Annotated in this window: 51 protein-coding genes and 1 pseudogene (2 of these 52 only partly in view); 32 read left to right on the top strand and 20 right to left on the bottom strand. The window is 70.4% G+C overall.

What is annotated here, in order from left to right:
* Positions 1 to 117, top strand: partial view of a macro domain-containing protein gene (locus tag ACWGR4_RS23340; RefSeq protein ID WP_379999787.1) — the 3' portion only. 360 nt of this gene lie to the left of the window's left edge; the window shows 117 of its 477 coding nt (coding positions 361-477); its start codon lies off the left edge, out of view; the stop codon is at positions 115 to 117.
* 18 nt (positions 118 to 135) lie between these two features.
* Positions 136 to 1,386, top strand: a complete 1,251-nt coding sequence (locus tag ACWGR4_RS23335) for a benzoate/H(+) symporter BenE family transporter (RefSeq protein ID WP_452132891.1) — start codon at positions 136 to 138, stop codon at positions 1,384 to 1,386.
* On the opposite strand, the gene ACWGR4_RS23330 is transcribed toward ACWGR4_RS23335, so the two are convergent.
* The 3 genes from ACWGR4_RS23330 to ACWGR4_RS23320 all read right to left on the bottom strand — a co-directional run bounded on the left by ACWGR4_RS23330 (position 1,361) and on the right by ACWGR4_RS23320 (position 3,858).
* Positions 1,361 to 1,942 (bottom strand): TetR/AcrR family transcriptional regulator, encoded by a 582-nt coding sequence (locus ACWGR4_RS23330; protein ID WP_379999791.1) that lies wholly within the window; start codon positions 1,940 to 1,942, stop codon positions 1,361 to 1,363. The genes ACWGR4_RS23335 and ACWGR4_RS23330 overlap by 26 nt on opposite strands.
* A 73-nt stretch (positions 1,943 to 2,015) precedes the next feature.
* Complete coding sequence (locus ACWGR4_RS23325) at positions 2,016 to 2,594, bottom strand: DUF1003 domain-containing protein (RefSeq protein ID WP_452132892.1); 579 nt, start codon at positions 2,592 to 2,594, stop codon at positions 2,016 to 2,018.
* Positions 2,584 to 3,858 (bottom strand): magnesium transporter MgtE N-terminal domain-containing protein, encoded by a 1,275-nt coding sequence (locus ACWGR4_RS23320; protein ID WP_452132893.1) that lies wholly within the window; start codon positions 3,856 to 3,858, stop codon positions 2,584 to 2,586. Before ACWGR4_RS23320 ends, ACWGR4_RS23325 begins: the two co-directional genes overlap by 11 nt.
* A 153-nt stretch (positions 3,859 to 4,011) precedes the next feature.
* Between ACWGR4_RS23320 and ACWGR4_RS23315 the strand changes: the two genes are divergently transcribed.
* Together ACWGR4_RS23315 and ACWGR4_RS23310 are read left to right on the top strand one after the other, a co-directional pair.
* The gene (locus ACWGR4_RS23315; protein WP_379999797.1) at positions 4,012 to 4,791 is read left to right on the top strand and encodes a hypothetical protein; all 780 of its coding nucleotides are present in this window, start codon (positions 4,012 to 4,014) and stop codon (positions 4,789 to 4,791) included.
* A 123-nt stretch (positions 4,792 to 4,914) separates the two neighbouring features.
* Positions 4,915 to 5,871 carry a hypothetical protein gene (locus tag ACWGR4_RS23310; RefSeq protein WP_452132894.1) on the top strand — a complete coding sequence of 319 codons (957 nt, stop codon included), beginning with the start codon at positions 4,915 to 4,917 and terminating at the stop codon, positions 5,869 to 5,871.
* A 27-nt stretch (positions 5,872 to 5,898) separates the two neighbouring features.
* Here ACWGR4_RS23310 and ACWGR4_RS23305 read toward each other — a convergent pair whose 3' ends face one another.
* Positions 5,899 to 6,456, bottom strand: a complete 558-nt coding sequence (locus ACWGR4_RS23305) for a hypothetical protein (protein ID WP_379999800.1) — start codon at positions 6,454 to 6,456, stop codon at positions 5,899 to 5,901.
* 115 nt (positions 6,457 to 6,571) lie between these two features.
* On the opposite strand from ACWGR4_RS23305, the gene ACWGR4_RS23300 reads away from it, so the two are divergent.
* The 4 genes from ACWGR4_RS23300 to gltX all read left to right on the top strand — a co-directional run bounded on the left by ACWGR4_RS23300 (position 6,572) and on the right by gltX (position 10,130).
* Complete coding sequence (locus ACWGR4_RS23300) at positions 6,572 to 7,540, top strand: HpcH/HpaI aldolase/citrate lyase family protein (RefSeq protein WP_379999802.1); 969 nt, start codon at positions 6,572 to 6,574, stop codon at positions 7,538 to 7,540.
* Between the two features lie 214 nt (positions 7,541 to 7,754).
* A complete protein-coding gene (locus ACWGR4_RS23295) occupies positions 7,755 to 8,096 on the top strand; it encodes an STAS domain-containing protein (RefSeq protein ID WP_379999804.1) in 342 nt (113 codons plus the stop codon).
* Between the two features lie 86 nt (positions 8,097 to 8,182).
* The gene (locus ACWGR4_RS23290) at positions 8,183 to 8,650 is read left to right on the top strand and encodes an ATP-binding protein (RefSeq protein WP_379999806.1); all 468 of its coding nucleotides are present in this window, start codon (positions 8,183 to 8,185) and stop codon (positions 8,648 to 8,650) included.
* 109 nt (positions 8,651 to 8,759) lie between these two features.
* Positions 8,760 to 10,130 (top strand): glutamate--tRNA ligase, encoded by a 1,371-nt coding sequence (gene gltX / locus ACWGR4_RS23285; RefSeq protein WP_380000036.1) that lies wholly within the window; start codon positions 8,760 to 8,762, stop codon positions 10,128 to 10,130.
* An 88-nt stretch (positions 10,131 to 10,218) separates the two neighbouring features.
* Here gltX and ACWGR4_RS23280 read toward each other — a convergent pair whose 3' ends face one another.
* Both ACWGR4_RS23280 and ACWGR4_RS23275 read right to left on the bottom strand, forming a co-directional pair.
* Entirely contained in the window at positions 10,219 to 11,814 is a 1,596-nt protein-coding gene (locus tag ACWGR4_RS23280; protein WP_452134041.1) for a hypothetical protein, read from the bottom strand.
* Positions 11,815 to 12,173: 359 nt separating this feature from the next.
* Complete coding sequence (locus ACWGR4_RS23275; protein WP_452134042.1) at positions 12,174 to 13,856, bottom strand: hypothetical protein; 1,683 nt, start codon at positions 13,854 to 13,856, stop codon at positions 12,174 to 12,176.
* Between the two features lie 554 nt (positions 13,857 to 14,410).
* Here ACWGR4_RS23275 and ACWGR4_RS23270 point away from each other — a divergent pair.
* The 4 genes from ACWGR4_RS23270 to ACWGR4_RS23255 all read left to right on the top strand — a co-directional run bounded on the left by ACWGR4_RS23270 (position 14,411) and on the right by ACWGR4_RS23255 (position 17,758).
* Complete coding sequence (locus ACWGR4_RS23270) at positions 14,411 to 14,959, top strand: hypothetical protein (RefSeq protein ID WP_452134043.1); 549 nt, start codon at positions 14,411 to 14,413, stop codon at positions 14,957 to 14,959.
* Positions 14,960 to 15,411: 452 nt separating this feature from the next.
* Entirely contained in the window at positions 15,412 to 15,966 is a 555-nt protein-coding gene (locus ACWGR4_RS23265; protein WP_452132311.1) for a hypothetical protein, read from the top strand.
* A gap of 488 nt (positions 15,967 to 16,454) precedes the next feature.
* Complete coding sequence (locus ACWGR4_RS23260) at positions 16,455 to 17,021, top strand: hypothetical protein (protein WP_452132312.1); 567 nt, start codon at positions 16,455 to 16,457, stop codon at positions 17,019 to 17,021.
* Between the two features lie 170 nt (positions 17,022 to 17,191).
* Positions 17,192 to 17,758, top strand: a complete 567-nt coding sequence (locus tag ACWGR4_RS23255) for a hypothetical protein (RefSeq protein WP_452132313.1) — start codon at positions 17,192 to 17,194, stop codon at positions 17,756 to 17,758.
* 75 nt (positions 17,759 to 17,833) lie between these two features.
* Here the strand turns inward: ACWGR4_RS23255 and ACWGR4_RS23250 are convergent, their stop codons facing one another.
* From ACWGR4_RS23250 to ACWGR4_RS23235, 4 genes are all read right to left on the bottom strand, one after another.
* Positions 17,834 to 18,961 carry a hypothetical protein gene (locus tag ACWGR4_RS23250; RefSeq protein ID WP_452132314.1) on the bottom strand — a complete coding sequence of 376 codons (1,128 nt, stop codon included), beginning with the start codon at positions 18,959 to 18,961 and terminating at the stop codon, positions 17,834 to 17,836.
* A 341-nt stretch (positions 18,962 to 19,302) separates the two neighbouring features.
* Positions 19,303 to 21,663 (bottom strand): hypothetical protein, encoded by a 2,361-nt coding sequence (locus tag ACWGR4_RS23245; protein ID WP_452132315.1) that lies wholly within the window; start codon positions 21,661 to 21,663, stop codon positions 19,303 to 19,305.
* 435 nt (positions 21,664 to 22,098) lie between these two features.
* Complete coding sequence (locus tag ACWGR4_RS23240) at positions 22,099 to 23,421, bottom strand: WxL domain-containing protein (protein ID WP_452132316.1); 1,323 nt, start codon at positions 23,419 to 23,421, stop codon at positions 22,099 to 22,101.
* A gap of 307 nt (positions 23,422 to 23,728) precedes the next feature.
* Entirely contained in the window at positions 23,729 to 24,997 is a 1,269-nt protein-coding gene (locus ACWGR4_RS23235) for a hypothetical protein (RefSeq protein WP_452132317.1), read from the bottom strand.
* Between the two features lie 735 nt (positions 24,998 to 25,732).
* Between ACWGR4_RS23235 and ACWGR4_RS23230 the strand changes: the two genes are divergently transcribed.
* The 9 genes from ACWGR4_RS23230 (at position 25,733) to ACWGR4_RS23190 (ending at position 37,101) form a co-directional block, all read left to right on the top strand.
* Positions 25,733 to 26,587, top strand: coding sequence for a hypothetical protein (locus ACWGR4_RS23230; RefSeq protein ID WP_452132318.1), 855 nt, complete (start codon positions 25,733 to 25,735; stop codon positions 26,585 to 26,587).
* A gap of 345 nt (positions 26,588 to 26,932) precedes the next feature.
* Complete coding sequence (locus ACWGR4_RS23225) at positions 26,933 to 28,534, top strand: hypothetical protein (RefSeq protein WP_379999831.1); 1,602 nt, start codon at positions 26,933 to 26,935, stop codon at positions 28,532 to 28,534.
* Positions 28,535 to 28,815: 281 nt separating this feature from the next.
* Positions 28,816 to 30,534 carry a WxL protein peptidoglycan domain-containing protein gene (locus tag ACWGR4_RS23220; protein ID WP_452132319.1) on the top strand — a complete coding sequence of 573 codons (1,719 nt, stop codon included), beginning with the start codon at positions 28,816 to 28,818 and terminating at the stop codon, positions 30,532 to 30,534.
* Between the two features lie 23 nt (positions 30,535 to 30,557).
* Positions 30,558 to 31,745: a hypothetical protein gene (locus ACWGR4_RS23215; protein ID WP_379999836.1), complete on the top strand. Its 1,188-nt coding sequence runs from the start codon at positions 30,558 to 30,560 to the stop codon at positions 31,743 to 31,745.
* Entirely contained in the window at positions 31,742 to 32,536 is a 795-nt protein-coding gene (locus ACWGR4_RS23210) for a hypothetical protein (protein WP_452132320.1), read from the top strand. Before ACWGR4_RS23215 ends, ACWGR4_RS23210 begins: the two co-directional genes overlap by 4 nt.
* A gap of 47 nt (positions 32,537 to 32,583) precedes the next feature.
* Positions 32,584 to 33,966, top strand: a complete 1,383-nt coding sequence (locus ACWGR4_RS23205) for a hypothetical protein (protein ID WP_452132321.1) — start codon at positions 32,584 to 32,586, stop codon at positions 33,964 to 33,966.
* Positions 33,967 to 34,149: 183 nt separating this feature from the next.
* Complete coding sequence (locus tag ACWGR4_RS23200) at positions 34,150 to 34,980, top strand: hypothetical protein (RefSeq protein ID WP_452132322.1); 831 nt, start codon at positions 34,150 to 34,152, stop codon at positions 34,978 to 34,980.
* Between the two features lie 133 nt (positions 34,981 to 35,113).
* Entirely contained in the window at positions 35,114 to 35,785 is a 672-nt protein-coding gene (locus tag ACWGR4_RS23195; protein ID WP_020556678.1) for a response regulator transcription factor, read from the top strand.
* 50 nt (positions 35,786 to 35,835) lie between these two features.
* Entirely contained in the window at positions 35,836 to 37,101 is a 1,266-nt protein-coding gene (locus ACWGR4_RS23190; RefSeq protein WP_379999845.1) for an ATP-binding protein, read from the top strand.
* Positions 37,102 to 37,233: 132 nt separating this feature from the next.
* On the opposite strand, the gene ACWGR4_RS23185 is transcribed toward ACWGR4_RS23190, so the two are convergent.
* The gene (locus tag ACWGR4_RS23185) at positions 37,234 to 37,812 is read right to left on the bottom strand and encodes a GtrA family protein (protein WP_452132323.1); all 579 of its coding nucleotides are present in this window, start codon (positions 37,810 to 37,812) and stop codon (positions 37,234 to 37,236) included.
* Positions 37,809 to 38,306, bottom strand: coding sequence for a GtrA family protein (locus ACWGR4_RS23180; protein WP_379999849.1), 498 nt, complete (start codon positions 38,304 to 38,306; stop codon positions 37,809 to 37,811). The genes ACWGR4_RS23185 and ACWGR4_RS23180 overlap by 4 nt, the downstream gene beginning before the upstream one ends.
* 273 nt (positions 38,307 to 38,579) lie before the next feature.
* On the opposite strand from ACWGR4_RS23180, the gene ACWGR4_RS23175 reads away from it, so the two are divergent.
* Together ACWGR4_RS23175 and purE are read left to right on the top strand one after the other, a co-directional pair.
* Positions 38,580 to 39,719: a 5-(carboxyamino)imidazole ribonucleotide synthase gene (locus ACWGR4_RS23175; RefSeq protein ID WP_379999852.1), complete on the top strand. Its 1,140-nt coding sequence runs from the start codon at positions 38,580 to 38,582 to the stop codon at positions 39,717 to 39,719.
* A complete protein-coding gene (gene purE, locus ACWGR4_RS23170; RefSeq protein ID WP_379999855.1) occupies positions 39,716 to 40,219 on the top strand; it encodes a 5-(carboxyamino)imidazole ribonucleotide mutase in 504 nt (167 codons plus the stop codon). Before ACWGR4_RS23175 ends, purE begins: the two co-directional genes overlap by 4 nt.
* 144 nt (positions 40,220 to 40,363) lie before the next feature.
* Here the strand turns inward: purE and ACWGR4_RS23165 are convergent, their stop codons facing one another.
* Entirely contained in the window at positions 40,364 to 40,795 is a 432-nt protein-coding gene (locus ACWGR4_RS23165; RefSeq protein ID WP_452132324.1) for a CoA-binding protein, read from the bottom strand.
* Between the two features lie 105 nt (positions 40,796 to 40,900).
* A complete protein-coding gene (locus tag ACWGR4_RS23160) occupies positions 40,901 to 42,220 on the bottom strand; it encodes a UDP-glucose dehydrogenase family protein (RefSeq protein ID WP_379999859.1) in 1,320 nt (439 codons plus the stop codon).
* A gap of 245 nt (positions 42,221 to 42,465) precedes the next feature.
* On the opposite strand from ACWGR4_RS23160, the gene ACWGR4_RS23155 reads away from it, so the two are divergent.
* Complete coding sequence (locus ACWGR4_RS23155; RefSeq protein ID WP_379999861.1) at positions 42,466 to 43,626, top strand: acyl-CoA dehydrogenase family protein; 1,161 nt, start codon at positions 42,466 to 42,468, stop codon at positions 43,624 to 43,626.
* Between the two features lie 601 nt (positions 43,627 to 44,227).
* Here ACWGR4_RS23155 and ACWGR4_RS23150 read toward each other — a convergent pair.
* From ACWGR4_RS23150 to ACWGR4_RS23140, 3 genes are all read right to left on the bottom strand, one after another.
* The gene (locus ACWGR4_RS23150; protein ID WP_452133066.1) at positions 44,228 to 45,736 is read right to left on the bottom strand and encodes an MFS transporter; all 1,509 of its coding nucleotides are present in this window, start codon (positions 45,734 to 45,736) and stop codon (positions 44,228 to 44,230) included.
* Positions 45,737 to 46,334: 598 nt separating this feature from the next.
* The gene (locus tag ACWGR4_RS23145; RefSeq protein ID WP_452133065.1) at positions 46,335 to 46,826 is read right to left on the bottom strand and encodes a hypothetical protein; all 492 of its coding nucleotides are present in this window, start codon (positions 46,824 to 46,826) and stop codon (positions 46,335 to 46,337) included.
* Positions 46,827 to 48,203: 1,377 nt separating this feature from the next.
* Positions 48,204 to 48,404: a hypothetical protein gene (locus ACWGR4_RS23140; RefSeq protein ID WP_452133064.1), complete on the bottom strand. Its 201-nt coding sequence runs from the start codon at positions 48,402 to 48,404 to the stop codon at positions 48,204 to 48,206.
* A gap of 338 nt (positions 48,405 to 48,742) precedes the next feature.
* On the opposite strand from ACWGR4_RS23140, the gene ACWGR4_RS23135 reads away from it, so the two are divergent.
* The 4 genes from ACWGR4_RS23135 (at position 48,743) to ACWGR4_RS23120 (ending at position 51,383) form a co-directional block, all read left to right on the top strand.
* Positions 48,743 to 49,663 (top strand): helix-turn-helix domain-containing protein, encoded by a 921-nt coding sequence (locus ACWGR4_RS23135; protein WP_452133063.1) that lies wholly within the window; start codon positions 48,743 to 48,745, stop codon positions 49,661 to 49,663.
* Positions 49,660 to 49,842: a DUF397 domain-containing protein gene (locus tag ACWGR4_RS23130; protein WP_452133062.1), complete on the top strand. Its 183-nt coding sequence runs from the start codon at positions 49,660 to 49,662 to the stop codon at positions 49,840 to 49,842. The genes ACWGR4_RS23135 and ACWGR4_RS23130 overlap by 4 nt, the downstream gene beginning before the upstream one ends.
* Positions 49,843 to 49,938: 96 nt before the next feature.
* A complete protein-coding gene (locus ACWGR4_RS23125; protein ID WP_452133061.1) occupies positions 49,939 to 50,649 on the top strand; it encodes a hypothetical protein in 711 nt (236 codons plus the stop codon).
* Between the two features lie 287 nt (positions 50,650 to 50,936).
* Positions 50,937 to 51,383: a hypothetical protein gene (locus tag ACWGR4_RS23120; RefSeq protein ID WP_452133060.1), complete on the top strand. Its 447-nt coding sequence runs from the start codon at positions 50,937 to 50,939 to the stop codon at positions 51,381 to 51,383.
* Here the strand turns inward: ACWGR4_RS23120 and ACWGR4_RS23115 are convergent.
* Positions 51,343 to 51,984: a GntR family transcriptional regulator gene (locus tag ACWGR4_RS23115; protein WP_452133068.1), complete on the bottom strand. Its 642-nt coding sequence runs from the start codon at positions 51,982 to 51,984 to the stop codon at positions 51,343 to 51,345. The genes ACWGR4_RS23120 and ACWGR4_RS23115 overlap by 41 nt on opposite strands.
* A gap of 98 nt (positions 51,985 to 52,082) precedes the next feature.
* Here ACWGR4_RS23115 and ACWGR4_RS23110 point away from each other — a divergent pair.
* Positions 52,083 to 52,619 (top strand): annotated as a pseudogene (locus ACWGR4_RS23110) (YbhB/YbcL family Raf kinase inhibitor-like protein); the annotation flags it as partial.
* Positions 52,593 to 53,120: an SRPBCC family protein gene (locus tag ACWGR4_RS23105; RefSeq protein WP_452133067.1), complete on the top strand. Its 528-nt coding sequence runs from the start codon at positions 52,593 to 52,595 to the stop codon at positions 53,118 to 53,120. The pseudogene ACWGR4_RS23110 and the gene ACWGR4_RS23105, both read left to right, overlap by 27 nt.
* A 94-nt stretch (positions 53,121 to 53,214) precedes the next feature.
* Here the strand turns inward: ACWGR4_RS23105 and ACWGR4_RS23100 are convergent, their stop codons facing one another.
* Entirely contained in the window at positions 53,215 to 54,408 is a 1,194-nt protein-coding gene (locus tag ACWGR4_RS23100; RefSeq protein ID WP_452133059.1) for a serine hydrolase domain-containing protein, read from the bottom strand.
* 156 nt (positions 54,409 to 54,564) lie between these two features.
* Here ACWGR4_RS23100 and ACWGR4_RS23095 point away from each other — a divergent pair, with 156 nt between their 5' ends.
* Both ACWGR4_RS23095 and ACWGR4_RS23090 read left to right on the top strand, forming a co-directional pair.
* On the top strand, positions 54,565 to 54,903 hold the full coding sequence (locus ACWGR4_RS23095; protein ID WP_379999878.1) for a PadR family transcriptional regulator: 339 nt from the start codon (positions 54,565 to 54,567) through the stop codon (positions 54,901 to 54,903).
* Positions 54,900 to 55,472, top strand: coding sequence for a hypothetical protein (locus ACWGR4_RS23090; protein ID WP_452133058.1), 573 nt, complete (start codon positions 54,900 to 54,902; stop codon positions 55,470 to 55,472). The genes ACWGR4_RS23095 and ACWGR4_RS23090 overlap by 4 nt, the downstream gene beginning before the upstream one ends.
* Before the next feature lie 23 nt (positions 55,473 to 55,495).
* Here ACWGR4_RS23090 and ACWGR4_RS23085 read toward each other — a convergent pair whose 3' ends face one another.
* Positions 55,496 to 56,764, bottom strand: partial view of an AfsR/SARP family transcriptional regulator gene (locus tag ACWGR4_RS23085; protein WP_452133057.1) — the 3' portion only. The gene runs 696 nt beyond the window's last position; the window shows 1,269 of its 1,965 coding nt (coding positions 697-1,965); the start codon falls outside the window, past its right edge — the gene reads right to left on this strand; its stop codon occupies positions 55,496 to 55,498.

Below are 56,764 nucleotides of genomic sequence, written 5' to 3'. Positions count from 1 at the left end.
CACATGCCGCGAATTGGCTGTGGTCTGGCCGGGGGCACGTGGGGCAGGGTGGAGCCGCTCATCCTCGAACGGTTGAGCGGGCGCGGTGTCCCGGTCACCGTCTACGACCACGACTGACCACGAGGCGGGCGCGCGGTGACCATCCGAACCACGACGGGCACCGACGCGGGCGCCGAGGCCGCGGCGCCCGCGCGCCGGCCCACCCTTTGGCGCGACGCCTCCCTCTCGGCGGTGCTCGCCGGCCTGATCGCGGTGCTGGTCTCCTACTCGGGGCCCCTGGTGATCGTGCTCTCCGCCGCGGCCGGCGCGGGGCTGAGCCCGGCGCAGACCGGCTCGTGGGTGTGGGCGCTGTCCATCGGCAGCGGGCTGACCTGCCTGGGCCTGAGCCTGTACACCCGGATGCCGATCGTCACCGCGTGGTCCACCCCGGGGGCCGCGCTTTTGGTGACCAGCCTGGGCTCGTACGCGTACCCCGAGGCGATCGGCGCGTTCGTGGTCACCGGCGTGCTGATCACCGTGATCGGGGTGACCGGCGTGTTCGGCCGCCTGATGCGCAAGGTGCCCGGCGCGGTGGTGTCCGCGATGCTCGCCGGGATCCTGTTCTCGTTCGGCACCGGGGTGTTCACCTCGGTGCGCACCGCGCCGTGGATCGGCGGCGGGGTCCTGCTCGGCTACCTGGTGGCCAGGCGCTTCGTGCCGCGCTACGCGGTACTGGTCGCGCTCGTGGTCGGGGTGGGCTGCGCGGCGGCCGGATCGCGGTTGCACGTGCACGTGGACTCGTTCGAGATCGCCCGGCCGGTGTGGACCACGCCGCACCTGTCCGTACCCGCGCTGATCGGGATCACCGTGCCGCTCCTGGTGGCCACGCTCGCGTCGCAGAACGCGCCCGGGATGGGGGTGCTGACGGCCTCCGGCTACCGGCCCGACGACCGAGTGTTGATCGGCTCCACCGGCGCGGTGTCCACGCTGCTCGCGCCGTTCGGGTCGCACGCGATCAACCTGGCCGCGATCACCGCGGCGATCTGTACCGGACCCGAGGCGCACCGCGACCCCCGCAGGCGTTATGTCGCGGGGGTCGCGTGTGGCGTGTTCTACCTGGTCGTCGGGATGTTCGGGTCGACCCTGGTCGCGGTGTTCGCGGGCCTGCCCAAGGAACTGATCGCCGCGGTCGCGGGTGTCGCGCTGTTCGGCGCGTTGGCGAGCGGGCTGACCGGTGCGATGGCCGACGACGAGCACCGGGAGGCGGCGCTGATCACCTTCCTGGCCACCGCGTCCGGGGTGACCATCCGGGGCATCGGGTCCGCGTTCTGGGGCTTGATCGCGGGGGTCCTGGCCCACGTGGTGCTCTCGTCGCGGTGGTTCAGCCGGCCGGCCGCACGCCCATGAGCACGCGCATGCCCTCGGCGAGGTCGCGCCCGGTGGGGGCGGTGTCCGGGGCGAACATCCACTGGCTGACCACACCCACCAGCAGCGCCTGACACAACGATCCGACCGTGCGGGTCAGGTGCTCGTTGCCCTCCTCGGGCACCCCGAGGAAGACCGAGGCGAGGCCGCTGCGCCCCGCGTCCTGCGCCGCGCCGAGCACCTTGTGGATCTCCGGCAACTCGTCGAGGTGGGCCAGGATCTCGAAGTTGGCCGCCCACATCATGCGGTGCGACTCCATCAGGTCGATCACCCGCGCCCAGATCGCCTCGAACCGCTCCAGCGGCGCGGTCTCGGTGCCTACCGCCTCCGTCAGCGCGGCGGACAACTCGTCGCCCCAGCCCTCGATCGACTCCAGGAGCGCCTGCTGCATCAGCGCGTCCTTGGATCCGTAGTGGTAGCCGATCGAGCCCAGGTTGGTCCCCGACGCGGCGACGATGTCGCGCGCGGTGGTGCGCATGTAGCCCTTTTCGTACAGGCAACGTTTGGCTCCGGCCAGCAGGTCTTCGCGATGTCCCATGGCCCGATGGTAGCGCCGTTCTAGACGGATGTCTTATACGAGCGACTCATACATTTGTATAAGACGGTCGGGGCTACTCGGACTCCGGCGGGCGGCCCGCCCGGCCCAGGTGCGCGTCGGTGACCTCGCGGCCCATCAGCCAGCCGTCCGTCTCCCGACGCTCGTCCAACTCCTTGAGCATGGACTGCAGTTCCGAGCGCAGGAAGTCGCGCGTGGCCACCTCGCCGAGGGCGATCCGCAGTGCCGCGACCTCGCGGGTCAAATACTCGGTGTCGGCGATGTTGCGCTCGTTGCGGGCCCGGTCCTGCTCCAGATTGACGCGGTCCCGGTCGTCCTGGCGATTTTGCGCGAGCAGGATCAGCGGCGCCGCGTACGACGCCTGGAGGGACAGCGCCAGGGTCAGGAAGATGAACGGATACTCGTCGAAGCGCAGCGCCGGCGGCACGAAGATGTTCCAGCCGATCCACACGATCACCGTGGCGGTCATGTAGACCAGGAACCGGCCGGTGCCCAGGAAGCGGGCGATCCGCTCGGAGAACCGGCCGAACGCCTCCGGGTCGTACGCGGGCAGCAGCGGACGCCGCCGCGGATCGCGCGGTTGATCCAGGCGCGGACGACGCCGCTTGTCGGCGCTCGTGCTCTCACGTGCCACGGCGGACACCCCCGTCTCCGTGTATCGCGCCCTCGCGCCAGTCCTCGGGCAGCAGGTGGTCGAGCACGTCGTCGACGGTGACCGCGCCGAGCAGGTGGTCGTCCTCGTCCACCACGGGCGCGGCGACCATGTTGTAGGCGGCCAGGAAGCTGGTCACCTCGGCGAGCGGGGTGTCCGGCCGCAGCGGCATCAGGTCGGTGTCCAGGACCGCGCCGACCAGGGTGAACGGCGGATCGCGCAGCAGCCGCTGGAAGTGCACCGTGCCCAGATACTTGCCGGTCGGCGTCTCGGTCGGCGGCCGGCACACGTAGACCTGACTGGCCAGCGCCGGCGACAGGTCGGCGTTGCGCACCTGCGCCAGCGCCTCGGCGATGGTCGCGCCCGGCTCCAGCACGATCGGCTCGGTGGTCATCATGCCGCCGGCGGTGTCCTCGACGTAGGTCAGCAGCCGGCGCACGTCCTCCGCCTCCTCCGGCTCCATCAGACCCAGCAGGCGCTCCGCGGTGTCCTCGGGCAGCTCGGAGATCAGGTCGGCCGCGTCGTCGGGGTCCATCGCCTCCAGCACGTCGGCCGCGCGCTCCTCCTGGAGCTGGCCCAGGATCTCCACCTGGTCGTCCTCGGGCAACTCCTCCAGCACGTCGGCGAGCCGGTCGTCGTCCAGCGCCGCGGCCACCTCGGCACGGCGCTTGGCGGACAGGTTGTGCAGCACGTTGGCCAGGTCGGCGGGGCGCAACTGCTCGAACGTGGCGAGCAGGTTCGCCGCACCCTGCTGATCCTCGGGGCGCTCGAAGCCGACCACCGCGTTCCAGTCGACGGTGATCGTCTCGCCGCGCCTGCGGCGCAGCGCCGAGGTGCCGCCCTTTTGCACGAAGAGCTTGGAGATCAGCCAGTTGCGCCCGCGCCCGAGCGCCATCGCCACGTCGAGGACGGTGACCGACTCGTCGTTCTCGGCCAGCGTCACCCGCCGGTCCAGCATCTCGGCGAGCACCAACGTCTCGCTCGGTCGTTGCTCGAAACGGCGCATGTTGACCAGCCCGGTGGTGATCACCTCACCGGTCTCCACGCTGGTCACCCGGGTCATCGGGACGAAGATCCGGCGCCGGGTGGCCACCTCGACGACCAGGCCGAGCACCCGCGGGGGCAGTTGGGCGGTGCGCAGCATGACGACGACGTCGCGCAGCCGGCCGACGTGGTCGCCGTTGGGATCGAACACGGCCACGCCCGCGAGGTGCGAGATGAACACCCGTCCGGATGACGCACCCATGCCGTGGTCCCTCCGTCGCCGATGTCCGCCGCCGATGTGCCGCGCCGCCGATGTGTGTGCCCGCTCGTGCCGGGGGCATCCCAGTCGGTCAGGCTACCGGTGAAGGTGGGCACGATCACGACACCTCCCGCCCGGCTCAGTACAGTGCCGCCCGTGCGCTTGCCTCAGACGAAGACCACGATCGCCCTCCTGACCGCCTGCGTCCTCGCCGGCACGGCGTGTTCGAAGGCGGAGACCGGGCTCGGTTCGGAGTCCGCGGACGCCATCACCGGCAAGGCCAAGGCGGCGGCGGCCGGGACCGGAGCGGTGCACGTGCAGGGGGTGTGGAAGATCCAGACCCAGCAGTTCAGGATCGACCTGCGCCTCAAGCGCGACGGCGGAGTGGGCACCGTGGTCACCGCCGACAGCACCATCGAACTGCTGCGCATCGGCCAGGATCTGTACGTCCGCGGCGACGCCCGGCTGTACCAGGGCCGGGACGGGCGCGGCGGGGCGGACGTCGAGCAGTCGGCGCAGGCGTTGCGGGACAAGTTCGTCAAGGTGCCCGCCTCCGACCCCAGTTACGCGCGACTGTCCGGCTTCACCCGGATGCAGGACATGATCACCGATCTGATCCGGCTCAACGGCAAACTCAAGAAGGACGGCCGGGAAAAGGTGCGGGGCGTCGAAACGCTCAAGGTGGTGGCCGACCGCGGGCGCGGCGGCGAGTTGCGGGTGGCGCTGACCGGGACGCCGTATCCGCTCAAGTACATTCCGTCGCCGAGCGGCGGAGCGCTCGAACTGTTCGAGTACGACCAGGACTTCCCGTTGGTGCTGCCCCATGCCGACGAGGTGCTGGACTACGGCACGCTGACCGACGGCAAGGACCCGTCGGGCAAGCCGACCGGCAAGCCCACGGACAAGCCCGGCGGGCCGGTGCCGGGCACCGACTGAGCCCGGCCGCGCGGGCTCCGGGATACCGTTTCCGGGAGCACGACGCGGGAGCACGACGACGCGGACGGGCGTCGAGGCGGTCGGCGAAACCTACGAGACATCGAACGACGAGGGAACCAGGCGATGGATCACGTGCGACGCGGCTTCGTGGTGGCGACGGCGGCGGTATCGGTCACGGTGCTGGTCGCCGGGTGCAGTCCGGGACGGCCCGCGCACCGCTCGTGGCAGGCGCCGGTGGACGAGCCGACGGCGGGCGCGCCGCTGGGCAACCAGGTGGACGGGCTCGACCCGGCGGCGATCCTGCAGCGGGCCCAGGCCGCGACGGCCGCGGCCAAGTCGGTACACGTGAAGGGGGAGTTGGCGGTCCCGGGCACGGCGGGCAAGCCGGCGAAGCCGTTCAGTGTGGACATGCGCTTCACCAGCACCGGCAGCGCGGGCCAGATCGTCGAGGACAACACGACCGCGTACATCACCCGGGTGCAGAACCAGGTCTGGTTCCGGGGCGACGCGAAGTTCTGGTCCAAGGTCGACGGCGCCGGCTCCGAGGTGGGCAACCACGACAAGTTCGTCCAGGTGCCCTCCGGCGACAAGAAGTACAGCGGCATCGTCGAGAACACCTACGTCGAGCGGCTGACCACCAAGCTGATGGGCAAGCCGGGCAAGCTGGAGAAGGGCGCCGTCAAGCAGGTCAACGGACACCGGGCGATCGCCCTGGAGAACCGCACGCCGGGCGCGGGCGGCGTCATCTGGGTGGCCACCGAGGGCGCTCCGTATCTGCTGCGCATGGAGTCCGCCGCCGACGCGCGCCAGGCCGGAGCGTTCGACTTCCTCGCCTACGGCGAGCGGGTCGACCTGCACGCGCCGGACCCCAAGGAAGTGGTGGACAAGGACCTGACCACGCCGGGGCGGTCGACGAGCAGCGGCAACGGCTCCACCGGCCCAGGCGGCTCCACCGGGCGTCCGTCGACCGGCGCGCCCGCCACGAGCTCGTCGGGCACTACCCGCCGACCCGACATCGGGCGCACGCCCAAGCCGCCGGTGCCGACGGGGCTCAGGAGCGACCCGGTGCTGTTCCCCTGAGTCGCGCTCGATCCGTCGGCGCGGGCTTCAGGCGCGCCGGCGCAGCCGGCCGATCGACCAGTTGAGCGGGGACGCGCCCCGGGTCACCGCGGGTGAGCCGATCGGCACCGCGCGGCCGGCATCGTGGGGCAGCGCCCGGGCGGACCCGGTGGGGGTGAGCCGGACCAGGTCGCACTCCCGGGCCCAGCGCGCGGGCTGCTCCTCGCCGTCGGGCGCGTTCAACCGGGCGGCGTGCAGGGCGAGTACGGCCGGCTCGTAGCTCGGGTCGCCGGGCGCGACCACCGCGACCCGGGCGGTCCAGCCCGGCAGCCGGCCGCCCTTGTCCTTGCTGCGCACGTCCACCAGCACGGTCGCGGCGGCGGTCAGGCCGGGCACGAACTGCTCCACCGCGCCGGGTTCGCGGGCGGTCACCAGCCACGAGGCGCCGTCGAGCCACACGTGCCAGACGGGGCGGGCCGGGGCGGGGGCGACGGTGAGCCACAGGAGGCCGGACTTCTTCGCGGCCTCTTCGAGCAGTGCGGCCTCTTCCAGCAGTGCCGCCGCTTCGGGCGGGGCGCCTTCGGGCGTGCCGTCGGTGTCCGTCATGCGCCACAGCGTCCCACAACGCGCGGGCCCCGAACGTGCGCCACCTCATAGTCGCTTTCGGGTGACCCGTCGGTAACCTGACCGCACGATCCGCAGCACTGGGAGGACCAGAGACATGGCCGCCACATCGCGTAGCTTGCGTTCCCGCCGTTCCTGTATGGCCGTACCCGGCAGCAACCCGCGCTTCATCGAGAAGGCGCAGGGGCTCCCGGTCGACCAGGTGTTCCTCGACTTGGAGGACGCCTGCGCCCCGCTCGCGAAGGAGGGCGCGCGGCACACCATCGTCGACGCGCTGAACAACGGCGACTGGGGGGACCGGATCCGCGTCGTGCGGGTCAACGACTGGACCACCCACTGGACCTACCGCGACGTGGTCACCGTGGTCGAGGGTGCGGGAGCCAACCTCGACGCGATCATGTTGCCCAAGGTGCAGGACGCGGGCCAGGTCAAGGCGCTGGACCTGCTGCTCACCCAGATCGAGAAGACGGTCGGCCTCGAGGTCGGCCGGATCGGCATCGAGGCGCAGATCGAGAACGCCCGCGGCCTGGTCAACGTGGACGAGATCGCCGCCGCGTCGCCGCGCGTGGAGACGATCATCTTCGGCCCGGCCGACTTCATGGCGTCGATCAACATGAAGTCGCTGGTGGTCGGCGAGCAGCCGCCGGGCTACGACACGGGCGACGCGTACCACTACATCCTGATGCGCATCCTGATGGCCGCGCGGGCCAACGACCTCCAGGCGATCGACGGCCCCTACCTCCAGATCAAGGACGTCGAGGGTTTCCGTCGGGTGGCCGGCCGCTCGGCCGCGCTGGGCTTCGACGGCAAGTGGGTGCTGCACCCCGGCCAGATCGACGCCGCGAACGAGCTGTACCAGCCCACCCAGGCCGACTACGACCACGCCGAGATGATTCTCGACGCCTACGACTGGTGCACCTCCGCCGAGGGCGGGATGAAGGGCGCCGCGATGCTCGGCGACGAGATGATCGACGAGGCCTCACGCAAGATGGCCTTGGTGATCTCGGCCAAGGGTCGCGCCGCCGGGATGCAGCGCACGCAAAAGTTCGAGCCGCCGAAGGGCTGACGCCGGATCGGTACGACGGCGAGGGGCGGGTTCCGGGCAGCCGGACCCGCCTCTCGGCGCATGCCCGGCGGCCCGGATCGCACCGCCGGATCGGCTCCGCGCCGGGTCGGCGCGAAGCGTGGATCGGCGTCCGACCTCCACTGGGGCGGGGCGGTCGTCTATCGTGTGCCCGGGCCGGAGTACTTCGGCGGGCAAAGGGCAGCAGGAGGCTGGCATGCAGGGTGGCTTGACGGTGTCCGTGCACACCCAGGGCACCTCTTCGATCGTCACGGTCGCCGGTGAGATCGATGTGGACAGCGCCGCCGCGGTGCGGGACCGTCTGTTCGAGTGTGTCGAACAGGGCAGTGTGCGTTTGGTGATCGACTGCTCCGAGCTCGACTTTTGTGATTCGACCGGGTTGAACGCGTTCCTCGCCGCCCGACTGCGTGCGCAGGCCGCGGGCGGAGCGGTGCACCTCGTGGGCGTTCAACCCGCCGTTGCGCGGGTATTCGAGATCACCGGTGCGGTACAGGGGTTCACTTTCCACGAGACCCTGGCAGAGGCGGTCGGAGAGTAGCCCGTGACTTCTGGTGTCCTCCAGCGGGATGCGGGCAACTATCACCGCGTAGCAGCGTGAGCGAGGTGAGCCAATAGATGTGCGCCATGCGATCGCAGGCGCCCGGCGACGGGGAGGCCTGTTTCTCCACCCCACCGCTTCGTCAGGTGCGGAGACTGCCGTTCGAGGGTGCGGCGGGGGCGGTGGCGCGGTCGCGGACGTTCATCCGCAACACGCTCCACGCGTACGGATGGAGCGGCTCCGAGGACGAGCAGGTGCTGCTGACCTCCGACGACGTGCTGCTCGTCGCGGTCGAGTTGGTCACCAACGCGTGCCTGCACGCGGGCGGCCCGGTGGAGCTGCGGGTCGTGCGGACCAGCGAACTGCTGCGGATCGAGGTGGACGACCGCAGCGAGGAGCCGCCACAGGCGAGGTCGCCGCACTCCGGAACGCGACCGGGGGGTCACGGGCTGCACATCATCCGCCGGTTGACGCTGGACTGGGGCGTGGTCGTGCACCGGGAGCAGGGCAAGACGGTCTGGGTGGACATGCCCGTGCCCGAGGCGATGCGCTGAGCCGACGGGCCGGGGGCGTACCGGGCCGAGGTCGGTCCGGGCGGCCGATACCCTGGAGCACATGTCTGCCTCTTCGGTTCGTGTTCGCTTCGCTCCCTCTCCCACCGGCATGTTCCACGTCGGTGGCGCTCGTTCCGCGCTGTACAACTGGGCCGTGGCGCACAAGGCCGGCGGCGTGTTCGTGTTGCGGATCGAGGACACCGACGAGGCGCGCAACCGGCCGGAGTGGACCGACGGCATCCTGAGCGCGCTCGCGGCGATCGGGATCAGCCCGGCCGACCCGGCCTTCGAGGGCCCCTACTTCCAGTCGCGGAACACGACGCTGCACCGCGAGTCGGCGGTCCGGCTGTTCGAGGCGGGCCGCGCGTACTACTGCGACTGCACTCGCGAGGACCTGGAGGCCCGGACCGGCTCCAAGCACCTGGGCTACGACGGCTTCTGCCGCGAGCGCGGCCTGGCGGCGGGCGACGGGCGCGCGCTGCGCTTTCGTACCCCGGACGAGGGCGTCACGGTGGTGGCCGACCTGGTGCGCGGGGTCACCGAGTTCCCGAACGCCTCGCTCGAGGACTTCGTGATCGCCCGGGGCAACGGCTCGGCGGTGTTCCTGCTGGCGAACGTGGTCGACGACGTCGATCAGAAGATCACCATGGTGATCCGCGGCGAGGAGCACCTGTCCAACGCGGCCAAGCAGCAGCTCCTGTGGGAGGCGCTGGGCGCGACCCCGCCGCAGTGGGCGCACCTGCCGGTGATCGTGAACGAGAAGCGGCAGAAGTTGTCCAAGCGCCGGGACAAGGTGGCGCTCGAGTCCTACCTGGACGAGGGCTACCTGCCCGACGCGCTGGTGAACTACCTGTTCCTGCTCGGGTGGGGCCCCAAGGACGACATCGAGATCCGGCCGTACGCCGAGCTGGAGCAGCTGTTCGACCTGCGCGACGTGAACAAGTCGTCGGCCTTCTTCGACGTGAAGAAGTTGTCCTCCTTCAACGCGGACTACATCCGCGCGCTGGACGCGGACGCTTTCGTGCGCGCCTGCGAGCCGTGGCTGCTCGGGCCGAAGGCGCCGTGGGCGAAGGAGGCGTACGACCCGGCCGTGTTCGCCGAGGTGGCGCCGCTGGTGCAGACCCGGATCACGGTGCTGGACGAGGTGCCGATGTACGTCGACTTCCTGTTCCTGGCCGAGCCTGCCGACGACGAGGCGGCGTGGGCCAAGGCGATGAAGCCGGGCGCGGCCGACGTGCTCGCGAGCGCCCGCGACGAACTCTCCCGGGCCGAGTGGAACGTCGACGCGCTCAAGGCCGCGGTCGAGGCCGCCGGCGCCGCACACGGGCTCAAGCTCTCCAAGTCCCAGGCCCCGGTCCGCGTCGCGGTCACCGGCCGCACCATCGGCCTCCCGCTGTTCGAATCCCTCCAGGTCCTCGGCCGCGACCGGGTCCTGGCCCGCGTCGACCGCGCCCTGAAGCGCCTGGCCGAGGCCGAGTAGCCGCCGGCCCCGAACGGGGCGGGCCCGCACGGCGGACTGCCCCCGCGACCGAAGTCGCGGGGGCAGTCCGGGTGTTCGGCTGCGCGGGTCAGCTGATCGAGAGGGTCAGGGTGCTGGTGTAGGTGCCGATGGCCTGGTAGGCCGGGACGGCGAGGGACAGGTCGGCGTCGGCGGAGAAGGTGCCGCCCGTGGTTGCCCCGGCCGGGGCCGAGGCCAGGGTGGCTCCGGTGCCGATCGGGCCCGCGCTACCGGGCACCGCGGTGCTCGGCGAGCCGGTGCCGGTGGTCACCTTCGGGGTCCAGGTGAACTTGTCGGCGCCGATCTTGCCGCCGTTGCCGTTGCCGAAGTCGGACACCGAGCCGGTGAGGGTCCACCCGGTGTTGCCGCCGCGGAAGTCCTTCACGGTCACGGTGTTCAGCGCGCCGGTCATGTTCTGCGCCTGGCCGTTGAGCGTGATGTCCGACAGCTTGATGGCGCCGGCTTCCTGGGTGATGGTCAGACCGCCGGCGACGACGTTGCCGGTGATCGTCTGGTCCAGGTTGCCGCCGGGCACGGTGATGCGGAACGGGGTGGTGACCGCCGTCGTGTCGTCGGTGCCCTCGGTCACGTAGATCGCGGTGATCGACGGGTCACTGGCGACGAAGTCGGGGATGGTGACCGTGCCGTCGGCGGCCGAGTCCGCGTATGCGGCGGTCTCGTCGAGCACGTACCCGGTCGCGGTCTGGCCGCGCGCGATGATGGTGAGGTTCGGCCCGAAGTTTTTGCCGGTGACCTTGACCGTGGTGCCCACGGGGCCGCTGCCCGGGCTGATGGAGATCTGGCGCGCGGTCGCGTTGATCTTGATCGGGGCGAGCGCCTCGGCGGCGCCGACCTTGACCTTGATCTTGTAGTTGCCCGCAGGCACCGTGGCGACTGTGCCGACGTTGCCGGTGAGCGCGCCGCCGGCCACCGCGAGGGTGTTGCCAGGGGCGATCTTGGCCGCGTCGCACGCCGCGCCGGCGGCGTCGCACAGCTCGACCGTCGGGCTGCCGGCCGGCCAGTGCGCGCCGGTCAGCGCGAACGGCACGCCGGCGTTGGCCTCGGCCGGGGCGGACAGCGTGGCCGGCTCCTGCGAGGTGCCTTCGACCTTGAGGGTGCGCGAGACCGCGATCGGGTCGACCGGCGAGCAGTCGGTCGGCACCTTCAGGCCCAGGGCCGTGGTCCACGTCGAGTAGATGTCCGGCGTCAGGTTGACGTCGCCGGGCGTGGTCACGGTGAACTTGCCGGTGGCGTCACTGACTTTGAGGTCCTGGCCGGGCAGCGCCTCCGGGTTGTCCTGCGGCCCGGTCAGTTTGAAGGTGCCGCTCTGCGCGCCGGCGAGCTTGACCGTGGCGTCGAGGTAGGTCGAGTTCGCGGGCACCTTGCCGATCACCGGGATGGTCGGCGGGGCCTTGGGGAACACGGTGAAGTGCCACTTGACCGTGATCTCGTCGCCCACGGCGTAGGTCGGCTTGTCCGGGGTGACCTGCAGATCGACCTGGACCTGACCATTGGGCAGGTTCGGCGAGTACTTGTTGACACAGTGCGTCGTGTAGTCGACCGGGGCCGCCTGGGCGGACGGTGCGAGGACCACGAGACCGCCGGCGGACGCGACGGCGACGACGGCTGTCGAGGCGAGCAGCCTGCGTGGAGCGATTCTTCGCATTCGGGACACTATTCTCCTCGCGGGGATGGAAATATGCCTACCGCCGTGGAGCGGCATCGCGCGATCCGGGAATTGCACTGCGGCCTCCACCTCTCGGGGCGGGGCGGGCCGCCGGTCGGAATGCGACGGATGCGGGGGCAGTCGGCAATAGATGGTCCGACACCGTATTCATCCGTTAATTGCTGACGAAGTCAATGACTATTTCGCGGCGGTTCAGGTGTCACGTGTCAACATGATCGACATGCCGCGCGAAGGGCGAAGCGGAATGCGATCTTCCGCCCGTGACAGGCGTTGTCGGCACGGCGAAGGCCGCCGCCCACAAAGGACGACGGCCTCCGGTGGAGAGGTTCGCAGCTATGTCAGCCCGTCACGGTGAACGGGGTCGACGCGTTGCGGTCGGAGTGGAAGGTCTCCGACGCGATGATGCCGGTGGTGTTCGACTTCGTGATCAGGATCCAGATGCTGAAGTCGCCGTTCGCGTTCGCCCAGGCGCCGGCCCAGTCGCTGGTCTTGGAGTCGCCCGCCAGACCGTTGACGTTGACCCACGCGAGCGATCCATAACCGTGTCCGGTGACCAGAACGAAGGTGCACGGGGCACCGGAGGTCTTGTTCAGCTCCAGCCAGCGGCGCTGCACGGTGACCGAGGCCAGCGCGCTGTTGCTGCCGTCGCTCAGCTTGAGCTTGTAGGTGCCCTCGCCGACGTTGCCGGCGATGGTCACGTTGCCGGCGAGGGTGCCGTCGGCGGCGATGGTGATCGGGCCGGAGCTGATCCGGGCCGCGCTGCACGCCGAGCCGTCGGCCGCGCACAGGGACGCGGTGGCGGAGCCGTTCGGGGTCCAGTTGTTGCCGGACACCGCGACCGAACCACCGGCGTGCGTGGCGGCGGGCGACGCCGACAGGGTGGCCGGCAGGGCCGCCCCGATGGTGAACGGCAGCGCGAAGCCGGTCGCCTCGTCCACTCCCTCGGTGATCCAGACGGCGGTGATGCTCGGGTCGCTCACCACGAAGTCGGGGATGGTGACCGTGCCGTCGGCGGCCGAGTCAGCGTATGCGGCGGTCTCGTCGAGCACGTACCCGGTCGCGGTCTGGCCGCGCGCGATGACGGTGAGGTTCGGGTTGAAGTTCTTGCCCGTCACCTTGACGGTGGTGCCCACGGGGCCGCGGTTCGGGCTGAGCGTGGCCTGCCGGGCGACCGCGTTGATCTTGACCGGGGTGAGCGCCTCGCCGGCGCCGACCTTGACCTTGATCTTGTAGTTGCCGGTCGGCACGGTGGCGATGGTGTTGATGCTGCCGGACAGCGCGCCGTTGGCCACCACCAGGCTGTTCGCCGCGATCTTGGTCGCGGTGCACGCGGCGCCGTTGGCGTCGCACAGCTCGACCGAGGGGGTGCCCGCGGTCCAATTGGCGCCGGACAGCGCCACGGTGGAACCGGCGTTGAACTCACCGGGGTTCGCGCTGAGGGTGGGCGCCCCCGTCGAGGGGCCGTCCACGGTGAGGGTGCGCGAGACCGCGATGGGGTTGATCGGCGAGCACTTGGTCTCGACCTTCTGCCCGACCGCGGTGGTGAAGGTCGAGTAGATGTCCGGGGTCAGGCTGACCTGGCCGGCCTGGGTCAGCGTGAAGTTGCCGACCGGGTTGCTCAGGATCAGGTCCTGGCCGGGCAGTGCCTCGGGGTTGATCTGCGGTCCCTGGATGGCGAAGTTGCCGGTCTGCGCGCCCGTCAACTTCACCGTGCCGACCGGGTAGGTCGAGTCCTTCGGCACCTTCCCGACGACCGGGATCGACGTCGGCGCCTTCGGGTAGAGCTTCCACTGCCACTCGACCGAGACGACGTCGCCGACCTGGTAGCTGCTCTTGGCGGGGGTGACGACCAAGTCGATCTTGACGTTGCCGTCTGGCGGGTTCGAGTACGGGTTGGTGCAGTGCGTGCCGTAGTCGACGGTGGCGGCCTGCGCCGAGGGGGCGAGGACGAGGGCGCCGGTGCTCGCAATGGCGCCGACGACCGCGGTCGCGATCAGCCTGCGCGGAGCGATTCTTCGCATTCGGGACACGTTTCTCCTAGCCGGGTGGGAGGTGGCTGGTGGCTCGTGGTGCGCGGCGACGGTTGTCCGGGACGTTGGCCGAGAGCTGGGTGAAATGGCCTGGATGGTGAACTCCGAACGTCGCCGGTCTGCCCGAACATCTAGCGAATAAAGGCCCAGGAAGCAATGCGTAAAACGTGCTGATCTTGGTGTCACGTGTCACCATGATCAACTTTGATAAACCTGCCCTGACCTCCTGTTTCCAAGCTTGACCGAGGCAATAGGAAGGGCGATCGATTCACGATCGCCGCTCGGTGACTTCATCTACAAAACCGTATTGACTTCTTCCGCTTCCACAGTTTCACTCTTGGCTGTGCCGGAGGGCCCCGACGTGGGGAAGAAGCGGGCCCGCCCCGGATCCCGATAGTCGGTTCGTGTCGGTCGGCGATGTGCAGTGTCGATCGGCTTGTTCGGGATGCCCACCGGTTGCTCCACCGTTTTCGCCTGCGGCGTGCAGGCCGGGAAGAACGTGCGCCACCACCAGGTACTCGGAAGCGATGAAAAGGAGCTCCACCATGTCTCGCACCAAGCTCGCCGGCGCCGGTATCGCCTGCTCGGCCGCCGCCTTCGCCGCCGTCATGGCACTGTCCGGGACCGCGAACGCGGTTCCCGATTCGCGCAGCGTGACCCTCACCTGCCAGGACAGCACGGGCACCACCTGGACCACCGGGGGCACCGGCACCCTGACCTCCAGCGACCCGGGTGGTACCGCGGCGCAGAAGATGAAGCTCATCTCGCCGCTGACCGCGCCGATCAACATCCCGGCCAACTCGCTGACCACCACGATCCGCACCATCCAGACCGGTGCGGGCGCGGGCACGGTGCGCGACTTCACCGGCACGGTCAACCTGCCGATGAACATCGGCAACCAGATCAACCTGGGCCCGGTCGCGGGCACTTCGCGACTGGCCGCGGGCACCACCGTGCGGCTGAAGGACACCTCGGCCGCCGGCCCGAGCGCCACGAACTGGTCGGTGAAGATCACCACGAGCATTTCCGGCTCGCCGGTCGACATCTGGTGTGCCGGCAAGCAGGACGCGGCCTCGGCCGACTACTCGTTCTGATCGGGTCCGGATCGGATCCCGCCCTACGGGATCCGATCCGGATCGTGGTGACGTTACGCGCCTGCCCGGGCGGCCTCGTGCCGCCCGGGCAGGCGTACGCATGTCCGGACAACGGTGATACGAGCCGTATGGGCGGGACGAAATGGGCCCGGATGAAAGGGCGAAATGGTATCCGATGCCGGTGTCACGTGTCACCAAGATCGAATTCGATAAACTCGACTTCGTCTTCTGCTTTCGATTTTTTCCCGGATTCTCGGAAAACTAAACTCGATTGACTTTTGCCGACCGTACGGTTTTACTCGGGCTTGCCGAAAGGGGCCCGAAGCGCGGGGTCGAGCCGTCCTGTCGTCGGTATCGGTCCGCTCGGCACAGGCGAGCACATTCCCTTGGTGTACGGGCCCGCGACCACATGTGGGTCGCATCCTCGAAATCGATCGAGAAGGAGTTCTCCCATGACTCGTACCAAGTTCGCGTCCGCCGGCATCGTGTGCGCGGCGGGCGCGCTCGCGACCTCCGCGGTATTGTCCGGCACGGCCCACGCGGCGGCCCCGGAGTTTCGGGGCGTCGTCCTCACCTGCCAGGACAGCATCGGGAACACGTGGGCGACGAACGGTGCCGGTGAACTCGGCTCCAGCGATCCGGGGGGTACGGCGGCGCAGAAGATGAAGCTGACCACGCCGATGACCGCGCCCATCCAGATTCCGCCGAACGCGCTGACCACGACGATGCGTACGGTGCAGACCAGCGGTGCGGGCGCGGGTACCGCGTGGGACTTCTCCGGGACGCTCAACCCGCCGATGAACATCGGCAATCCCATTCGGCTGGGCCCGGTTCCGGCCGCATCGCGGTTGGCCGCCGGTACGAAGGTGCGTCTCGTGGACACCTCCGGCGCGGCGCCGAGTGCGACGAACTGGTCCGTGAAGATCGAATCGCACCTGGGCGGAGTCACGGTCTTCACCTACTGCGCCGGTGGGCAGGCGACCGGGACGGACGACTTCACCTTCTGATCGGCCCGATCGGCGATAAACCACCGGAACCGTGGATTTCGCTTTCGGTCGGAGATTCGTATCCGAACGTTCCCCCGGACCTCTCCAGGTCCGGGGGAACGTTTGTCTTTACCGGGAATTCCTGCGGATACTCACGTTAAGTAATCACGCCGTCATAGTGACGCGTGTCACCATGATCAAAGATATCTATTTGATGATCATGAGGATTGGAGAAGTGTTCTCGGTCGAAATAGTTGGAAGCTTCTCGAAGATCACTTAGCTTGGTAAACGTGGACATTAGGCATTGACTTCTTTTCTTGCTGCCGCTTCACTCTCTCTATGCCGGAAGGCCCGAGGTCGGAGCAATGCGGGCCCTTCGCGGTAAGGCTCGCTTCGGTGCTCCTGTCGATGTCGAGATACCGGCCGGCAGTAGCAGCGTCTTGCCTGCTTCGGGTTACTCGGGCGAGCACGTCTTCATTCGGAAAGCCGTGAAAGGAGCACCACCCCTCATGTCTCGTTCCAAAGTCGCATCGGTCGGCATCGCCTGTACGGCGGGTGCCTTCGCGGCCGTGCTGGCCATGTCGGGCACCGCCAACGCGCTTCCGCCGGAGTCGCGCGGTGTGCATCTGACGTGTGTCGACATCAACTCCAACATCACGTACTCCACCAACGGCGCAGGCACCCTTTCCTCCAGCGACCCGGGCGCGCCGAACGCGCAGAAGATGAAGCTCACCTCGTCGATCACGGCGCCGCTCAACATTCCGGCGAACTCGCTGACCACCACGATCCTGATGCAGCAGGTGAACGGGCCCGGCTCCTACAGTTTCTCCGGGACGGCCAACCTGCCGATGAACGCGGGCAACCCGATCACCCTCGGTCCGGTTCCCGCCGTGGGCGGGCGTCTCAGCACTCCCCTCCAATTGATCCTGAAGGACACCTCCGCCGCTGCGCCCAGCGCGACGAACTATTCGGTGCGTATCCAGGCCACCTTCGCGGGCACCGCGGCCGACATCCGTTGCGCCGGCAGCCAGGACGTCGTTCCGCCCGCCACCACTCCGAACCCCTTCACCTTCTGATCGGTCCGGCTCTCGACCAGGGAGTCGGAACGCTCGGATCCGGGTGGGCCAAGCGCCCGTCGCGGTGACCTTCGGGTCGCCGCGACGGGCGTTTTCCACGCGTCGGGTCCGCAGACGGCCCAGCGATCGGCCGATCCCCAGCCTCGGCCGGCACGGCGAAAGGATTTCTCATGAAAGCCGGCAAGCTCATCACCGGGACCCTCACCTGCGCTGCCGCGGCTTTGGTCGCGGTGACCGCGCTGTCCACCTCGGCCTACGCGCTCCCGCCCGAGTCGCGCGCGGTCTCGTTCCGCTGCTTCGACCCCAGTGGCACCCTCTACGGCTCGATCACCTCGCCCTTCACCGGGACGCTGACCACCAGTGACCCGGGTGGCACCGCGGCACAAAAGATGAAGCTGGCCACGACCTGGCTCCCGCCGCTCAGCGTCGCCCCCAACACGTTGCCGTTCGTGTTCCGCACCGTCCAGACCAGCGCGGGCGGGTCGGGAGTCGGCACCGTATGGGACTTTGCGGGCTCGAACCACCCGGCCCTCGGACTGGGGCCGACCACCTTCGGCCCGGCCCCGACGTCCGCGCGGATCGCCGCGGGTACGACGATTCGGTTCAAGGAGACCTCCGGGGCCCTGCCGAGCACCACGAACTGGTCGCTGCGGTTCAAGAACCCGATTCCCGGAACGAGCAACGACATCTACTGCGCCGGCGGCCAGAGTTCCGGGTCCGGCGACTTCTCCTTCTGATCGACGACCGTCCGGGGCACACGTCGGCCCCGGTACCCGAATCGGGTACCGGGGCCGACGCGCGTGTGGTGCGCGCTACTTCACCGTGATGCCCGCCATGCCGAGCTTGTCGAACTTGAAGCTCGTGTCGATCTCGACCGCCGTGATGCCGGTGGTCTTCTTGCTCGTGACCAGGATCCACGAGCTGAACCTGCCGTTGCGGTCGGTCCAGGCCAGGCCGAAGTTGAAGGTCGGGTTCGCGCCCTCCACGCCGGCCAGCGCGATCAGCGTGTTCGGGGTGAAGTTCTCGCCGGACACCTTCACGAACGTCCACGGGCGGACGGTGCTCTTGCTGAGCGTCACCTTGCGCTGCGGGACCGGGACCTCGACCTTCTTGACCGTCAGCGGCGTGGAGGCGGTGCGACTGCCGTCGGTGACCTGGACGCTGTACGAGCCGTCCGCGGTGCCGGGGGCGACCGTCACGCCACCGGAGAGCACGCCGTCGGCGCCGATCCGCAGGCTGTTGGCGGAGATGCCCGCCGGGTTGCACGCGGTGCCGTCCGCGGCGCACAGGGACGGCGTGGCGGTGCCGCCCTTGGTCCAGTTGGTACCGGCGAGCGTGGTCTCCTTGCCGGCCTCCACGGTGCCCGGGGACGCGCTCAGGGTGGCCGTCTCGGGCGTGCTTTGCACGGCGATGCTCTGCACCACGCCGGAGCCGCCGGTGACCGCGCACGGCGTGGTGAAGTTGCCGTACGGCGTCACCGTGGCGGTGGTGGTCTTGGTCGGCGTCAGGTCGACGGTGCCGGTCGCGGTGGCCGGGACCTGGAGCCTGACCGAGAACGGCGGGCTCTGGATCGGCGTGTTCGCCGGGATGTCGATCGTGGTCTCGGCGCCGGCGAGGGTGACCGAGCCGGTGGCGCCGCCGGACAGGGCGAAGTCGATCGACGGCGTCATCTTGATGCCGCTGAGCGCGGCGGGGCTGGTCGCCGGGCTCGGGCCGAGGGTGATCTTCAGGTCGACCGTCTCGCCGGGCCTGGCGGTGGTCGGACCGTCCACGGTCACCGACATCGGTCCGGTCTTGTCGCCCTGGCCGAGCGGCAGCGAGCACGTGACGGTCGGCGTCGCGGTGCCGGCGAAGGCGGCGGGGGCGGCGGCGAGGAATCCGGTGATCGCCAGTGTGCCGACGCCGAGTCCGGCGGTCAGGCGCTTGGTGCGCTGCTTCATGAGGTGCGGCTCCCTGTCCTGCGTTCCTTGCCGGCGGCGGGCGTTGGCGTCGCGTCGGCGGCATGGGGGCGGATACGCGCGTGGCTAAGTGGAACGTGTTCCAGAAGTGGGGCGGGTCACATTGATGCGCTTTCGCCTGCCGAAGTCAAGAGGTGCGAAAGCCCCCGCCGGCCCTGCGGGAGGTCTTCGGCAGGGCCCTGACCTGCACTGACACGTGTCGCCCGGAAGTGGTGGAACAAGTTCCACTTTCCCCGGTCGCGAGGTGCCCCGGGTCCGGATACGCGAACGGGGCGCCCCCGCACCGAAGGTGCGAGAGCGCCCCGCGTGGGGCCGACGTGCCGTCAGGAGACGGTCAGCGTCAGGGTTCCCGTGTACGTCCCGGCCGCCTGGTACGCCGGGACCGCGAGCGACAGGCCCGCGTTCGCGCTGAACACGCCACCGGTCTTGTGCGCCGGATCCGTGGACGCCGCCGAGCTGCACAGCAGCCCGCCGTTGACCGTACCCGCCGAGCCGGTCACGACCTGGCTCGCCGAGTTCGGCTCGGCCACGCACCGAGGTGTCCAGGACAACGCCGAGGCAGGCAGCGAGTAGCCGCCATCCGCCTTGAAGTCCGAGACGGAGCCGGTGAGTTGCCAACCAAGCGTGCCCTTGCGGGCATCGGTGACGGTGACCGCGTTCAGCGAGCCCGTCATGGTCTGATCCCGGTTCGCGAACGGCACGTCCGCGAGCAGGACGCCGGTCCCGGCCTGGGTCATCGACAACGTGCCCGGTTCCTCGCCGGGACCGCCGCCCTCGACGGTGAACGGGGCGAGCGCCATCTTGTCGCGGGCGTTCTTCTCCGCCGCCCGGATCTGGGTCGTCCCGGGTTTGGTCACCGCCAGATCGACGGCGAACGTCCCGTCGGGACCGGCGGTGACCTCGGTGGTGTCACCGGTGAGACCCAGGTTCGCGTCCAGGGTCTCCAGCACGACGGCCGCGCCGGGGGTGAAGTTCCGTCCCGTCACGTGCGCCTTCGTGCCCGAGGGGCCACGATCCGGGGTCGCGGTGATCGCTCGGGGCAGGACGACCGCCGAGGTCACCGTGATCGGTGCGGACACCGAGACGATCCCGACGGTGACCTTCACCAGGTATGCGCCCGGCGGCACGTTCGTGCCCAACGTGACCTGGGCGGTGAGCGCACCACCCTGGGCCACCGAACCGGTGCCCGCGGTGAACGCGGATCCGGTGCAGCCCGAGCCGTCCTCCTGGCACAGCTGTACCTGCGGATTGCCCTGGCCGGTCGGCCAGTTGTCCCCGGTCAGCAGCACCGGGTCGCCGGGCTTGACCAGGCTCCGATCCGGACCCAGGGTCGTCTGGGCCGGCGCGCCCACCATGATCGACTGGGAGACCGCCGGCGTGCCGACGGGTGTGCCGCCCGACGCGATGGTGATCACCTTGAGGCCGTATCCGGCGGGCGCCAGGTCGATCCGACCCGCCTTGGTGATCTTGAAGGTGCCCTTCATGTCGTTGACCTTGAGCACCTCCCCGCCCGGGGTGGCCGGGTTGCCCTTGTCGCCGGCGACCTGTACCTCGCCGGTTTGCGCGCCGGAGATCCGTACGGTGCCGCTGGGCGTCACCGTGTCCTTCAAGGCCACGACCCAACTGGAGGGGTTGCGCGGTTGGCCGATCCACTTCCAGCCGACCGTGACCTCGTCGCCGATGTCGTACCACGTCTTGGCCGGGCTCACCGAGAGTGCGACCTCGGGACTCCAGTCGAACGCCGGACCGTTGCCCCACGCGGGGGTGTAGCGCACGGTGTACTTGACCGGTTCGGAGTGCCGCAGCGCGTCCTTGGCCACCGAGACCGCCACCAGGACCGAGGTGGTACCCGAGGTGATCCGGACCTGACGCACGGCGTCCGACAGATTGGCGGCGACCCGGACCTGGCCCGACAACTTTCCGGAGGCGTCGACGGTGAGGGTGGAGCCCGACGCCCCTTCCGCTGTACAGGCGTTGCCGTCCACGTCGCACATCTCGACGCCGACCGGACCGACCGGCCAGTTCTCCCCGGTCACCTCGATCCCCGCGCCCGGCCGGACCACGTTCCAGCCGAACGCGACTGTGGGCGCCTTGACCGCGCCGTCCACTGCGAGCGTCGCGCCCACGCCCGGCGTGCCGTTGGGCGTGCACGGCGTGTCCCAGCTGCCGAACATGTTCGCGGTACTGGTGTAGCCACCGGGGGAGAGCTTCAGCTCGCCCGGCTTGGTGATCTTGAGCGTGCCCGTCATGTTCGACAGCCACAACTTCTCGCCGCCGGGGGTCTGCGCGTTCTTCTGCGGACCCTCCATGGCGATCTCGCCGCCCTGGGCGCCGGAAACGAGGACCTTGCCGCGCGGCTTGACCGCGTCGGCGTTCACGGTCACCGACGACGGGTTCTTCGCCGCGTCCTTCCACGTCCAGGTGACGGTGACCTCGTCGCCGACGTTGTACTTCGCCTTGACCGGGGCGACCGTGAGGTCGACCTGGGCGTCGAAGTCGAACGGACCGCCACCGATGCTCGGCGGTACACAGTGCACGTTGTACGTCACCGGAGCCGCGTTCGCGGACTGCGCCCCCGCGCCCACGCCCAGGGCGCCGGCCACGAGGGCGGTACCCAGTACGCCGGCGACGCGCTTGTTGCGGGATCCGGACCCAGTGCTTTCCCTGGTTCTTGGTCTGAGCATGTGGTGCTGTCCCTCCTCGGGATGCCTGCCTGGCCCGCCGGGGGAGCGAGCAGTCGAACACCACACCGGGACCGGTCCGTCGCCGTCGGTGACCCGCGCGGCGCGGGACGGTCGATTCGGTGCCGTGCGCCGATTTTCGACGTCGGCGGGGTGACACCCGACCCCGCCGCTGTCACCCGGTCTTTCCCTGCGATGAAACCTGTTCCAGAAAACGGCGCCTCCCATTGAGCCCGTGGGCGTTTGCGAAGTCAACAGCGGAACGCGTTCCGACGGCAACGATTTGTGTGCGCCGTCGGTCGGTGTCACATACGCGAGCCCGAGGGGCGAAAGGCGTTGGCACGTACGGGAAATGGGCGACGGGACGCCCACCGCGCAGTGAGGGATTGCGGTGGGCGCCCCGTGCCGATCAGCCGTACCGGCCGACCGTGACCGTGATCAGGAAATCGACAGGGTCAGCGTCGCGCTGTAGTCACCGGCGCCCTGGTAGGCCGGAACCTTCAGGTCGATGTCGGCGTCGGCTGAGAAGGTGCCGCCGGTGTTGGTCGCGCCCTGCGGGACCGAGGCCAGCGTCGCGCCCGAGCCGATGGTGCCCGCGCTGCCCGCGACCGGGGTGCCCTTGGACTTCTCATCGGCCTTGGCGGCCTTGGGCTTCCAGGAGAAGTGGTCGGCGGGAATGCTCTCGCCGGCCGCGTTCTCGAAGTCGGTGACCGAACCGGTCAGCGTCCACCCGGCGTTGCCGCCGCGCAGGTCGGACACGGTGACCGTGTTGAGCTTGCCGGTCATGGTCTGGTCCTGGGCGCTCACCGAGACGTCGGACATGCGGATGCCGCCCGCCTGCTGGGTGATCGCCAGGGAGCCGGCGGTGATCGTGCCGTCCAGCTTCTGGGTCAGGTCGCCCGGCTGGGTCGGGTCGACCTTCTTGCGGACCAGCAGCTGCGCCTGGCCGCTGTTGCCCTCGGAGTCGGCCACCGCGAGGGTGTGCGCGCCGTTGGCGACGTTGTCGGCGAGCTTGACGGTGCCGGTCAGGTTGCCGGACGCGTCCACCGTGAGGGTGGAGGACGCGATCCCGGCGGCCCCGCCGTCCAGCGTCGCGGTCACCGCGCCGGGGGCGAACTTGCTGCCGGTCAGGGCCACTTCGCTGCCCGGCTCGACCGCGGTCGAGGGCGCGTTCAGTACCGGCTTGTCGGCCGCGCCGACCTTGAGCGTGGCCGAGGGGGCGACCGTGTTCACCGGGTTGCACTTGGTCTCGGCGTCCAGGCCGAACGCCTTGGTGAAGGTCGAGTACAGGCCCGGGGTCAGCGTCACGTCGCCGGCCTGGGTCAGCTTGACCTTGCCGGTCATGTTGGTGAGCACCAGTTCCTGGCCCGGCAGGGTCTCCGGGTTGATCCGCTGACCCTCGACCGCGACCGCTCCGGTCGCCGCGCCGCCCAGGGTGACGCTGCCCTTGGGCAGGGTGGAGTCCTTGTCCACCTTGCCGACCACGGGGATCTCCGGCGGCGCCTTCGGGTACGACTTCCAGGTCCAGGTGACGGTGACCTCCTCGCCAACGTCGTAGCGCGCCTTGGCGGGCGCCACCGACAGGTCGATCTTGAGGTCGCCGTCCGGGATCACCAGGTTCGGCACGATCTGGTTGACGCAGTGCGAGGTGTAGGTCACGTCGGCGGCATTCGCGCCGGGCGCGAGGGCCACCATGCCGACGGTGCCGGCGATCGTCACCACGCCGAGCGAGGCGGCGAGTTGCCTGTTTGCCTTGAACATAGGGTGCGTTCCTTTTCTCGGATACCGCTCTGCCGGCGCCGGGGTGGGCGGGGCAGCCGAAACACCACGTCGCAGGACCGGGCGCGGGGGGCGGGGCGCACACGCCCGCGCGGGCCTCGACGGCGCATGCGCGTCCGGACGGGTGCCGTCGCGAAGTGCGGCCCCGCCGGTCGGTGGAACGTGTTGCAGAAATGATGCTTGATCATTCCGCTCCACCCGGTGTGCAAAGTCAAGGGATACGGCCGGAAAACCGGAAGGACGCCCTCCTCGTACGAGCGAGGAGGGCGTCCCGGTGTCCGACGGTGACTCAGCTCAGACTGAGCGTCAGATTTCCCGTGTACGCCTCGGAGCGGGTGCCGCCCGGAAGGGACAGGCTCAGCAGGGCGTTGGCCTCGAACGCGCCGCCCGTGACGGCGCCGGTGCTCGGGTTCTGCCGACACAGCACCTCGGCGTCGCCGCCGACCGTGCCGGGCACGCCGGTGCCGACGGCCGCGGGTGGGCCCTCGACTGTGGTGCAGGCCGGGATCCAGGTGAGTCGTCGGGCGGGTACGACCTCACCACCTTGGCCGATGAAGTCGCTGCTCTGCGCGGTCAGCGTCCAGCCGAGGGTGCTGCCGCGCCGGTCCTGGATGGTGACCGGGTTGAGCCGACCCTCCAATTCCTGTGTCGTGTCGCCGGGTCGGAACTCCGGCATGGTTACACCCGCCGAGTTCTGCCGCATGAACAGCGGCCCGGCCACGGCGTCGGCGGGCGTCTGCGGCACCTGTCCGGCGGGCGGGAGCGGGGGGACTCCGGGCGGGGGCGTGGTGCCCGCACCGGGGATGCCGGCGCCCGGCGTGGCGCCGGCGCCGCCGAGGGTCGGGTCGCCGATCGCCCCGGCGGTGGGGCCGGTGGGCGCGCCGCTCGTGGGCGGGGCGGACGGGGTGCCGCCGGAGCCGGCCGATCCGCCGGCGGACGGGTTGCCGGATCCACCGGCGCCGCCCGGGCCGCCGGTGCCGGGGCCCGAGGTCGGGCGCGTGCCGACCTGGACGCTCGTCGAGACGGGCAGTCGGTCGGGGTGTACCGGAGTACAGGGCGAGTCCTGGATCAGGAACTGCTGGAGTACGTACGCCCCGGGAGCCAGGTCGATCCGGCCCTCGGTGGCGAGGGTGAACTTCCCGGTCAGGTCCGCGACCGGCAGGGGTTGCGCGGCGCCGGCGCCCGGGTGTCGGGCGGGGCCGGTGAGTTCGATGTCGCCGACCTGGGCGTTGGAGAGCCTGATGGTGGCCTTGGGCGTCTCGACGTCGGGGAGGATCCCGGTCCACGTCCACGGGTTGCGTGGTGGTGTGACCCAGTGCCAGGTGACGGTGACCTCCTCGCCCACCTTGTAGGTGTCCTGCTTCGGCGGCGACACGGAAAGCTCGACCTTCGGCTTCCAGGTGAAGACGGGTCCGCCGGCGAGTGGCGGTCGGCAGCTCACCTCATGCTCCACGGGTGCCGCCTGTGCCGCGGGTGCGACCGCCGTGAGACCCGCCGCGCCGGCGACGAGGACGACCGCCGCCGGTATCGCGAACAGCCTCCTGCGGGGTGGAACCATGTGCGGGACGCTCCCTTCCGGGCCGACCCCGGGCTCGATCGAACGTGGTCGTCGATGCTCGGGCCGGCTTGAAACGTGTTCCATATATGGGCCAAACGCCCATTGATTCGGCATGCCTGACGTGGTGTCAAGGGATCCGGGCGGGCTGTGGCGCGTTCGGAACGTGCCGGCCCGCGAACGTGTGTGGCGGCGGAGCGAGACTCCGGCGCCGGGATCGGGGCCGGCCCGGCGCATGGCGGGAAGTCGGCGGGTTCGTAAGGGTTTGGCGAGGCGTGTGTACTCGACACGTGTCGAAAATGTGAGGTCCTGTCAACCATCTTGTCGACACAGTGATTTCGCAGGTCGCGCGATATGGAACCGTGTCCGACGGATGCAGATTTTCTGCTTTTCGCTGTTGTCCGCTCATGCCACTTGTCGTACCGTCACCCGAAGATCTGACGTGACATCAAGTACTGGAACAGTCTCGATGTCTCCCGGATGCGCCGAGAAAGCCCCGCTCAGGGAACGCAAGGCGTGTCCCCACCGGTGCTTGCGCGGTCCGGTTTTCCCGCCCGGTCCGCGCCTCGAAAGGGGGAAGTCGGGTGTGGCGACCGCGTGTACCCGATGAGTCGGGGCGCGTGCCGGGTCGGTGCAGGCCGACCCGCCAAAACGGCCCTGCCGATCGCGCGTCGCTCCGGCCGTTTCGATCAGGACTTCTCGACGAGCAAGAGATCCCCCCGAAGGGAGAACCACCGTATGGGCAGGCCCATTAAGCGCACAGCGGGTGGCTTGGCGGCGCTCGCCGTCATGGCGGGCGCCATGATGTCGTTCGCGCCGCAGGCCGGCGCCGGGACATCGAACACGAAGCTCAAGTGCGACTTTCAGAGTGACCCCACGGTCAAGGCCACCATGGGATCCAAGCCCGACACCGGAGACCAGGCCTTCACCGTCACCGGTCCGGCCACGGCCACGGCGGGTGAGCAGATCAGGCTGAACATCGACCCGGGGGTGAGCCCGGCCGCTTCGCCGCTCGCCACCACGGTCAAGGTCACCCCGACGGTCACCTTCACCGCGAAGTACACGGGCGGATCGGCCACGTTGACCGCGGTGGGCGCGACCCTGGACCTGCCGTTGGTGGCCGACGTCGGGATCGATGTGCCTTCGTTCGCAGCCAACATCAAGCTGCCCGCGGGGGCCTCGGGGAAGGTGGATCTGCTTCCCAAGGGCTTCGCCCTGAAGATTCAGGTCCCCGAGCCGACGCCGCTGACGTTGAACGTCCCGTGTACGGTCACCGACGCCAACCCGCAGCCGGCCCACTCGGTGACGCTCCCCGCCGCGAGCACGACCGGGGGAAGCGGTACGAATTCGGGGTCGAACAGTTCGGGTTCGACGAGTTCGGGCTCGACCGGTTCGAGCTCCTCTTCCTCCTCGTCCACGAGCAGCACGGGAACGACCTCCTCGGGGACCACGGCCGGCAACGACTCGCTGGCCAAGACCGGTCCGCTGGACGACGCGCTGTCGATGGGCCTGCTCGGCGGGACCGTCGGTCTGCTCGGCATCGGCGGGGTGTTGCTCGCCACCCGACGGGTGCGGTCCTCGCGCAACGCCTGACCCCGGGACTCGGGCACGGTCGGCCTTCCGGATCGGGAGGCCGGCCGCGGCGCTTGCCGACGCTATTGACTCCGTGACGGGATCGCGGGTGAATGGCACGCCAGAATCTGAAACAGGTTTCAATTCACTGCACAGGGTCCGTACCCCGCAAGGGAATCGGCGGACCATGAGACAGCCGCCTCGGGCGGGTGTGACGAATCCCGAGCGAGTCGACCGCCCAGGTACGGCACCGGAGCGCCGAGCCCAAGGCGGTGCGACGCTCCCCGGCACCCGCTCCGGTGTGGTGTTCGACCACCCCGCCCTCCCCGGCGTCCGGTGGGAACCCTCTGAAGGGAGCAGCACCGCATGTTCAAACCCAGCAGGAAGACCGTCGCGACACTCGGCGTCGCGATGGTCGCGGGTACCGCGGGACTGGTGGCGGGTGCGCCGATGGCGTCCGCCGCCTCGGTGAATCCGGAACTGACCTGTACCGAGCCGATCCTGCACTGGAACAAGGTCGGCAAGCAGACGTTCGATGTCGCGCTCACGCCGAACACCGGCAACGCGCCGGCCACGGTGCAGGCCAAAATCGACGCAGGCGAGAACCCGCTGCGTCCGGACGACCCCTTCCCCGGCATCGGCTTCGTCGGCAAGTACACCTTCTCACTCAGCACCGGTGGCGAAGTCACCCTGACCGCACCCAAGTTCATCTCGGACATCGGTCCCACGCAGGGCATCGACCCGCCCGAGTTCACCGCCGACCTCGCGCTTCCGCAGGCGGCTCCGGGAACCACGATCGAGCTGACACTCAAGACGTTCGCGCTCGACGTCTACCTGGAGGGCATGCCGGACCCGGTCACCACGGCGACCTGCCAGGTGACCGGTGACAACGGGGTGGTCGCGTCCTACAAGGTCTCCGACGCCCCGCCGCTCGACCCGACCCTGACCACCACCCCGGGACAGGTCAAGCCCGGCGGCTCCCTCACCGTCGCCGGCGCGAACTGGCCCGCGGGTACGCCCACGGTCGCCCTGTGCGACGCGAGCGGCAACGCCTGTGACCCGGCCAAGGTCACCGGCGCGCTCACCGTCACGGACGGCGCGCTGGCCGGTACCGCGACCATCGGCGCGACGGTCGCGGACGGCTCGTACCAGCTCAAGGTCACCGTGGGCGACAAGTCCAAGACCTCGAACGTCACGGTCAAGGCGGACGTCCCGAGCAACCCGCGCAAACTCACCCTGAACCCGACCCACGGGCCGGTCGGCACCAAGGTCACCGTCAACGGTGAGGGCTACACGCCCAACGCCGCCGTGTACGTGGTCCCGACCAACGCCGCCCACCAGCCGGACGTGCCCGGCATGGTGACGGCGACGGCGGGCGCGGACGGGAAGTTCACCGCCGAGGTCACGGTCACCAAGGCCGACACCACGCTGATCGCGGGGTCGGAGGACGCCGCCGGCACGCTGTCCGCCGGCGCGCCGTTCACGGTCGACGGGGGCAACCCCCCGGCCGGCACGCTGAAGCAGGACCTCACCGGCTCGATCGCCGGCGGCGGCCTGACGATCTCCCAGGAGAACGGCGGAATCAAACTTTCCGACGTGACCCTCAACGGCACCCAGCAGAACATGACCGGCGCGCTGAACACGGTGACGGTCAAGGACTACCGCGGCGGCGCCACGGGTTGGACGCTGACCGGCGCGGTCACCGACTTCACCAACGGCTCCGGCGGCACCATCGCGGCGGACAAGTTCTCCTGGACACCGAAGATCACCCCGGGCGAGGGCTCGCCCAGCCAGGCCGTGGCCGGCAGCGCGGGTCCGATCGGCACGACCGGCGCCACCCTGGCCTCCGCGCCCAACGCGGCGGTCACCGGCGGCACCTTCGCGGCCGACGCGGGTCTGAGCCTGGCGGTTCCGGCCTACCAGGCGCCCGGGAACTACAGCGCGACGCTCACCCTCTCCATCTCCTGACCGACATCTCCCGCCGGACGCCATCGGCGGGAGACCCAGAACGGCCCGGAAACCGGGGGCCCGTGGGGCACGGACACCATCCGTGACCCACGGGCCGCCGGCGGCGGGCCGCTGCGGATCGACGCAGAGCGGAGGGTGGGGCGGGCAGCCGGCCCGTCCCGCCCACACCGCACTCGGACGATCCGCGCACGCGACACCCAGGCACACAGCGCGGGCCCTTCGGATCCGCTCCCGAAGCCGGCCCTTTCGATCCGCGGCACACAGACCAGCTGGAGACACCGATGACGGGCACCCCGGCCCCACCGCTTCGCCGACAAGGCGGACGCACCCGATCCCTGGCCACCCTGTTCGCGGTGCTGGCCACGCTGTTCGCGTCCCTGACACTGGTCGCCTCGGCACCCGCGTCGGCGGCGGGCAACGGCGAATGGTCGGTCGACCCGTACGTACCGGACGGCACCAGCCAAAACGCCCGTCGCTACTTCTTCCTCGAAGGCGCCGCCGGCACCACCGTCCCCGACGTGGTGACCCTGCACAACACGAGCCAGGCGCCGCTGACGCTGAAGCTGTTCGGCGCGGACGCGTACAACACCGCGCGCGACGGCGGCTTCGCGCTGCGCACGGTCACCGACAAGCAGAAGGACGTCGGCACCTGGATCCAGGTGGCGCCGGAGAACCAGACGCTGACCCTGCAACCGGGGGAGAAGCGCCAGGTCCCGTTCAACATCGTCATCCCGCCGAATGCCACGCCCGGTGACCACCCCGGCGCCGTGGTCGCGCTGAACACCGCGATCGAGGGCACCCAGCAGCAGGGGCAGATCAAGGTCAACATCCAGCGCCAGATCGGCGCCCGGGTGTACCTGCGCGTACAGGGCGACGCGCTGCCCGCGATGGACGTGCAAAAGGTCGAGGTCAAGCGCGACTCCGGCTTCCACGAGTTCTTCGGGTCGAGCAAGGCGACGATCACCTACCGGATCATCAACCGGGGCAATGTGATCCTGCGGCCCAAATTCGACCTGAAGGTCGAGGGGCTGTTCGGCCGCAAGCTGATGGGCAAGACCGAGGAGGGCATCGAGATCCTGCCCGGCTCGACGGTGGAGAAGGTCGTCGAGTGGAAGGACGCGCCGCGCCTGGACCACGTCACGGTCAAGGTCGGCGCGGTGGCTCCGGACCAGAAGCTCGAAGACTCGGCGAGCACTTCGTACACCGCCGCGCCGTGGCCGAGCCTGCTCACGCTGGCCGCGATCCTGATCCTCGCCGGTCTCGGCTGGGGGCTGTGGCGCAACGGACGCAAGGGCAAGGGCGGGGACCCGGCCGAGCCGAACGGGCCGACGGGGCCGAACGACGATACGACGGTGCTGCCGCCGGTTCCGGCCGCGCCCACGGCGTCCGCCGCACCGGGTGTGGCCGGGGCGTCGGCCGAGCCGGCGGAGCCGGTCGAACTCGCGAAGGCGGGGGCTTCGGATGCGGCGAGGGCCGCTGCGGGCGAGGGAGCTGCGAACGAGGCTGTCGCCGGCGCGACCGGGGCGGGCGCGGTCGAGGACGCGCAGGCCGAGAGTGCCGCGGCTGCGGACAAGCGGGACGAGGACGAGTCGGGCGAGGGCAGGGCTGTTGCGGCCGAGTCGGGGTCGGCCGAAGCGGGTTCGGACCCGGCGGTGGACGTGAAGGCGGCCGAGGGCACGCCGGCCGATGCCGAGGCGGTTGCGGCCGATTCCTCCGATGACGCGCCGGTCGCGGCCGAGGCGGCGGCTCCCGTCGCGAAGCAGTCCGCCCAGGACACGGGCGACGCGGCCGAACCGGACGCCGAGGCCGGCACAACAGCGGCCCGGGAGAACGAGGTTGCGGCCGATGCGGAACCGGCCGGCTCCGAGGCGGCGCCCGAGACCGGGGCCGAGGCCGCGAAGCAGCCGGCCGCGACCGCCGCCGAGTCCGTGCCCGTCGGCGACCGCGCGGACGCGTCCGTTGCCGAGGGCTCCGCCGACTCCGCGGGGGTCGGCCGTTGATCCTGGCCAACCGGGTCCGTCACGTGGTTCGAGTCGTCCGCCCCCGCGGGGCCGCGCTCGCGCTGATCGCCGTGTTGCTCCTGGGCTGCATAGCCCTGGGCGGCACGGCGCCCGCGCGTGCCGCCGACCCCCCGCCGCCGGGAGCGGGACCGAGCGCGTCGATCGACCCGGGCAAGGTCGCGGCCGGGGACAAGGTGTCGGTCGTCGGTGGCGACTGGACCCCCGGATCCCTGGTCCAGGCGAGCATCTGCGGCGAGAACGGCCTGCGCGGCACCGTCAACTGCGCCGCCGCCAGTGCCGCGAGTGGAACGGCCGACCCCGGCGGCAACATCTCGATCACGCTGACCGCCGCCGTCCCGCCGTCTCCGTGTCCGTGTGTGGTCCGGATCGCGGTGATCATGAACGGCCCGCCGAAGGACGCGAGTGTGCCGCTGGAGATCGACGGCGCGCCCTACGCCCCGCTGCCGGTGACGGTCAAGACGCCCGGCCGGCTGGTCTTCATCGACAGCGCCATGGTCGGCGAGGACTCGATCTTCACCTGGTTCGGCTCACCCGTGCAGCGCCGGTTCCGGATCGAGGTCGGCAACATGGGCCAGACCGCGATCATCAACCCGACCTTCCGGATCGGCTTCTACGAAGGCGTGTACGCCCCGACCTGGGAGAACTACGAGTCGCACGTCACCATCGCGCCCGGACAGCGCACCACCATCTCGCTCCCGGTGGAGCTGAACCCCCGCCAACACGGCACGTTCAGCTGGCGGGTGACCTACGACAACCAGATCGTGGACGAACAGGCCCTGGAGGTCGGCCGCCCGTGGGGCGTGTACATCTTCGGCGCACTCCTGGTGATCGTGGTCCCGGTGGCGGCTTGGCGGCTGTTCGTGCGTGTCGTCGAACTGATCGGCGAGCAGCGGGCCCGCCGCACCGGCGAGCGCGAGCGCGAAGTGGGCCTGCCCGAGTCCTCGTTGCGCGCGTCCAGGGCCGACAAGAACCGCAAGTCGGCCGAGGACGCGGCGGATGACGGCGCGGCGGATTCCCGTACGGCGAACCGGCGCCCGGCCGGGACCGATGTCGAGCCGGTCGACCTGAGCAAGCGCCCGATGCGCTCGATGGTCGAGACGGTGGCCATCGGCGGTCCGCTGTACGCGGATTCCGAGCCCGGCGGCGACGATCACCCCCGTGCCGGCGCGTCCGGGGGAGGGGATCGATGACCCCGCGACCCGGCAAGGGCGTCGGCGCCCTCGTCGCGATCACGGTCGTGGCGGGCACCGTGCTGGTGTTCCACTACGGCCCCGGCGGCGAGTTCGGGGCGTCGCGTACCGATGTCAGCGACCAGGCCGGACCGGGCGGCGGCGGTACGTTCCGCCCTGTGCCGACCGCCGGCGCGGACACGAACTCCGCCCCGCCGGGCACCGGTTCGACCGGGACGGACCCGTCCGGCTCCGGCCCCGCCGGTGACGGCACGAGCGGCGGCGGGAGCGGCGCGACCGGCGGCACCGGTACCGGAGACCTCGACTGGGACACCAGGATCGAGCAACCCCGTACCCCCGACCGGGTGGACGGCAACGTCAACCCGGGCCCACTGGCGGTCAGCACCCCGAACGCCGGGCAGAGCCGGCTCGTCGTGGACCGCGGCACCGGCACCGCCAGGGGCGCGCTGAACCCGATGCTCGTCCAGGACTTCCGCGGTTCGCGCAACGGGTGGACCCTCACCGGCGCGATGTCCGACTTCCGTGCGGAGGACGGTTCCCGGATCGAGGCGCACAACCTCGTCTGGGAGCCGTACTGCACGCCACACCCGGGGCGCGGCCCGTATCCCAGCTCGGCGAAGCCCGGAGACCGGACCCCGTCGAGCCGTACCGCGACCCTCTGCTCCACCTCGTCCTCACCGGGTGTCACAGGGGGTGAATTCGATGTCGGCGCGGATCTGACCCTGCGTCTGCCCGACCGCAACACGTCGGCCGAGAGCTATTCGGCGACTTTGACGCTCACGCTCAGCTGACCGAAACGACGGGGTGGGTCCCGCCCCGACGAAGGGAGCACAACCTGATGAGCAAGGCCAAGACAAGACTCGCCACCGCCGCCGTCGGCGGCATGCTGGTGGCGGGTGGCACGGGCGTGATCGCGTTGGCGCCCGCAGCAAACGCCGCTCCGGTCAAGGTCAACATGACCTGCAAGATTCCCTACCCGGACGGGGCGCCGGACGTCACCGACGATTTCAACATCACGCTGACGATGCCCACCACCAAGACCGCCCCGGGCGGTGAGGCCACCGTCAAGGTGAGCATGGGCGCCACTCCGGTCAAGGGGCCGGAGGACGTCGGCGAAGTACCGTTCACCGCTTCCTTCGACGCGAAGGCGTCGGGAGGGTCGACCAAGGACCTCAAGATCGTCGGCCAGGAGGGCAAGACGGTCAACGTCGTCAAGGGGCAGCCGATCACGCTTCCCGACTTCGACGCGAAGATCACGGTGCCGGCCGACGCCACGGGCGACATCGACATCACGCCGACCAAGTTGGTCCTGACCGCCGTCGTCGACGTGCCGTGCACGGTCAACGGCACGCCCAAGCTCGGCACCATCCCGGTCGACCGCAACGCCTCACCGTCGCCGTCCACCTCGGCATCGCCCTCCACCTCCGCGTCGCCGTCCACTTCGGCGTCGCCGTCCACTTCGGCCTCGCCGAGCACGTCGGCCGAGCCGCCGGGGCCGCCGAACGGCAAGGAGGTCAACGTCGACTACGCGTGCAAGACGGTGGTCAAGGACTTCCCCTCGGTCGTGATTCCGGACACGACGGCGACCTACGGCGTCACCATCCTCGTCCCGAGCACCGCCTCGAAGGGCGCGAAGCTCGACATCTCGGCCAAGTTCAAGGACAACCTGGTCGGCAAGGCGCCGGCGAGTCTGCCGGGTCCGAACATCGATCTCGCGTTCACCCCGACCTTCACCATCGACGTGGCGGAGGGTTCGCACAAGGTGCCGCTGGATCTGGTCGGTCCGGAGAAGTCGATCAAGGTCAACAAGGGTGACCCCCTGACCCTGGACGGTCCGCTCACCGGCAAGTTCGACGTGTGGGGCGGTGGCGACTTCACCTTCACGCCCGGCACCCTGGTGATCACCTCCAAGGCCACCCTGGGTTCGCTCAAGGCCACGTCCATCACCACCTGCACGACCACCACCGCCCCCGTCTCCGCCACCCTCAAGGCCAAGGGCGACGCGGGCACCCCGCCGCCCACGCTGACCCAGTCCCCCTCGGGCAACGTCGACACCAACGGCGGCAGCAGCACCGGCGGCAGCACCGGCGACCTCGCGCACACCGGTGCCTCCGGCGGCGGCATGACCGCGTTCGCGATGGCGGCCGGCACCGCCGTGCTCGCGGCGATCGCGCTGATGTTGTTCGTGCCCTACCGTCGTCGGATCCGCAACCAGGTCTGACGCCCGGTCGGTTCCGGGCACCACGACCGAATCCGGCCCGAACCGAAACCGCATGCGAAGGGTCCCCTTGCCGGTCCTCACCCGGCCGGGGGACCCTTCGGCCGTATCCCGCCCGACTCCCGCCCCGGCCCGACTCCCGCCCCGACTCCCGTTCGCCGCCCACGAGAAGGAACGCGACCCCCGATGGCTCTCTCGGCTTCACGCCCGGTCGGCGCCGCCCTCGCCCTGGCCTGCGCGGTCGGCCCGGCGCTCGCGCTCGCCGCGCCCGCCGCGGCGGAACCGCTGACCGTGCCGGTGCACTGCGTCATCCCGTTGGACCAGCCCGCCGTGGACGGTCCGCAGCAGATCTCCCTCGACGGCCCGACCGATCCGATCCGCCCGGGCGAGAAGGCGCGGATCAAGGTCACCCTCGGCGGCAGCCCCGCCACCAGCCCGCTGCCGTTCCCCGGCACCCCGCTGACCCCGTCGATCCAGCTCGTCCTCTCCGGCGGCGCGAGCGGCGAACTAACCCTCCAGGGCCCGAAGATGCGCGTGGACATTCCCGGTACGCCCGCGCTGATCGTGGTGCCGCCGTACGAGGGCGAGATCACCGTGCCGCTCGACGCCAAGGGCGACATCCGGATCGCCCCCGGCAAGATGGTCACCACCACCGCGATCTTCGGCGACCAGATCACCACGTGCTTCCCGACCGCGCCCGCGCCGCCCGCGATGACGCTGCGGGTCGACCTCCAGGGCGCGGCCCCGGACGGCCCCTCGGGCACTCCGGGCGACCCGACGGCCGGAGCACCCCCGGCATCGGCCCAGGCGCCGGCCCAGACCCCGCCGGGGGGTACACAGGACCCGACCGCGAGCGCGGCGCGCAGCCCCGACGCGATGGTCGAGAGCCGGGGCGGCGACGACGGCGAGATCTCCGGCGGAGCGATCGTCTGGATCGTCGCCGGCGGGCTGATCCTGCTGATGGCCGCGTCCACGATGGTGTTCTCCTGGCGTCGCCACAAAGACGACGAATGGTGAGGTGAACGCCGCCCTCCGGGCACCCGTCCGCCGTCCTTCGGTCGGCGAAAAATGCCCGCCGATCCCGGGCTCCCGCGGTCCGCTCGTACGGAGCTCGTCAACGTGGCGCCCCCGCGTCAGTAACATCAAGGTCATGACCCGCGTACTGCTCGCCGAGGACGACGCATCCATCTCCGAACCACTCGCGCGTGCGTTGCGCCGAGAGGGCTACGAGGTCGAGGTGCGCGAGGACGGCCCAAGCGCTCTCGAATGCGCCGCGCAGAGTGGGGTGGACCTGCTCGTCCTCGACCTCGGTCTGCCCGGCATGGACGGCCTGGAGGTGTGCCGGCGGCTGCGCGCCGAGGGGCACGGCTTCCCGGTGCTCGTCCTGACCGCGCGCGCCGACGAAGTGGACACCGTGGTCGGCCTCGACGCCGGTGCCGACGACTACGTCACCAAGCCCTTCCGGCTCGCCGAACTGCTCGCGCGTGTGCGTGCGCTGCTGCGGCGCGGCGCGGCCGACGTCGGCCAGGGTGTGCACGGCGTGCGGATCGACGTCGACTCGCACCGTGCCTGGATCGGCGAGGAGGAGCTGCAGCTCACCGCCAAGGAGTTCGACCTGCTGCGCGTGCTCGTGCGCGACGCGGGCCGGGTGGTCACCCGCGACCAGCTGATGCGCGAGGTCTGGGACACCACCTGGTGGAGCTCCACCAAGACGCTCGACATGCACATCTCCTGGTTGCGCAAGAAGCTCGGCGACGACGCGGGCAACCCCCGCTACATCACCACCGTGCGCGGCGTGGGCTTCCGCTTCGAGAAGAGCTGAGCCGGGCCGACCTCGCGCGAGCCGACCTCGAAAAGCTGACGGGATCCACCTTGCGTCGCAGGCTCATCAACACCACGCTCGGCGTGGTCCTGGTCGTCGTGGCCGTACTCGGCGTGCCGCTGGCGTTCGTCGAGACGCACGCGATCGAGAACACCGCGGGCGACAGCCTCAAGGCCGAGGCCGCCCGCATCCTGGAGGTCGTCGAGCTGCGGATGGCCTCCGGCGAACACTCCGACGCCGCGCTGCTGCGCCGCCAGGTCGAGCCGCATCGCTACGCGATCGTGCGGTTGCCGGGCGATCCTCCGCTGGTGATCGGCGACAAGCCGAGCGGCCGGGTCTTCGAGAAGACCATGCCCGGCGAGATGGGCGACTCGGTCACCGTCGGCGAGCCGCGCGAGCGGGTGACCACCAAGATCCGCGAATCGCTGCTGCTGATCCTGGGCGTGGCGCTGCTCGCGGTTGCGGCCGCCGCCGCCCTCGCGGTCTGGCAGGCCCGCCGGCTGGCCCGCCCGCTGACCGATCTGGCCGAGACCGCCGAGCGCCTGGGTTCGGGCGACCCCAGGCCCCGGCACCGCCGCTACGGCGTGCCCGAGCTGGACCGGGTCGCCGAGGTGTTGGACCAGAGCGCCGAGCGGATCGCCAGGATGCTCACCGCCGAGCGCCGGCTGGCCGCCGACGCCTCGCACCAGCTGCGCACTCCACTGACCGCGCTGTCCATGCGCCTCGAGGAGATCATCGCCACCGAGGACCCGGAGATCGTCAAGGAGGAGGCGGCGATCGCGCTCTCCCAGGTCGAGCGGCTGACCGACGTGGTGCAGCGGCTGCTGACCAGCAGTCGGCGCGGCAGCGGCGGGCGCGACCCGCGCAACATCTCCGCGGTCACCGTCCGGGTGGACGACGTGATCCAGCAGCAGATCGACGAGTGGCGGCCCAACTTCCGCGAGGCCCGCCGCAGCATCCGGGTCGAGGGCGAGCGCGGGCTGACCGCGGTGGCCACGCCGGGCGCGTTGTCCCAGGTGCTGGCCACGCTGGTGGAGAACACGCTGATGCACGGCGCGGGCGCGGTGAACATCCGGACCCGGATCACCGGGACGTCCGTGGTGGTCGAGGTGGAGGACGAGGGCACGGGCGTGCCCGACGAGCTGGGTGCGCGGGTCTTCGAGCGGGCGGTCAGCGGCCACAACTCGACCGGCCTGGGGCTCGCGGTGGCCCGGGATCTGGCCGAGGCCGACGGGGGGCGGTTGGAGCTGCTCCAGCAGCGACCGCCGGTATTCGCGGTGTTCCTGGCGGCCCACCCGGAGGAAGGGCACGGCTGACGGTTCGTCGCGTCGTGGTCGGGCGCGGCGCGGGGGTGGGGCGCGGGGGCGCGGTGTGCACCAGGAAGCTGCGCGAGGGAATTGCGCGAGAGAACCTGCGCGAGGCGGTGCGCGGGGGAGGTGCCGGCCGGTTCAGGCCCGGGAGGTCTTGCTCTCGTCCTCGACCAGCCGCGCGGCCTCGGTGTCCAGTCGGGTGCCGGCGGGTCCCGTCGGCCGATCGTCCGCGTCCTCGCCGCCCGGCGGCGCGACCACCCGGACCGGCTTGCGGTCGACCTCGTGGGTGCCGGTGAACACCCACGTGCGATACGACCAGAACCGGAACAGCGTGCCGAGCGGCAGGCCGACCGCGTACTTCGCGATGTTGTCCGCGAGCAGCGAGGTGTGGCCGAGCCAGTAGTGCGAGATCGCCACGGTGCCGGCCTCGATCGCCATGCCGACCCCGCTGAACACCATGAACAACACGAACTCGCGCCGACTGTCGTCGGAGGTGCGGTGCCGGAAGGCCCAGTAGCGGTTGCCGAGATAGTTCACCACGATCGCGACCGCCGTCGAGATCACCGACGAGCGCACCGAGGCCAGGCCCAGGTGGTCGCGACACAGGTTGAACACGATCACGTTCACGATCACGCCGAACCCGCCGACGGCGCCGAACTTCAGCGTTTCGTGCAGCAGGTGTCCGACCCGGTCGTACCAATTCCGGAGCGCCTTCACGACATGCCACCTTCGGCGACCGGTACGGGGTCCGGCCGTTTGTGCTTGAACACCCACGTGCGGAATGCCCAGAAGCGAAACAGCGTGCCGAGAGCCATACCGACGATGTTCGCCGAGATGTTGTCGGCGAGCTTGCTCTCGTAGCCCATCAGGGTGTGTGACACGAACACGCTCGACGCCTGGATGCCCGCCGCGATCGCGCTGAACACGAAGAAGAGTGTGTACTCGCGCCCGACGCCGGTGCGGTCCCGATGCCGATAGGTCCAGTATCGGTTACCGACGTACGCGACGATCGTCGCCGGGATCGAGGACGTGATCTTCGCGCCGACGCCGCCCATCCCCAGGGACAGGCACAGGTTGAACACGAGGACGTCCACCGCGTAGGCCAGGCCGCCCGCCACGAGGAACTGGGTGACCTCGGAGCGCACCCGGGCGATCCGGCTCGCCGGCGGCCCGGCGGCTCCCTCGGACGGGGCGTCGACGGGCGAAGGCACGGACGCTCCTCTGGCACCACGGGTGCTACCGACTTGACGACTCACTCGACGAGGGTAGCCGTCGCGGCCGTTCGACATCGGCGCCCGGTCTCCCTCCCGTTGCACACTCTTTACCGGAACATCCCGCGTCACGTGTGGCGCGGGTCCCCCGGGAGCGGTCCGGGGCACCGACGAACACCGGGGCAGCGCGCGTGGCGCGGCTTCGTGCCGCCGCGACCGGCTTCGCGCCGCCCGGCGCCGCGAGCGTCGGCGGTGGGTCGGTACCCTTCCCCCGTGACGTTCCCAGTCGTCGGCATGGTCGGCGGCGGCCAGCTCGCCCGCATGACGCACCAGGCCGCAATCCCGCTCGGCGCCCGCTTTCGCGTACTCGCCGCATCCCCGTCCGAATCCGCGGCCCAGGTGGTCGGCGACGTCGTGCTCGGCAGCGAGGACGATCTCGCCGACCTGCGCCGCTTCGCGCAGGACTGCGCCGTGGTCACCTTCGACCACGAGCAGGTACCCACCGCGCTCCTGGAGGCCTTGGAGGCCGACGGGGTCGCCGTGCGGCCGAGTTCACGCGCGCTCGTGCACGCCCAGGACAAGGGCGTGATGCGGGCCAGGCTGGCCGAGATCGGCGTACCGTGCCCGCGCAACCGGATCGTGGCCGACCCGGCGGAGGTCGCGGCGTTCGCGGCCGAGGTGGGCGGCTGGCCGGTGGTGCTCAAGACCACGCGCGGCGGCTACGACGGCAAGGGCGTGTGGATCGTCCGGGACGAGGACGAGGCGGCCGTGCCGTTCGCGGCCGGGGTGCCGGTGCTGGCCGAGGAGAAGGTGGACTTCACCCGCGAACTGGCGGCCTGCGTGGTGCGCTCGCCGCACGGCCAGGCGGTGGCCTACCCGGTGGTCGAGTCGATCCAGGTGGACGGGGTCTGCCGCGAGGTGATCGCGCCCGCGCCCGACCTGAGCGAGGAGCGGGCGGTCGAGGCCCAGCGGATCGCGCTGTCCATCGCGGGCGAGCTGGACGTCACCGGGCACCTGGCGGTCGAGCTGTTCGAGACCGCCGACGGCCGGATCCTGGTCAACGAGCTGGCCATGCGTCCGCACAACAGCGGCCACTGGAGCATCGACGGCGCGGTCACCTCGCAGTTCGAGAACCACCTGCGCGCGGTGCTCGACCTGCCGCTGGGCGACCCGCGCGCCCGGGCCCCGTGGACGGTGATGGTCAACGTGCTCGGCGGCGACTACCCCGACATGTACCGCCCGTACCTGCACGTGATGGCCCGCGATCCCGGGGTCAAGGTGCACATGTACGGCAAGGACGTGAAGCCCGGCCGCAAGGTCGGACACGTCACCGTGTGCGGCGACGACCTGGCCGACGTGCGCGAGCGCGCCCGGCACGCCGCCGACTACCTCCGAGGGGACATCACCGAATGAGCACGCAGCCCGTCGTCGGCATCGTCATGGGGTCCGACTCGGACTGGCCGGTGATGGAACTCGCCGCGCAGGTCATGGACGAGTTCGGGATCGGCTACGAGGCCGACGTGGTCTCCGCGCACCGGATGCCGCAGGAGATGATCGCGTACGGCACCGAGGCCGCCGGGCGCGGCCTGAAGGTGATCATCGCCGGCGCGGGCGGCGCCGCGCACCTGCCCGGGATGCTCGCCTCGGTCACCCCGCTGCCGGTGATCGGCGTACCGGTGCCGCTGAAATACCTGGACGGCATGGACTCGCTGCTGTCCATCGTGCAGATGCCGGCCGGCGTGCCGGTGGCGACCGTCTCGATCGGCGGAGCGCGCAACGCGGGGTTGCTGGCGGTGCGGATCCTGGCCGCGCACGATCCGGCGCTGCTGGCCCGGATGGGCGAGTTCCAGGCGGAGCTGAAGGCGCAGGCGACCGAGAAGGGGCGCAAGCTGCGCGAGCGGGTCGGGTCGTAGGGGGTCGTGGGCCGTCGTAGCCCGTCGTAGTCGGCTGTAGGCGGTCCTGGGCGGGCGGTCCCGGCCGGGTGGTGGCCGGTCGTGGTCGCCCACCGGGGCCCGAGCGGGTGCTCGGGTCCCGGCGTCGTGCGGCTCGGGTCGGGCTCAGGCCGGGCTCGGGCCCGTGCTCGTCATGGTGATGCGCTGGAGCTCCACCGCCGAGCAGCGGTCCATCACCATGTCCAGGCCCGCGTCGCGGACCCGCTGGTAGGCGCGCTCGTCGATCACGTCCAACTGGAACCAGACGGCCTTCGCGCCGATCTTGACGGCCTGGTCGGCGATCTCGCCGGCCTGGTCCGAGTTCACGAACACGTCGACCACGTCGACCGGGAACGGGATCTCGGCGAGCGTGGCGTAGCCCGGCTCGCCGTGCACGGTCTCCGCCTTGGGGTGCACGGGCACGACGCGCTTTCCCCACTGACGGAGGAACGCGGCTACTCCGTATGCGGCGCGGTGGGAGTTGGTGCTGAGCCCCACCACCGCCCAGGTGTGCGTGTCGAGGATCCGTCGGATCGTGGCCTCGTCGCCGTAAGGCATGCTGATGACCTCGCAGTCTTGTCTCGCTGCTCGCGGTGCCCCCCGACAGACGGACGGCGCGGCGCCGTCGGCCCGGTGAGTGTGCCCCCGGGGCGGGCCGGCTACTCAGGGGCGACCGAGAGCCCGGTACGTCCATCCTGCGCCGCGCCAGCGCACCGGGTCGAGGGCATTGCGCCCGTCGAGTACGCGGCGTTCGGCGACGATCTCGCCCAGCTCGGCCGGATCCATCTCGCGGAACTCCGCCCACTCGGTCAGATGCAGCACCACGTGCGCGCCGCGGGCCGCGTCGAAGGCGGTCTCCGCGAAGGTCAGGCCCGGATACATCTTGCGGGCGTTGTCCATCGCCTTGGGGTCGTACACGGTCACCTCGCCGCCCTGGAGCTGCACCTGGGCGGCGACGTTGAGCGCCGGCGAGTCGCGGATGTCGTCGGAGTCGGGCTTGAAGGCCGCGCCGAACACCGCGACCCGGCGGCCCAGGAAGCTGCCGTCGCACTGCTCGCGGGCGAGGTCGACCATCCGGAAGCGGCGGCGCATGTTGATCGCGTCCACCTCGCGCAGGAAGGTGAGCGCCTGGTCGGCGCCCAGCTCGCCGGCCCGGGCCATGAAGGCGCGGATGTCCTTGGGCAGGCAACCGCCGCCGAAGCCGAGCCCGGCCTTGAGGAAACGGCCGTTGATCCGGGGGTCGAAGGCGAGCGCCTGGGACAGCTGCTCGACGTCGGCGCCGGCCGCCTCGCAGACCTCGGCCATCGCGTTGATGAAGGAGATCTTGGTGGCCAGGAACGAGTTGGCGGCGGTCTTGACCAGCTCCGAGGTGGCGAAGTCGGTCACCACGAGCGGCACACCCTCGGCGAGCAGGGTCGCGTACACCTCGCGCAGCCGATCCTCGGCCGCCTGCGAGCGCACGCCGATCACGAGCCGGTCCGGGTGCAGGGTGTCCCGGACGGCGAAGCCCTCGCGCAGGAACTCGGGGTTCCAGGCCAGCTCGGCCGCGGCGCCCACGGGGGCCAGCTCGGCGATCCGGCTCGCCAGCCGATCGGCGGTGCCGACCGGGACGGTGGACTTGCCGACCACCAGGCAGGGCCGCTCCAGGAGCGGGGCGAGCGCGTTCACGGCGGCGTCGACGTAGGACACGTCGGCGGCGAACTCGCCCTTGCGTTGCGGCGTGTTCACGCAGACGAAGTGCACGTCGCCGAACGCGGCCAGCTCGGCGATGTCGGTGGTGAAGCGCAGCCGGCCGGAGGCGACGTGCGGGGCCAGCAGTTCCTCCAGGTCCGGCTCCCAGAAGGGGATCCGGCCGCTCGCGAGGGTGGCCACCTTGTCCGGGTCCACGTCCATCCCCAGGACCTCGAAGCCGAGTTCGGCCATGCACGCGGCGTGCGTGGCGCCCAGGTAGCCGGTACCGATGACCGTGATGCGGGGTGCCACGTACGTCACCTGACTTCTTCGTCGGAGGAATGGGTGGGATCCGGATCGAATCTGGATCGTATCGGCCGGGCCCGGGGCACCGTCGCCGAACCGTGGCCGTCCCGATGCGCGGGCCGGCGGGGTGCGGCTGAATAATTGTGGGCGTCCATGTTGTTTACTGAGCGGTAATAAAACAGGTATTCCCCGCAGCCCGTAGCCCTTCAGTCCCGAGAGGGCAGCCCTTCAGTCCCGAGAGGTAGGCACCCGTGGCCGGACGTAAAGACTTCGACCTGTTCCGCGTCTCCGAGGAGCACGACATGCTCCGCGAGTCGGTCCGCGCACTCGCCGAGGCGAAGATCGCCCCGTTCGCCGCTGAGGTCGACGAGCAGTCGCGCTTTCCCCAGGAAGCGCTCGACGCGCTCACCGCGAACGACCTCCATGCGGTCCACGTCCCCGAGGAGTACGGCGGCGCGGGCGCCGACGCGCTCGCCACGGTGATCGTGATCGAGGAGGTCGCCCGGGTGTGCGCGTCCTCGTCGCTGATCCCGGCGGTGAACAAGCTGGGCAGCATGCCGGTGATGTTGTCCGGGTCCGAGGACCTGAAGCGGCGCTACCTCGGCGCGGTGGCGCGCGGCGACGGCATGTTCTCCTACTGCCTGTCCGAGCCGGAGGCCGGTTCGGACGCGGCGGCCATGAAGACCCGCGCGGTACGCGACGGCGACTCGTGGGTGCTCAACGGCGTCAAGCGCTGGATCACCAACGCGGGCGTGTCCGAGTTCTACACGGTGATGGCCGTGACCGACGCGGACAAGCGTTCCAAGGGCATCTCGGCGTTCGTGGTGGAGAAGTCGGACGAGGGTGTCTCGTTCGGTGCGCCGGAGAAGAAGCTCGGGATCAAGGGCTCGCCGACGCGCGAGGTCTACCTCGACAACGTGCGCATCCCGGCCGACCGGATCATCGGCGAGGAGGGTACGGGCTTCGCCACCGCGATGAAGACGCTCGACCACACACGCGTGACGATCGCGGCGCAGGCGCTGGGCATCGCGCAGGGCGCGCTGGACTACGCCAAGGGGTACGTGCAGGAGCGGAAGCAGTTCGGCAAGCCGATCGCCGACTTCCAGGGCATCCAGTTCATGCTCGCGGACATGGCGATGAAGCTGGAGGCGGCCCGGCAGCTCACCTACGCGGCGGCGGCCAAGTCGGAGCGCGGCGACGCGGACCTGACCTTCCACGGCGCCGCGGCCAAGTGCTTCGCGTCGGACGCGGCGATGGAGATCACGGTCGACGCGGTGCAGTTGCTCGGCGGATACGGCTACACACGTGACTACCCGCTGGAGCGCATGATGCGCGACGCGAAGATCACGCAGATCTACGAGGGCACGAATCAGGTGCAGCGGATCGTGATGGCGAGGAACCTGCCGAAGTAGGCGGCGGCCGGAGTCGACGCGTCGTGGGGTGGCGTGGTCCCCGCCGTGCCCCCGCCGAGAGGTCTCGGCGGGGGCACGGCGGTTCACCCCCCCGGACGTCGCGAGGCGGCGGCAGTTCCGGCCGCTGATCCACAGCGAGCCCTCGACCCGGCCCTGCTCGCACATCCAGGCGTTGCGACCGCTCTGGTCGGCCACGACGAAGTCGGAGGCCGGGCCCAGTGGTCGGTGTCGCACGAGGTGGCGTAGAGGTTGGGCAGGTCGGGGGTCACCGAGGCACAGCGGAACAACTCGCCGGCCCGAGTGGGGGCGGTGGAGGCGGCGGTGGCGGTGGTGATGGGGGCGGCGGTGAGGAGGGCGACGAGCACTCCGGCGACGCGGATGGCGCGTCGGCGGGGGGCGAGTCCGGGGCTGGTCATGTCTTCTCCTTCGTGGGCCTGTCGTGGGGATCGGCCACGTCAATCCCATCCGGATGGTTTCCCCGGAAGAGGCGGATTGCGGTCACATCCTCCGAATGAGTGAACGGGCGAACGACGCGGTCCCCCGCCGAAGGCATCTCGGCGGGGGACCGTGTCCGTGTCGTTCGGGGTGGGTGGCCTTCTCGTCACCCGACGTGGGTGGCCGAGGTCGTCGCGGCCCGGTCGGTCTCCGGGGCGGCGGTGTTGCCGGCGACGACGGTCGTGGCCGGGGTGCGGATGACCAGCATGGCGATGATCGCCGAGGCCGCGAGCAGGACCGTCCCCACCGTGAACGCCAGGTGGAAGCCGCCGGTCAGGGCCTCGGCGGCGGACTTGCCCTGCCCCGCGAGGGTGTCGGCGCGGGAGGTGGAGAGGGTGTTCAGGAGGGCTACGCCGAGGGCACCGCCGATCTGCTGGGTCGTGTTGAACAGGCCGGAGACGACGCCCGCCTCCTCGGGCCGGGCGCCGGACATCGCCAGCGTGGCGAGTGCGGGCAGGACCAGGCCGCCGCCACCGATCAGGACGAACACCGGGAGCAGGTCGATCACGTACGAGCCGTCGACCGGGACGCGGGCCAGGTAGGCCATGCCGGCGGTGAGCATGAGCAGTCCGGCGACCAGCACGTTCCGGGCGCCGAAGCGGCCGATGACGCGGGCGGAGACGCCGAGGGAGACGACACCGATGGCGAGCGCGGTCGGGAACATCGCCCAGCCGGTCTTGGCCGCCCCGAAGCCGAGGACGTGCTGCATGTACAGGACGACCAGCACCTGGAAGCCGAACATGGCCGCGATCGTGAGCACTTGGAGGACGTTCGCACCGCTCACGTTGCGGGAGCGGAAGGTGCGCAGCGGCAGCAGCGGCGCCGCGACCCGGGCCTGGCGGAGCGTGAACAGCGCCAGCAGCCCGAACGAACCGGCAAGCAACGCCCAGGTCTTGGCCGATCCCCACCCGTACGCCTCGGCCTTCACGACGGCGTACACCAGCAACATCAGCCCGCCGGTGACCAGGACGGCCCCGACGATGTCGGCCCTGCCGCGAGCGCCGGAGGCGGGGGTGTCGGCATCCAGGACGCGTGTCGCCAGGAGCAGCGTGACGACGCCGATCGGGAGGTTGACCAGGAAAATCCAGTGCCAGTTCGCCGCCTCGGTGAGCACACCGCCGAGCACCAGGCCCAGGGACGCGCCCGCCGCGCCGATGAAGCTGAACGCGCCGATGGCCTTGCCCTGTTCGGCGGGTTCGGGGTAGAGCGTGACGATCATCCCGAGGCTGACGGCGGACGCCATCGCGCCGCCGGCGCCCTGCAGGAACCGCGCCGCGAGCAACATCTCGGGACTGGTGGCCACGCCGCACAGCAGCGAGGCGAGGGTGAAGACGGCGAGCCCGGCGAGGAACATGCGCTTGCGCCCGAAGAGGTCGCCGAGCCGTCCGGCAAGGAGCAGCAGGCCGCCGAAGGCGATCATGTAGATGTTCATGACCCAGGCGAGATCGGCCGACGAGAACCCGAGGTCCGCGCCGATCGAGGGGAGCGCGACGGTCACGATCGTGCCGTCCAGGATCACCATCAGCATGCCCGCGCACAGGAGGGTGAGGGCGAGGCCGCGCGGATAGGTGCGCGCTTCGCGCGGCGGCGTCTTGGCGGTGGCCGGCAGTGCCATGGCTCTGTCTCTCCTCGTATGGTCCGGCGGCCGGGGGCGGCGCGGCCCGGCTCTGCGCCGGGTGTTCGTCCGGCGGCGAGGGAGACGCTAGCAGATAGTTTTGTTCTAGACGATACGCATCGGACTTATTCTGTACGGGACGGTTAGTAAGTGCTGATCATGGGCGGTCGTGGCGACGAGGGGGCGCCCACCCGGGCGCCCCCTGGCCTGGCGCCGGACGGCCGCGACCAGGAAAGAAGCGCGGTACGTCCTGGAGGCTGCGCACCTCGAAGTGCGATGCCATGACCAGGGGGAGGTGTTGTCCCCGGGCGCGTCGGGGACGGCAGGGCCTCCGGGATCGATGCGGCCCCGAGAGCCGGGAGAGTACGCGCACGACGAGCCCCGGTCGGCCGGCTTGTCCGGATGGCGCTGTTCGGCCCGACGTCCGGCGATGCGGGAGTCGGCCGTGGGCGAGGAGGCGCCGGTTGAGTCCGGCCCTCGATCGACGCATCGGTCGAGGGTCGGACGTAGTGCGTCTACGGCAGTGGTGTTGGTCCGGTGGCTCGCATTTCCATGCCTCTCGAACGTCGGGTTCGTGGACGCGCTGTTCCGGGTGGGATCAGATGGCGTCCGCAACGGCGTAGTCCGCGCCCGCTTGCCGGCCGGAGCTGTGGGTCGTCACGAAGTTCACGCGGAGTTTCGCCCCCGAGTGGGTGCGGATCTGCAACCCGTACGGAATGGCCCCGGGAGACTCCGCTTCCGAGTACCGGTCGATGTGGGCCACCTCGGAGGATGTGGCGATCACGGCCGCGATGAATGCCTCGACGTCGCCGGTCCGCACTTTGGCACCGTCGATCTCGGGCGTGGGAAGTGGTGTCATGGGTTCGCCCTCGACCACGTTCTCGGGCTGGTCGTACTGGTCGCCCGGAGCCGACTCCGCGGTGATTCCCAGCTCGACCACGCCCCCGTTGCGAAGGGTCAACAGCAGGCCGTAAGGCCCACGCTTGGGCGAGGCTTGCCGCCCGGCCTCGGTGGGCGTCCGGACCTGGGTCACGCTGCCGGACTCGGCCAGCCGTTGTTGCAGCCAGGGAGTGAACCGGGTTGGGCGCACAGGGTGTCCTTCCGTGGAGCGGGGCAGCAGTCTAAAACCGGCGAGACTCGCCCGAAATCGACAACTGAAAGGTTGGGACATCCGCGTATTGCTCGGCGGAAAAACCGGCCGGCAGCGGCGGGCAGGGGTGCGGTGCGGTTGGGTCCGCCGGAGAGGCTTTCCGAGGGGGTCGGGTGCTTTCGGCGGGGCTTGCGTCTTGGTTGCCGAGGGTCGGGGCGGGTCAGAGTCGCCTGGTTGGCCGCCGCCGGCGTGCGGGGCTCCGAGACCGGGGGCTCCCGACGACACGCGCGCTTTGCTCGGTGGAGAACCGGCCGGCAGCGGCGGGCAGGGAGAGGGGTCGGGTTGAGTGCGCCAGGGCGCCTTCGCGAGTGAATTGGAGTGCTTCGGGAGGGGCTGGGGTTCGAAACCGGATCTCGATGGGTGGTTCGGAGCCTTGAGTCTCGGTGACCTGCGGTTTTGCGTGGTCCGAGCGGAGAATCGGGTGCCGAGTGCCGGTTTCGTGCGTCTGGGGCTCCTCGACGGCGGTGGGGGAGACCGAAACTGCCCGGTCGAGGCGGTTTCGCGTGCTTCGGCCTCACGCAGACCGGCGAGGACGACCGAAACTGCCCGGTGGGGGCCGGTGGGGGCCGAAACCGGATCCCGAGGCACCCGAAACGGCTCCCCTTTCACTCCGACCTGCGGTTTTCTCTCACTTCAGCGCTGCAACACCCGACGCCATCCGGTTTCGTGAGCCTTCGTCACTCACATGCCCACCGCACACCGAAACGCCCCGACCCACTTGGAAAGGCCCCCGGCAAACCCAACCCGACCCCGCACCCCTGCCCGCCGCTGCCGGCCGGGTTTCCGCCGAGCAACACGCTTGTCTCGCCTGGGGCTTCGGGTCTTGGAGCCCCGCACGCCGGCGGCGGCTCACCCCGGCGACTCTGGCCCGGCCTGCACCGGCACGCCGCAACCAAGTGCAATGCCCGGTGGTGCTCTCGGCTTTGCTTCGGTCGATGGGATGACGTTTTGGGGATCGGATGCACGGTGATCCCCGGTTGGATCCTGCCCGCCCCGTTCTGAAGGGGTGAAGGTGTGGTCAGTCGTGGGCGAGGCCGGATTCGATGCGGTCGGCCGGGTTGGGGAGGTGGGCTCGCCAGTCGACGGGGAGGGGGTGGGGTGGTGCGGCGCCGGTCAGGACGCGGATCGCGTTTGCGAGGGCGGGTCTGCGCGTGATCGCGGTGCGCAACCATCCCACGAGTGAGTGGAGTTGGCGGTTGGGACGCCGGTTGGGTGGTTGTGGTCGGTATCGTGCGTATGCCATTGCTGCCCTTCGGGGTTGCGGGTGTCGCAGGTGGGCGGGCGCTGCTTGGAATCGGTCACCCGCCCACCTGCGGGTCAGTCGGATCGGCGGGCTGCCTCTTCGATGTGCCGGACGTCGTAGCGGTCGACGGTCCACTTCGGGGTGCCGTCGAGGGGTTCGACGGTGACCATGCCGACGCCGGTGAGGGTGACCCGGCCGGTCCGGAACTCGTTGCGCTGGTCTTCGTGCGCGTGCTCGACGATGTCGCCTTCGCGCACCAGGGGCAGGCTGCTCATGCGAACTCCTCTTGTGAGATCGGTTGTTGGCTTGACGGGTGGGGTGTAGACCGCGTCCGTCGCCGCGTCGGGTGAGAGGACGCGGACGTCGTCGGCGCGGGCCGTGAACGATGTGCCGGCGAGCGTGCGGGCGAACACGGTTTGCGCGGTGGACGATTCGCAGACCCCGCACAGGCCGCTGAGACCGTCGCGGATCCACGCCCCACGGGTGGGGCGAACGGGTATTGCACTTGGGGGGTTTGGTCGGATGTGGTGCATGACCGCGCTCCTCGCCTGCCGGTCATCGGCAGCGCTCAGCCTCCGGCCACGTCGAGGTGATCACGGAGAGGTGAGTGCTCGTGACTCTTGATACGCTCACACGCAAGTTCATTTGCGGCAAGCCATGCGTCAAATTGCCGTGCGGGCAGGCCATTCGTGAAGATGGGGGTGCGATGCGAAACCGGCCGAGTGAGTTGGGTGCCGAGCTGCGACGCTTGCGGCAGGCGGCAGAGTTGCGACAGGAAGACCTGGCTCGTGCAGCAGGATGGGACACGAGCACGATGTCGCGATTGGAAACCGGAAAGGCGACGGTCGACTCGCGACACCTACGTGCGATTGCCGAGGTCCTGCGGTTGACGCCGGTCGAGCGGATGCGTCTGGAACGTCTGGCCGGAGGTGGTGAGTACGAGCCGGCGGAGTGGTGGGTCAAGTACCACGAAGTCCTGAACCCGGTGTACGAGCAGCTCATTTATCTGGAGTCGATTGCGACCGCCATGGATGTGGCATCCACGCTTGTGCCGGGCCCTTTGCAGTCCGAGGACTATGCCCGGGCGACCATCACGATGAGCGCCTTCGTGCCGGATCCGGATGACGTGGACGCGCTGCTGGAGGTGCGGATGAAGCGCCGGCGTGTCATCACCGACGGAGCGGTCCGGACTCACGCGACCTTGTCAGAGGTGGTACTGACGCACGCGTTCTGCGGAGCGGTAGCCTTGCAAAAACAGCTGCGCTACCTCCTTGAGCTCGGTGAGCTGGCGAACGTGAGTCTCAGGATCGTGCCGCACGCTGCGAGAGCCGTGCCGTTCCTGGGCGGGGTCACGATCCTGGAAACCCCGGCTCAGGAACCTGTGGCACTCGTCGAGTACCAGTCGAGCATGCAATTCCTGAAGGACGAGCGCACCGTCAAGCGCTACCGTCGCGACCTGGGCTTCTTTCGGTCGGCAGCCAGTTCCGAAGAGGACTCGCGACGGATGATATTGGAAAGGTTGAGTGCCCTGTGAATACTCCGGATCAGTACCCGTGGCGCAAATCGCGCTACTCGAATGGCAATGCGTCTTGTGTCGAGGTGGCCCCCCTCCCGGCGTCCACCGGCATCCGTGACACCAAGGATCGCGGCCGTGGCCACTTGGCCGTCAGCCCCGCTGCGTGGCGTGAGTTGCTTCGGGGGCTTCGGGGCTAGGTCGTGGATGACGGAACTCGCCCTGGATCGCCGGGGCTTGGGGGCGGCGGCCTCGAACCGGGTCGCCGGCTCGGGGTGTTCCTCGCGTACTCGCCCGTGAACGCGGATCGGGCCGTCGGCCTGGATGTCCTGTTGCGCGACGCGGGTGTGCGGACTGCCGTGGATGAGATCCGGGATCTCTCCGACGGGCTGCCCGCCGAGCCGGTGCTTCAGGAGTTGGGGGCCTGCGACCTCGTTCTGCTGGTCTGGTCTCGGGGTGCGGCCGAGGATCCGCACGTGCGGGTGCAGTGCGAATACGCGGCCTCGTTCGGCAAGTCGTGTTTGGTCTGGCCGCTCGACGCGACGGCCCCGCCGGACGGCGGCGGCGTGGAGCGGTTGCCGCTCGGTTGTGACGTCCGGGAAGTGGCTGCCGAGGTCGTGCGGCGGTTGGGGGTTCGATCCCGGGGCCGTTCCGGGGCCGGCGGGGTGGTCGAGCCCGGACCTTGGACGATCGAGAGTGATGCCCGCCTCGGGGAGTTCCTGGCGCTGGAACTCGGCCCCATGGGAAACGGCTCCCGTGACCCCGGTGCGCTGACCGGCACGCACCGGCGGGCGGGCCTGGCGGGCCGGGTCGTCGGGTCTTGGTGGTTCGACGATGCGGCGGGTCGGCTCGACCTGGAGCTGGAGTCGGCCTTCGGGCTGCGGCCGGTGCGCGAGGTGCGGCGGCTGCAACTCCTCGGTGGCGACGGACCGTTCCTGACCGCCGAGGATCTGCACGGCATCGCGGACCCGAGGCGCTACCGGCTCACCCGGGAGTTGCGCGGCTGACACCGTTCGGGTGGGCGCGGCCCATTTGCCGGGTCCAGCGGTGAACTATGGCCACGACCCCTGTGCGGCGGATCGGGCCCACTACATTGTCCGGGACCCGGGACCCGGAAGCCGCGTCGTCATCCGGAGCGTCGATCCCACCGACGCGCAGAGCCGGCTCCCGACTCCGGGCGAGGAACCGGCCCGGCGGCTCGGGGCGGGGTCGGACGTTGAGGGGAAATGTGGTCCGTTCGGAGTCGTTGCGTGCGTGGGGCCTGAGGTATCTGTGTATCTGGCTCGGATCGTTGTTGGTTCTCGAAATCCCTGTGTGGCTTTGGTACGCCGTCGCTGTCGGTGTCGACCATGTCGGCCTCGACTCGAACGCCATGCCCTCGTTGACCGGGCCGTTCATGGGGCCGTCCACGGTCGACGGCTACGGTGTCGAGTCCGAGGGCCGCGGCCTCTCCTCGCTGGTCGCCCTGATCATGGCCGGGATCGATTTCTACGCCGTGTTCGGCCTCGTCGTCCGGTCGGCCGCCCTGCGATCGCGCGCGTTCACGGCAACGGCGGTGGGGCACACGTTGCTTCTGCTGTGGGCGCTCTTCCTCGTCGCCATCGGCGCCTGGCACTGGGGCGCGACTCTTTGGTACGCGCTCATCGTCGCCTTCTGCTTCGGGATTCGACGTGTTGGGCCGGTGACGAGTCGAAGGCGGGTCAGGTTTCTCGGAGGGTCAGGTCGGCGGCGGTTCGGGTGAGGTGGGTGGTCAGGATCGCGGCTGCGGCCTCCGGGTCGCGGGCCAGGGCCGCCTCCTCCAGGCGGCGGTGTTCGTCGATGCCGTCGCGGTCGGGGTTGCGGTGGGCCGACCAGCGGCGGGCCAACTCGCTTGCGGTCCACATACGGTCGAACGTCTCCAGCAGGACCGGATTGCCGCAACCCTCCAGCAGCGTGCGGTGGAAGAGGCGATGCGCCTCGGCCCAGGCGCTGCTGTAGTACTCGCCCTCCTCGGTGTCGTACGGCTCCGTCCGGGCCAGCCGGTGGTGCGCCGCGCGTACGCGTGCCTCCCAGTCGACGTCGCCGCGTTCGACGGACATGCGCAGCACGACCGGCTCCACGACCCGGCGCGCCTCGGCGATCTCCTGCCAGCGCCGATCCGAGAAGGCCGGCACGGCGAACCCTCGATTGGGCAGCCGGTCCGCCAGTCCCTCGCCGACCAACCGCACCAGCGCCTCGCGGACGACGGCCAGACTCACGCCCTGCGCCCGCGCGAGGTCCTGCGGCTTGAGCGCGTCGCCGGGGGCATGCACGCCGCGCATGATCGCGTCCCGCAGGCGGGCGTGCACCTGCTCGGAAAGCATCTGCTTCGCCGGTGCGGGCGAGGCGGGGAACGTCTCAGTCACGTCGCCCACTATAGACGATCCTCCAGATAATCGATTATACGTGTTATCGTCGATCCATGAGCACCGACAATCCCTTCACCCGCCTCTCCGAGGCTGCCCCGTTCACCGTGACCAGCACCTCCGTCGCCGACGGCGCTCCCTGGGCGCCCGCGCAGCTGTCCGGCATGTTCGGCATGCCGGGCGGCAAGGACCTCTCCCCGCACCTCTCCTGGAGCGGAGCGCCGGAAGGCACCAGGAGCTTCGCCGTCACGATCCACGACCCCGACGCCCCCACCGGATCCGGTTTCTGGCACTGGGCGGTCGCCGACATCCCCGCCCACGTCACCGAACTCCCCGAGGGCGCGGGCGACGACACCGGCTCGGGCCTGCCCGCCGGCGCCTTCCAACTGCCCAACGACGCCCGCGCGGCCCGCTTCGTCGGCGCCGCCCCGCCGGCCGGGCACGGCCGGCACCGCTACCTCGTGGTCGTACACGCCCTCGACGTCGAGTCCATCGACGTCCCCGTCGACGGCACCCCCGCCCTGCTCGGCTTCACCATGTCCACCCACACCCTCGGCCGCGCGACGCTGACCGCCACGGCGCAAACTCTCGCCGAGGGCGAAGAGTTCGACCCGGACGAGGCCGTCGAACGCGTCGAGGTCTCCCGCCTCGTCCCCGCCTCCGCCGAAGCCGTCTTCGCGGTCCTGACCGACCCGCGGGGCCACGTGGACATCGACGCGTCGGGAATGCTCCTCGACGCCGAGGGCGCCCGGGTGGAACGCCCCGGCGACCGCTTCGTGGTCCACATGGACCGGGAGGCCCTCGGCGACTTCCCCCTGGGCAAGTACGACGTCGAGGTCGTGATCACCAAGCTCGTCCCGAACGAGGAGATCGCCTGGACCGTCGAGGGCCGCATCCGACCGCACGTCCGCCACGTCTACGGCTACCGGTTGGCGCCGGCCGAGGGCGGCACCCTCGTGACGTCCTACTACGACTGGTCGGAACTCGCCGAGGAGTGGAAGCGGCGCCTGACCTTCCCGGTGGTCCCCGAGTCGGCACTCAAGGCCACCCTCGGAATCCTCGAACGCACCGTCCGCCGGCGCGCCGCGGCCTGACCGACGGCCCGACCGTCCCGACGCCCCCGTGGCGTCCGACGAGTCGCCCGTCCACCGCCGACCCGACTCGTCGGACGCACCCGGGAGGCCCGTCTCAGCGGCGGCAGAGCGCCGCGGTCACGATGTCGTCGACCCGCTGCCTGGCGGCCTCGTCGCCGAGTTGCACGGTGACCGCCACGTTGGCCGCGCGGCCCGTGTCCGTGGCGCCGCCCCGGGTTTCGTAGCCCGGGAAACTGCCGCCGTGGCCCCAGTACAGCTCACTGCCGCCGCCGCCACAGGACAGCGGCTTGCTGACCAGGCCCAGGCCGTAGCGGGCGCCGGGGCCGAAGGTCTTCTCGGCCGGGCGGGTGTCGGCGCGCATCTCGGCGAGTTGGGCCGGCTTGAGGAGGTCGCCCTTCAGGAGCTTGCCGTAGAAGCGGTTCAGGTCGGAGTCGGTGGAGATCATCTGGCCCGCCGACCACGCCCACGACGGGTCCATCTCGGTGATGTCGCTCAGCGGCGCACCCGGCGATTCCCGGTCGTAGCCCCTGGGGTGCGGGCCCCGGATGGTGCTGTCGTGCGGGGCGGGGAAGTAGGTGTCGCGCAGGCCGATGCGCTTGATGATGCGTTGGTCGAGTTCTCGGGCGATGGGGTGCTTGGTCACCTTCTCGACGAGCATGCCCGCGAGTACGTAGTTCGTGTTGCTGTACTTCCAGCTCTCGCCGGGCGCGAAGTCGGCCGGGTGTCGCAGCGCGATGTCCACCAGCTCGCGCGGCTCGTAGTAGCGCAATTGCAGGTTGTACTCGGTGTAGTTGGGCAGCCCGCTGGTCTGCTGGAGCAGGTGTCGGACGGTGATGACATTCCCGTCGATCCCGTCCCCGTGCACCACGCCCGGCAGGTAGGTCTCGATCGGCTCGTCGAGTCGGATCCTGCCCTCGCCGACCAGTTGCAGCACCACCACCGCGGTGAACGCCTTGGTGTTGCTGCCGACCCGGACCCGGCCGTCCCGGGGCACCTTCGCGCCGGTGGCGATGTCGCCCACGCCCGCGGTGTACGTACGGGTGTGCCCGTGCCGGTCCTCGACGCTCGCGAGCGCGCCCGGCGCACCCACCGAGCCGGCGGGCCCGACCAGCGCGTCCAGACCCCGCTGTACGCCGTCCGGCCGGCCGCCGGCCGACGCTGCGGGCGGCGCCATCACCCCCGCCACGATCAGGCCGGCGGCCAGCGCCGCCACGGCCGAGACCGTGCCGCGCCGGCCGAGCCGGGGTCGTCGGGAAGGGTGGCGGGTGTGCCGTGCCGATGAACGCACGAGTCAACTCCTGTGGGGGATGCGGGTCGGTTGCCTGATCCAGGATCCGCGCCCACACCCACCCGGCACGAACCGGCCACCTCCCGACTCGGGGTAGTGCCACCACCCCCCGGACGCCTCTTGCCGTTATATATCGCCGCGCGATATATAACGGTCATGAAGCCACTGAGAGAGCAGAGCTACCTCATCCTGCTCGCACTGGCCCCCGAGCCGCTGTACGGCTACGGAATCATCACCGCGGTCCGCGAACTCTCCGACGAGAGAGTCAAGTTGGGCGCGGGAACCCTGTACGGCGCGCTGGACCGGCTCGCCGGCGACGGCCTGGTCGCACTCGACCGCGAAGAGGTCGTCGGCGGCCGGTTCCGCCGCTACTACACGTTGACCGGCGAGGGCCGCCAAGCCCTCACCGCCGAAACCGCACGACTGGCGGAACTCGCCCACCGAGCCGCACGCCGGCTCGGTACCCCACCCTTTGTCTTCAACCCGGCGGGATGATGAACGACACGTACGAGAGACACTGTCGCCTGCTGCTGCGCGCCTACCCACCCCGCTACCGGCTCGCCCGGGAGGCCGAACTCCTCGGCACCCTGCTGGATGCCGCCCCGCCCGGCGCGACCCGGCCGTCGACGGGCGAGGCGTGGGACATCGTGCGCGGCGGGCTGCTGACCCGGCTGCGGGACCGCCCTCCGCTGCATCACTGGCTCGCCTACCGCCTGTTCGCCAAGCGTATGCCGGACCGCTACCGCATGTGGGTCCGGGACGACGCGCTCGGCCGTTTCCACTTCCTCCGCAGAAACTTCTGTGGCCAGCTGGAGGGCATCGTCCTGTTCGTGCTCATGATGGCCGTGAGCGGTCTCGGCTCGACCGTTCTCACGGATCCCGAACTCCTGCTTCCACCCCGAACCGGGCAGTGGGTCCTGCTCGCCGTACTCGTACTGGGGACCCTCAACCCCATGTATTCCAGGCGCTATCGCACGCGCACGCTGCACAAGCACTGGTTCGGCGCGGACGGAACCGATCTGCTGCCGCCACCGCCCCTGCCGGGCGTCCCGAGCGGGTCCTGACCCCCGAGGGCGCACCGTAGGGCTCAGCCGAGGGCATCGGCCAGGTCGCGGAGGTGACCCGCCACGGGGCCGACGGTCAGCAGACCGCTCGTGGCGCCGGCCTCCTCGGCCGCCGCCGGCGTGAGGGCGGTGACGGCGCGCGCCATCACCGCCCGATCGCCCACCCCGATCGCCGCCCGCGCGGCCAGGCACCACAGCGCCTCGAACAGCAGGCCCGGCGGCGGATCCGGTACGTCCCGCAGGCGCTCCGCGGCCTCGTCCCGGGCGCCTCGGGCCAGCAGCACCAGCGGTCCGGCCCACGGCTCGTGGGGACCCCAATCGGTGTCGTCGTCGCAGTGCGCGGGCCGGCCGTGCCGCAGCCGCAGGCACAACAACGCCAGGGGCAGCAGCCCGTGTTCGAGGCCCGGCATGCCGACCCCGGACAGCCGACCGGCCGCGTCGCGGTAGGCCGCCTCGGCTTCGTCCGTCTCCTCCACCGAGCCGGTCGCGACCAGGCGCAGGGCGCGGAACCATTGCGTGAAGACCTTGGCCAGGGGCAGTTCGTGGCGGTCCGCCAACCGGTCCACCACCAGCGCGTGTTCCTCGGCCGCGGCGAAGTCCGCGAGCGCGGCACGGCCCTGCATCCGGATCAGCCGGCCGAGCACCGAATAGGTGATCAGGCCGTGCCGCTCGGCGAGTGCGGTCAATTCCGCGCCGATCCGCTCGCGGCGCGGGGACAGGCCCGCCCGCTCGAACGACTGCATGTACACGCCGTTCAGGGCGAATGCCGACAGCGCCGGGTCGTCCAGCCGCCGGGCGAGTTCCGCCGCCTCGCGGGCGGCCCGTGCGGCGCGCGGTGAGCGGGTACCCCGGGACTCCACCGCGATCGTGGCCGACAGCCGGGCTCGCGCGGCCTCGTGCTCGCCCGCCGGCAGCGCCGCGAGCGTACGCTCCGCCGCCGCGACCACGTGCGCCGCGTGCTCCGGGTCGTCGACGCGGGTCCAGATCGCCGGGACGTCGTACGCCCCGATCACCCGGGCGGTCAGCTCCGGATCGCCCAGTTCCTCGGCCGCCTCGATGGTCGCCGAGCGGTGCCGGCGGGCCGCCGCCAGGCCGCCTCCGCCGCCCACGGCGAGGTCGCGCGCCAGGCCCACCGACGACGCCAACCGGGCCCGGGAGCCCGGGGCGAGCGTACGGTCGTACTCGGCCGCGACCTCCGCCCACACCCGCCCGGCCGGATCGATCGCGCCGAGCCGGTCGTCCTGGGCGAGGATGTCCGCCTCCAGCCGCCGCAACGCCGGCCCGGGGTCCAC

This window comes from Embleya sp. NPDC055664 (genome assembly GCF_053618075.1).
Note: the sequence above shows the minus strand (reverse complement) of the source record. Positions and strands in the feature narration are given on the sequence as shown.

What these genes read in the sequence shown, in the direction of transcription:
- ACWGR4_RS23330 (WP_379999791.1), bottom strand. Translation starts at nt 1,942, where the DNA reads ATGGGACATCGCGAAGACCTGCTGGCCGGAGCCAAACGTTGCCTGTAC.
- ACWGR4_RS23320 (WP_452132893.1), bottom strand. Translation starts at nt 3,858, where the DNA reads ATGGGTGCGTCATCCGGACGGGTGTTCATCTCGCACCTCGCGGGCGTG.
- ACWGR4_RS23310 (WP_452132894.1), top strand. Translation starts at nt 4,915, where the DNA reads ATGGATCACGTGCGACGCGGCTTCGTGGTGGCGACGGCGGCGGTATCG.
- ACWGR4_RS23305 (WP_379999800.1), bottom strand. Translation starts at nt 6,456, where the DNA reads ATGACGGACACCGACGGCACGCCCGAAGGCGCCCCGCCCGAAGCGGCG.
- ACWGR4_RS23300 (WP_379999802.1), top strand. Translation starts at nt 6,572, where the DNA reads ATGGCCGCCACATCGCGTAGCTTGCGTTCCCGCCGTTCCTGTATGGCC.
- ACWGR4_RS23295 (WP_379999804.1), top strand. Translation starts at nt 7,755, where the DNA reads ATGCAGGGTGGCTTGACGGTGTCCGTGCACACCCAGGGCACCTCTTCG.
- ACWGR4_RS23290 (WP_379999806.1), top strand. Translation starts at nt 8,183, where the DNA reads ATGCGATCGCAGGCGCCCGGCGACGGGGAGGCCTGTTTCTCCACCCCA.
- gltX (WP_380000036.1), top strand. Translation starts at nt 8,760, where the DNA reads ATGTTCCACGTCGGTGGCGCTCGTTCCGCGCTGTACAACTGGGCCGTG.
- ACWGR4_RS23280 (WP_452134041.1), bottom strand. Translation starts at nt 11,814, where the DNA reads ATGCGAAGAATCGCTCCACGCAGGCTGCTCGCCTCGACAGCCGTCGTC.
- ACWGR4_RS23275 (WP_452134042.1), bottom strand. Translation starts at nt 13,856, where the DNA reads ATGCGAAGAATCGCTCCGCGCAGGCTGATCGCGACCGCGGTCGTCGGC.
- ACWGR4_RS23270 (WP_452134043.1), top strand. Translation starts at nt 14,411, where the DNA reads ATGTCTCGCACCAAGCTCGCCGGCGCCGGTATCGCCTGCTCGGCCGCC.
- ACWGR4_RS23265 (WP_452132311.1), top strand. Translation starts at nt 15,412, where the DNA reads ATGACTCGTACCAAGTTCGCGTCCGCCGGCATCGTGTGCGCGGCGGGC.
- ACWGR4_RS23260 (WP_452132312.1), top strand. Translation starts at nt 16,455, where the DNA reads ATGTCTCGTTCCAAAGTCGCATCGGTCGGCATCGCCTGTACGGCGGGT.
- ACWGR4_RS23255 (WP_452132313.1), top strand. Translation starts at nt 17,192, where the DNA reads ATGAAAGCCGGCAAGCTCATCACCGGGACCCTCACCTGCGCTGCCGCG.
- ACWGR4_RS23250 (WP_452132314.1), bottom strand. Translation starts at nt 18,961, where the DNA reads ATGAAGCAGCGCACCAAGCGCCTGACCGCCGGACTCGGCGTCGGCACA.
- ACWGR4_RS23245 (WP_452132315.1), bottom strand. Translation starts at nt 21,663, where the DNA reads ATGCTCAGACCAAGAACCAGGGAAAGCACTGGGTCCGGATCCCGCAAC.
- ACWGR4_RS23240 (WP_452132316.1), bottom strand. Translation starts at nt 23,421, where the DNA reads ATGTTCAAGGCAAACAGGCAACTCGCCGCCTCGCTCGGCGTGGTGACG.
- ACWGR4_RS23235 (WP_452132317.1), bottom strand. Translation starts at nt 24,997, where the DNA reads ATGGTTCCACCCCGCAGGAGGCTGTTCGCGATACCGGCGGCGGTCGTC.
- ACWGR4_RS23230 (WP_452132318.1), top strand. Translation starts at nt 25,733, where the DNA reads ATGGGCAGGCCCATTAAGCGCACAGCGGGTGGCTTGGCGGCGCTCGCC.
- ACWGR4_RS23225 (WP_379999831.1), top strand. Translation starts at nt 26,933, where the DNA reads ATGTTCAAACCCAGCAGGAAGACCGTCGCGACACTCGGCGTCGCGATG.
- ACWGR4_RS23220 (WP_452132319.1), top strand. Translation starts at nt 28,816, where the DNA reads ATGACGGGCACCCCGGCCCCACCGCTTCGCCGACAAGGCGGACGCACC.
- ACWGR4_RS23210 (WP_452132320.1), top strand. Translation starts at nt 31,742, where the DNA reads ATGACCCCGCGACCCGGCAAGGGCGTCGGCGCCCTCGTCGCGATCACG.
- ACWGR4_RS23205 (WP_452132321.1), top strand. Translation starts at nt 32,584, where the DNA reads ATGAGCAAGGCCAAGACAAGACTCGCCACCGCCGCCGTCGGCGGCATG.
- ACWGR4_RS23200 (WP_452132322.1), top strand. Translation starts at nt 34,150, where the DNA reads ATGGCTCTCTCGGCTTCACGCCCGGTCGGCGCCGCCCTCGCCCTGGCC.
- ACWGR4_RS23195 (WP_020556678.1), top strand. Translation starts at nt 35,114, where the DNA reads ATGACCCGCGTACTGCTCGCCGAGGACGACGCATCCATCTCCGAACCA.
- purE (WP_379999855.1), top strand. Translation starts at nt 39,716, where the DNA reads ATGAGCACGCAGCCCGTCGTCGGCATCGTCATGGGGTCCGACTCGGAC.
- ACWGR4_RS23165 (WP_452132324.1), bottom strand. Translation starts at nt 40,795, where the DNA reads ATGCCTTACGGCGACGAGGCCACGATCCGACGGATCCTCGACACGCAC.
- ACWGR4_RS23150 (WP_452133066.1), bottom strand. Translation starts at nt 45,736, where the DNA reads ATGGCACTGCCGGCCACCGCCAAGACGCCGCCGCGCGAAGCGCGCACC.
- ACWGR4_RS23140 (WP_452133064.1), bottom strand. Translation starts at nt 48,404, where the DNA reads ATGAGCAGCCTGCCCCTGGTGCGCGAAGGCGACATCGTCGAGCACGCG.
- ACWGR4_RS23115 (WP_452133068.1), bottom strand. Translation starts at nt 51,984, where the DNA reads ATGCTTTCCGAGCAGGTGCACGCCCGCCTGCGGGACGCGATCATGCGC.
- ACWGR4_RS23095 (WP_379999878.1), top strand. Translation starts at nt 54,565, where the DNA reads ATGAAGCCACTGAGAGAGCAGAGCTACCTCATCCTGCTCGCACTGGCC.
- ACWGR4_RS23090 (WP_452133058.1), top strand. Translation starts at nt 54,900, where the DNA reads ATGATGAACGACACGTACGAGAGACACTGTCGCCTGCTGCTGCGCGCC.